The 56,836-nt window shown below is 64.3% G+C and carries 49 protein-coding genes and 1 pseudogene (2 of these 50 cut by a window edge); 28 read left to right on the top strand and 22 right to left on the bottom strand.

What is annotated here, in order from left to right; genetic code table 11:
- Positions 1-28 carry the 3' portion of a TOBE domain-containing protein gene (locus ACZ0BA_RS13590; RefSeq protein WP_463451793.1) on the top strand. Its footprint begins 776 nt before the window's first position, so 28 of the gene's 804 nt are visible here — the last part of the coding sequence; its start codon lies beyond the left edge, outside the window; the stop codon is at positions 26-28.
- Between the two features lie 131 nt (positions 29-159).
- Here the strand turns inward: ACZ0BA_RS13590 and ACZ0BA_RS13585 are convergent, their stop codons facing one another.
- Entirely contained in the window at positions 160-531 is a 372-nt protein-coding gene (locus ACZ0BA_RS13585; protein WP_463451792.1) for a KGG domain-containing protein, read from the bottom strand.
- A gap of 233 nt (positions 532-764) precedes the next feature.
- On the opposite strand from ACZ0BA_RS13585, the gene purU reads away from it, so the two are divergent.
- Both purU and ACZ0BA_RS13575 read left to right on the top strand, forming a co-directional pair.
- Entirely contained in the window at positions 765-1,643 is an 879-nt protein-coding gene (purU, locus tag ACZ0BA_RS13580) for a formyltetrahydrofolate deformylase (RefSeq protein ID WP_463451791.1), read from the top strand.
- A 15-nt stretch (positions 1,644-1,658) separates the two neighbouring features.
- On the top strand, positions 1,659-2,201 hold the full coding sequence (locus tag ACZ0BA_RS13575; protein ID WP_463451790.1) for a YaeQ family protein: 543 nt from the start codon (positions 1,659-1,661) through the stop codon (positions 2,199-2,201).
- A 15-nt stretch (positions 2,202-2,216) separates the two neighbouring features.
- Here the strand turns inward: ACZ0BA_RS13575 and ACZ0BA_RS13570 are convergent, their stop codons facing one another.
- Positions 2,217-3,524: a Xaa-Pro dipeptidase gene (locus ACZ0BA_RS13570; protein WP_463451789.1), complete on the bottom strand. Its 1,308-nt coding sequence runs from the start codon at positions 3,522-3,524 to the stop codon at positions 2,217-2,219.
- A gap of 96 nt (positions 3,525-3,620) precedes the next feature.
- Between ACZ0BA_RS13570 and ACZ0BA_RS13565 the strand changes: the two genes are divergently transcribed.
- Positions 3,621-4,619: an Rpn family recombination-promoting nuclease/putative transposase gene (locus tag ACZ0BA_RS13565; protein WP_463451788.1), complete on the top strand. Its 999-nt coding sequence runs from the start codon at positions 3,621-3,623 to the stop codon at positions 4,617-4,619.
- Between the two features lie 14 nt (positions 4,620-4,633).
- Here ACZ0BA_RS13565 and ACZ0BA_RS13560 read toward each other — a convergent pair whose 3' ends face one another.
- Positions 4,634-5,593: a head GIN domain-containing protein gene (locus ACZ0BA_RS13560; RefSeq protein ID WP_463451787.1), complete on the bottom strand. Its 960-nt coding sequence runs from the start codon at positions 5,591-5,593 to the stop codon at positions 4,634-4,636.
- Positions 5,594-5,648: 55 nt separating this feature from the next.
- On the opposite strand from ACZ0BA_RS13560, the gene ACZ0BA_RS13555 reads away from it, so the two are divergent.
- Together ACZ0BA_RS13555 and ACZ0BA_RS13550 are read left to right on the top strand one after the other, a co-directional pair.
- Complete coding sequence (locus ACZ0BA_RS13555; RefSeq protein ID WP_463451786.1) at positions 5,649-6,293, top strand: SAM-dependent methyltransferase; 645 nt, start codon at positions 5,649-5,651, stop codon at positions 6,291-6,293.
- A 28-nt stretch (positions 6,294-6,321) separates the two neighbouring features.
- Positions 6,322-7,443, top strand: a complete 1,122-nt coding sequence (locus ACZ0BA_RS13550) for a type IV pilus twitching motility protein PilT (RefSeq protein ID WP_463451785.1) — start codon at positions 6,322-6,324, stop codon at positions 7,441-7,443.
- Here the strand turns inward: ACZ0BA_RS13550 and ACZ0BA_RS13545 are convergent.
- Positions 7,440-8,732 carry a c-type cytochrome gene (locus ACZ0BA_RS13545; RefSeq protein ID WP_463454750.1) on the bottom strand — a complete coding sequence of 431 codons (1,293 nt, stop codon included), beginning with the start codon at positions 8,730-8,732 and terminating at the stop codon, positions 7,440-7,442. The genes ACZ0BA_RS13550 and ACZ0BA_RS13545 overlap by 4 nt on opposite strands.
- Positions 8,733-8,746: 14 nt before the next feature.
- Positions 8,747-9,490 (bottom strand): c-type cytochrome, encoded by a 744-nt coding sequence (locus ACZ0BA_RS13540; RefSeq protein WP_463451784.1) that lies wholly within the window; start codon positions 9,488-9,490, stop codon positions 8,747-8,749.
- Positions 9,491-9,743: 253 nt separating this feature from the next.
- On the opposite strand from ACZ0BA_RS13540, the gene ACZ0BA_RS13535 reads away from it, so the two are divergent.
- Positions 9,744-12,437 carry a hypothetical protein gene (locus tag ACZ0BA_RS13535; RefSeq protein WP_463451783.1) on the top strand — a complete coding sequence of 898 codons (2,694 nt, stop codon included), beginning with the start codon at positions 9,744-9,746 and terminating at the stop codon, positions 12,435-12,437.
- Positions 12,438-12,449: 12 nt separating this feature from the next.
- Complete coding sequence (locus tag ACZ0BA_RS13530; RefSeq protein ID WP_463451782.1) at positions 12,450-13,055, top strand: hypothetical protein; 606 nt, start codon at positions 12,450-12,452, stop codon at positions 13,053-13,055.
- On the opposite strand, the gene ACZ0BA_RS13525 is transcribed toward ACZ0BA_RS13530, so the two are convergent.
- From ACZ0BA_RS13525 to ACZ0BA_RS13515, 3 genes are read right to left on the bottom strand one after another with little or no spacing between them, the layout of a single operon-like run.
- A complete protein-coding gene (locus ACZ0BA_RS13525; protein ID WP_463451781.1) occupies positions 12,993-13,580 on the bottom strand; it encodes a hypothetical protein in 588 nt (195 codons plus the stop codon). The genes ACZ0BA_RS13530 and ACZ0BA_RS13525 overlap by 63 nt on opposite strands.
- A 35-nt stretch (positions 13,581-13,615) precedes the next feature.
- Positions 13,616-14,272, bottom strand: a complete 657-nt coding sequence (locus ACZ0BA_RS13520; protein WP_463451780.1) for a 3'-5' exonuclease — start codon at positions 14,270-14,272, stop codon at positions 13,616-13,618.
- A gap of 1 nt (position 14,273) precedes the next feature.
- The gene (locus tag ACZ0BA_RS13515) at positions 14,274-14,738 is read right to left on the bottom strand and encodes a ProQ/FINO family protein (protein ID WP_463451779.1); all 465 of its coding nucleotides are present in this window, start codon (positions 14,736-14,738) and stop codon (positions 14,274-14,276) included.
- Between the two features lie 474 nt (positions 14,739-15,212).
- Between ACZ0BA_RS13515 and rpoD the strand changes: the two genes are divergently transcribed.
- Positions 15,213-17,696: an RNA polymerase sigma factor RpoD gene (rpoD, locus tag ACZ0BA_RS13510; protein WP_463451778.1), complete on the top strand. Its 2,484-nt coding sequence runs from the start codon at positions 15,213-15,215 to the stop codon at positions 17,694-17,696.
- 116 nt (positions 17,697-17,812) lie between these two features.
- Here rpoD and ACZ0BA_RS13505 read toward each other — a convergent pair whose 3' ends face one another.
- On the bottom strand, positions 17,813-19,054 hold the full coding sequence (locus ACZ0BA_RS13505; protein ID WP_463451777.1) for an SGNH/GDSL hydrolase family protein: 1,242 nt from the start codon (positions 19,052-19,054) through the stop codon (positions 17,813-17,815).
- A gap of 120 nt (positions 19,055-19,174) precedes the next feature.
- Positions 19,175-19,588 carry a LysR substrate-binding domain-containing protein gene (locus ACZ0BA_RS13500; RefSeq protein WP_463451776.1) on the bottom strand — a complete coding sequence of 138 codons (414 nt, stop codon included), beginning with the start codon at positions 19,586-19,588 and terminating at the stop codon, positions 19,175-19,177.
- Here ACZ0BA_RS13500 and ACZ0BA_RS13495 point away from each other — a divergent pair.
- The gene (locus ACZ0BA_RS13495; RefSeq protein WP_463451775.1) at positions 19,587-20,039 is read left to right on the top strand and encodes a hypothetical protein; all 453 of its coding nucleotides are present in this window, start codon (positions 19,587-19,589) and stop codon (positions 20,037-20,039) included. The two genes, ACZ0BA_RS13500 and ACZ0BA_RS13495, sit on opposite strands and share 2 nt — an antisense overlap.
- Here ACZ0BA_RS13495 and ACZ0BA_RS13490 read toward each other — a convergent pair.
- The 4 genes and pseudogenes from ACZ0BA_RS13490 to ppc form a co-directional block, all read right to left on the bottom strand.
- Positions 19,965-20,156, bottom strand: a pseudogene (locus ACZ0BA_RS13490) (helix-turn-helix domain-containing protein); the annotation flags it as partial. The gene ACZ0BA_RS13495 and the pseudogene ACZ0BA_RS13490 sit on opposite strands and share 75 nt — an antisense overlap.
- Positions 20,157-20,323: 167 nt before the next feature.
- Positions 20,324-21,103, bottom strand: coding sequence for a 3-hydroxybutyrate dehydrogenase (locus ACZ0BA_RS13485; RefSeq protein ID WP_463451774.1), 780 nt, complete (start codon positions 21,101-21,103; stop codon positions 20,324-20,326).
- A 126-nt stretch (positions 21,104-21,229) separates the two neighbouring features.
- Positions 21,230-24,190 carry a sensor histidine kinase gene (locus ACZ0BA_RS13480; protein WP_463451773.1) on the bottom strand — a complete coding sequence of 987 codons (2,961 nt, stop codon included), beginning with the start codon at positions 24,188-24,190 and terminating at the stop codon, positions 21,230-21,232.
- A gap of 106 nt (positions 24,191-24,296) precedes the next feature.
- On the bottom strand, positions 24,297-27,179 hold the full coding sequence (gene ppc / locus ACZ0BA_RS13475) for a phosphoenolpyruvate carboxylase (protein ID WP_463451772.1): 2,883 nt from the start codon (positions 27,177-27,179) through the stop codon (positions 24,297-24,299).
- Between the two features lie 164 nt (positions 27,180-27,343).
- On the opposite strand from ppc, the gene hemC reads away from it, so the two are divergent.
- The 5 genes from hemC to ppa all read left to right on the top strand — a co-directional run bounded on the left by hemC (position 27,344) and on the right by ppa (position 32,268).
- Positions 27,344-28,360, top strand: coding sequence for a hydroxymethylbilane synthase (gene hemC / locus ACZ0BA_RS13470; protein ID WP_463454749.1), 1,017 nt, complete (start codon positions 27,344-27,346; stop codon positions 28,358-28,360).
- Between the two features lie 25 nt (positions 28,361-28,385).
- Positions 28,386-29,198 (top strand): uroporphyrinogen-III synthase, encoded by an 813-nt coding sequence (locus tag ACZ0BA_RS13465; protein WP_463451771.1) that lies wholly within the window; start codon positions 28,386-28,388, stop codon positions 29,196-29,198.
- Positions 29,195-30,352 (top strand): uroporphyrinogen-III C-methyltransferase, encoded by a 1,158-nt coding sequence (locus ACZ0BA_RS13460; RefSeq protein WP_463451770.1) that lies wholly within the window; start codon positions 29,195-29,197, stop codon positions 30,350-30,352. Before ACZ0BA_RS13465 ends, ACZ0BA_RS13460 begins: the two co-directional genes overlap by 4 nt.
- Positions 30,353-30,354: 2 nt before the next feature.
- Positions 30,355-31,551, top strand: a complete 1,197-nt coding sequence (locus tag ACZ0BA_RS13455; protein ID WP_463451769.1) for a heme biosynthesis HemY N-terminal domain-containing protein — start codon at positions 30,355-30,357, stop codon at positions 31,549-31,551.
- Positions 31,552-31,722: 171 nt separating this feature from the next.
- On the top strand, positions 31,723-32,268 hold the full coding sequence (gene ppa / locus ACZ0BA_RS13450) for an inorganic diphosphatase (protein ID WP_463451768.1): 546 nt from the start codon (positions 31,723-31,725) through the stop codon (positions 32,266-32,268).
- A gap of 129 nt (positions 32,269-32,397) precedes the next feature.
- Here ppa and ACZ0BA_RS13445 read toward each other — a convergent pair whose 3' ends face one another.
- Entirely contained in the window at positions 32,398-33,036 is a 639-nt protein-coding gene (locus ACZ0BA_RS13445) for a Crp/Fnr family transcriptional regulator (RefSeq protein WP_463451767.1), read from the bottom strand.
- A gap of 215 nt (positions 33,037-33,251) precedes the next feature.
- On the opposite strand from ACZ0BA_RS13445, the gene ACZ0BA_RS13440 reads away from it, so the two are divergent.
- Both ACZ0BA_RS13440 and ACZ0BA_RS13435 read left to right on the top strand, forming a co-directional pair.
- Complete coding sequence (locus ACZ0BA_RS13440; RefSeq protein WP_463451766.1) at positions 33,252-34,016, top strand: HdeD family acid-resistance protein; 765 nt, start codon at positions 33,252-33,254, stop codon at positions 34,014-34,016.
- Positions 34,017-34,099: 83 nt separating this feature from the next.
- Positions 34,100-34,585 carry a Dps family protein gene (locus tag ACZ0BA_RS13435; protein ID WP_463451765.1) on the top strand — a complete coding sequence of 162 codons (486 nt, stop codon included), beginning with the start codon at positions 34,100-34,102 and terminating at the stop codon, positions 34,583-34,585.
- A gap of 148 nt (positions 34,586-34,733) precedes the next feature.
- On the opposite strand, the gene ACZ0BA_RS13430 is transcribed toward ACZ0BA_RS13435, so the two are convergent.
- Positions 34,734-35,867 (bottom strand): GNAT family N-acetyltransferase, encoded by a 1,134-nt coding sequence (locus ACZ0BA_RS13430; RefSeq protein WP_463451764.1) that lies wholly within the window; start codon positions 35,865-35,867, stop codon positions 34,734-34,736.
- A gap of 123 nt (positions 35,868-35,990) precedes the next feature.
- On the opposite strand from ACZ0BA_RS13430, the gene ACZ0BA_RS13425 reads away from it, so the two are divergent.
- From ACZ0BA_RS13425 to ACZ0BA_RS13400, 6 genes are all read left to right on the top strand, one after another.
- On the top strand, positions 35,991-38,060 hold the full coding sequence (locus ACZ0BA_RS13425; protein WP_463451763.1) for an NAD(+) synthase: 2,070 nt from the start codon (positions 35,991-35,993) through the stop codon (positions 38,058-38,060).
- Positions 38,061-38,198: 138 nt separating this feature from the next.
- Positions 38,199-38,537 carry a P-II family nitrogen regulator gene (locus ACZ0BA_RS13420; RefSeq protein WP_008447011.1) on the top strand — a complete coding sequence of 113 codons (339 nt, stop codon included), beginning with the start codon at positions 38,199-38,201 and terminating at the stop codon, positions 38,535-38,537.
- Between the two features lie 190 nt (positions 38,538-38,727).
- Positions 38,728-40,140 (top strand): aryl-sulfate sulfotransferase, encoded by a 1,413-nt coding sequence (locus ACZ0BA_RS13415; RefSeq protein WP_463451762.1) that lies wholly within the window; start codon positions 38,728-38,730, stop codon positions 40,138-40,140.
- 121 nt (positions 40,141-40,261) lie between these two features.
- Positions 40,262-42,613, top strand: a complete 2,352-nt coding sequence (locus tag ACZ0BA_RS13410) for a TonB-dependent receptor (RefSeq protein WP_463451761.1) — start codon at positions 40,262-40,264, stop codon at positions 42,611-42,613.
- A gap of 12 nt (positions 42,614-42,625) precedes the next feature.
- Entirely contained in the window at positions 42,626-44,074 is a 1,449-nt protein-coding gene (locus ACZ0BA_RS13405) for a sulfatase family protein (RefSeq protein ID WP_463451760.1), read from the top strand.
- 325 nt (positions 44,075-44,399) lie between these two features.
- A complete protein-coding gene (locus tag ACZ0BA_RS13400; RefSeq protein ID WP_463451759.1) occupies positions 44,400-47,423 on the top strand; it encodes a TonB-dependent receptor in 3,024 nt (1,007 codons plus the stop codon).
- A 224-nt stretch (positions 47,424-47,647) separates the two neighbouring features.
- Here the strand turns inward: ACZ0BA_RS13400 and ACZ0BA_RS13395 are convergent, their stop codons facing one another.
- From ACZ0BA_RS13395 to trxB, 4 genes are all read right to left on the bottom strand, one after another.
- Positions 47,648-47,875 (bottom strand): ORF6N domain-containing protein, encoded by a 228-nt coding sequence (locus tag ACZ0BA_RS13395; protein WP_463451758.1) that lies wholly within the window; start codon positions 47,873-47,875, stop codon positions 47,648-47,650.
- Complete coding sequence (locus tag ACZ0BA_RS13390) at positions 47,842-48,471, bottom strand: trimeric intracellular cation channel family protein (RefSeq protein ID WP_463451757.1); 630 nt, start codon at positions 48,469-48,471, stop codon at positions 47,842-47,844. Before ACZ0BA_RS13390 ends, ACZ0BA_RS13395 begins: the two co-directional genes overlap by 34 nt.
- Before the next feature lie 138 nt (positions 48,472-48,609).
- Entirely contained in the window at positions 48,610-49,281 is a 672-nt protein-coding gene (locus ACZ0BA_RS13385) for a Smr/MutS family protein (RefSeq protein WP_463451756.1), read from the bottom strand.
- A 14-nt stretch (positions 49,282-49,295) separates the two neighbouring features.
- A complete protein-coding gene (trxB, locus tag ACZ0BA_RS13380) occupies positions 49,296-50,249 on the bottom strand; it encodes a thioredoxin-disulfide reductase (RefSeq protein ID WP_463451755.1) in 954 nt (317 codons plus the stop codon).
- Positions 50,250-50,481: 232 nt separating this feature from the next.
- Between trxB and ACZ0BA_RS13375 the strand changes: the two genes are divergently transcribed.
- The 4 genes from ACZ0BA_RS13375 to ACZ0BA_RS13360 all read left to right on the top strand — a co-directional run bounded on the left by ACZ0BA_RS13375 (position 50,482) and on the right by ACZ0BA_RS13360 (position 55,733).
- The gene (locus ACZ0BA_RS13375; RefSeq protein ID WP_463451754.1) at positions 50,482-52,863 is read left to right on the top strand and encodes a DNA translocase FtsK; all 2,382 of its coding nucleotides are present in this window, start codon (positions 50,482-50,484) and stop codon (positions 52,861-52,863) included.
- A gap of 18 nt (positions 52,864-52,881) precedes the next feature.
- Positions 52,882-53,514: an outer membrane lipoprotein chaperone LolA gene (gene lolA, locus ACZ0BA_RS13370; protein ID WP_463451753.1), complete on the top strand. Its 633-nt coding sequence runs from the start codon at positions 52,882-52,884 to the stop codon at positions 53,512-53,514.
- A 65-nt stretch (positions 53,515-53,579) separates the two neighbouring features.
- The gene (locus ACZ0BA_RS13365; RefSeq protein WP_463451752.1) at positions 53,580-54,884 is read left to right on the top strand and encodes a replication-associated recombination protein A; all 1,305 of its coding nucleotides are present in this window, start codon (positions 53,580-53,582) and stop codon (positions 54,882-54,884) included.
- A 9-nt stretch (positions 54,885-54,893) separates the two neighbouring features.
- Positions 54,894-55,733 (top strand): alpha/beta fold hydrolase, encoded by an 840-nt coding sequence (locus ACZ0BA_RS13360; RefSeq protein WP_463451751.1) that lies wholly within the window; start codon positions 54,894-54,896, stop codon positions 55,731-55,733.
- 17 nt (positions 55,734-55,750) lie between these two features.
- On the opposite strand, the gene ACZ0BA_RS13355 is transcribed toward ACZ0BA_RS13360, so the two are convergent.
- Both ACZ0BA_RS13355 and ACZ0BA_RS13350 read right to left on the bottom strand, forming a co-directional pair.
- On the bottom strand, positions 55,751-56,167 hold the full coding sequence (locus tag ACZ0BA_RS13355; RefSeq protein ID WP_463451750.1) for a hypothetical protein: 417 nt from the start codon (positions 56,165-56,167) through the stop codon (positions 55,751-55,753).
- 85 nt (positions 56,168-56,252) lie between these two features.
- Positions 56,253-56,576 (bottom strand): DUF2917 domain-containing protein, encoded by a 324-nt coding sequence (locus ACZ0BA_RS13350; RefSeq protein ID WP_463451749.1) that lies wholly within the window; start codon positions 56,574-56,576, stop codon positions 56,253-56,255.
- Positions 56,577-56,756: 180 nt separating this feature from the next.
- Here ACZ0BA_RS13350 and ACZ0BA_RS13345 point away from each other — a divergent pair, with 180 nt between their 5' ends.
- Positions 56,757-56,836, top strand: partial view of an aminotransferase-like domain-containing protein gene (locus ACZ0BA_RS13345; RefSeq protein ID WP_463451748.1) — the start only. It continues 1,366 nt past the right edge of the window; only the first 80 of its 1,446 coding nucleotides appear in the window; its start codon is at positions 56,757-56,759; the stop codon falls past the right edge of the window.

Below are 56,836 nucleotides of genomic sequence, written 5' to 3'. Positions count from 1 at the left end.
AAGCGTTATCATCGGCACGCCCGGGTGATATCGCGCGATCAAAAATCATCCCGTTGTCCGCGTAGTCTGCATCATGTACGGCGGATTAGCGTAGCGTAATCCGCCATGCTTGCGCCGTCGGCGGTTCGTAGGGCGGATGACGGCTTCGCCGGATCCGCCCTAGGAACCGCTCTTTCCTCCCTGGCGGCTGCCTGTCTTGGCCGATTGTTCCGAGCCGGTGCCGTGCGACGTCCCGGCCGCCGTATTTTTTTCAGCATTGGCGCGCGCGGCGGACTGGCGGCTTTCACCTCCTTTGCGCCCGATCTGCGCCATATGTTCGCGGTCACGGCTGACCGTCTCGCCGCCTTTTTGGCCGGCGCGGCGGGCTTCTTCCGAGTCGAATTCGTGTGCCGTGCCTTTTTGGTGGGCGGCCTGGCCGCCCTTGCTGGCGATGGCGCGCTGGGTGGCTTCATCCATCGCCGCGAAGCCGCGCTTGGCGGTGCCTTTCGGCTTCGGCTGGTCGTTTCCTGAGTTATTACTATTACTTGCCATAACTTCCTCCTGATATATGTAGGGGTCGATAAACAGCGACGCGTTTCGCTGCTCTGCATGGTTAGAGGTGCAAGCGTGATGGAAGTTCCACATGGGCCTAGCCGATATACCGAACCGGTCAATGGCGCATCTGGCTGGCGAACGATCGTTCTAGTTTTACCGGATGGCCCCAGCCGTGCGACAATATCGGCCTTGTTATTGTTCCGTTGATATCGAAATCTACTGTGATGGCCATGACTAAACCCGACAATCCCGAATACATCCTGAGTTTTTCCTGCCACGACCAGCGCGGCATCGTTCATCGCGTTTCGGGTTTTCTGGCCGATCACGGCTGCAACATCATCGATTCGGCGCAGTTCGGCGACAGCGAGTCGCGCCTGTTCTTCATGCGCGTGCACTTCGCGCTGGAAGACAGCGCCATCGGCGACGAGCTGCTACGCGCCGATTTCGGCCTGCTGGCGGCCGAGATGCAATTGACGTTCGACATGCGCGACGCCCACTACAAGCCGCGCGTGATGCTGATGGTGTCGAAGATCGGCCATTGTCTGAACGATTTGCTGTTCCGCTATAAGAGCGGTCTGCTGCCGGTGGAGATTCCGGCGATCGTGTCGAACCACATGGATTTCTACCAGTTGGCGGCGAGCTACAACATTCCGTTCCACCACCTGCCGCTGGCCACCGGCGCGCCGCAGGAGGCCAAACTGGCCCAGGAAGCCAAGGTCATCGAGCTGATGGACACCCACAAGATCGACCTGGTGGTGCTGGCGCGTTACATGCAGATCCTGTCGCCGGGCCTGTGCACGGCGTTGAAAGGGAAGGCGATCAACATCCACCATTCCTTCCTGCCAAGCTTCAAGGGCGCCAAGCCGTACGCGCAGGCGCACCACCGCGGCGTCAAGCTGATCGGCGCGACCGCGCACTTCGTCACCGGCGATCTGGACGAAGGTCCGATCATCGAGCAGGACGTCGAGCGGGTCGACCATTCGATGGATGCCGAGACCCTGTCGGCCATCGGCCGCGACGTCGAGTGCGTGGTGCTGGCGCGCGCGGTGAAGTGGTTTGTCGAGCACCGCATTTTGCAAAACGGCGACAAGACTGTCGTCTTTAAATAACCAAGAGATTTATCGATGGCCCTCAAAGCAACAATTTACAAAGCCGACCTGCAGATCGCGGACATGGACCGCAATTTCTACGAGACCCAGTCGCTGACCCTGGCGCGCCACCCGTCCGAGACCGACGAGCGCATGATGGTGCGGCTGCTGGCGTTCGCGATCCACGCCAACGAGGCGCTGACCTTCACCAAGGGCTTGTTCGACGTCGAAGAGCCGGACATCTGGCAGAAGGATTTGACCGGCGCGATCCAGCTGTGGATCGAGGTCGGCCAGCCGGACGAGAAGGTGATCCTGAAGGCCAGCGGGCGTTCGGAGCACGTCTACGTATACAGTTACGCGGCCACCAGCCATATCTGGTGGAAGTCGCTGGCCAACAAGGTCGAGCGCTGCAAGAACCTGACGGTGATCAACCTGAACGCCGACGCCACCGAGCAGCTGGCCCGCATGGCCCAGCGCTCGATGCAGTTGCAATGCACGATCCAGGACGGCCAGATCTGGCTGACCGACGGCACCACCACGGTGGAAGTCGGCCGCGAGACCTTCAAGGCCGAGCGCTAGGGTTTCACCGCGGGCTTACCGCACCACCGCGCCACCCTTCATCACCCACTGGACCCGCTCCAGCACCGTCACATCCTTGAGCGGTTCGCCGTCGACGGCAATCATGTCGGCGAACTTGCCCGCCTCAATCGTTCCGATCCGGTCGCTCCAGCCCAGCAACTCGCTGGCGTTGACGGTGGCCGTGCGGATCGCCTGCGCCGGCGTCATTCCCAGCTTGACCAGCACGGCGAACTCGCGCGCGTTCAAGCCGTGCGGATAGACGGCGGCGTCGGTGCCGAACGCCACCGGCACGCCGGCCTTGATCGCGCGGCCGATATTGATGCGCGCCTGCGGCAACACCACCTTGGCTTTTTCCAGCAGCGGCTTGGGCAGCTTGATGGCCTCGGCGTTTTCGATCAGCCAGTCGCCCAGGTAGAGCGTCGGCACCAGCCAGGTCTTGTGCTCCTTCATCAGTTTGATGCCTTCGTCGTCGATGTAGGAACCGTGCTCGATCGAATCGACGCCGGCCAGCACCGCCAGCCGGATGCCTTCGCCACCGTGCGCGTGGGCGGCCGCCTTGCGCCCCAGCCGGTGGGCGTCGCCGATGATGGCTTTTAATTCTTCCAGCGTGTACTGCGAGGTGCGCGGGTCGTCGCCGAACGACAACACGCCGCCGGTGGCGCAAATCTTGATGACGTCCGAGCCGTACTTGATGTTGCGGCGGGTGACCTTGAGCGCTTCTTCGACGCCGTCGGCCACGCCCAGGCCGGTGATCTGGTATTGCGGCGCGTGCAAGGTGTCGTCGCAGTGGCCGCCGGTGATGCCCATGGCCGGGCCGGAGGCGGCGATGCGCGGTCCCGGCACGTCGCCGTCGTTGATGGCGTCGCGCAGGCCGATGTCGGTGTAGCCGTCGGCGCCGACGTCGCGCACGGCGGTGAAGCCGGCGTTGAGCGTGAGGCGGGCGTTCTTGGCGCCGGTCAGGGTCGAGCGCGGGATCGATTTGGCGACGATCGCGTAGCCGGCGTCCTGCGGGTCGCCGGTCAGGTGGGTGTGGCTGTCGATCAGGCCGGGCAGCAGGGTTTTGTTGCCCAGGTCGATGACTTTGGCGCCGGGCGGGATCGCCAGCTTGCTGCCGGCAGCCGTGATGCGCTCGCCGCTGACGAGGACCACGGCGTCGTCGATCAAGGTGCCCTTGCGCACGTCGACCATGTGGGCGGCTTTGATGGCGGTGACGGTGGCCGGGGTGGCCGGGGAGTCGGCAGCTGCGGCCGCTGCGGCGGAACTCAATAGGATGGCGGGCAGCGACAACAGCGCGAGGCGGACGGATGAGGCGATGACGTTCAAGTATTTCTCCCTGTGGTTGCGGTTTTTTTGAGGAGCGACAAAGCGGGCTCGCCAGCAAGCGTACTCGTCAATGATGTCAAACGCTACACTTTGTCGATGAAAAGTCACAGCGATATGTTGTATAAGCAGTTATTCGGGCATCCCGAGGTGGTCCGGGATCTGCTGACGGGCTTTGTTTCGGCGGAATGGACTGCATCGCTGGATGTCGGCGCGTTCGAGCGTCTCAACGCCAGCTACGCCAGCGAAAACGGCAAGACCCGCCACGAGGATATTGTGTGGCGCGCGAAAATCGGTGGCGACTGGGTGTACGTCTATTTGTTGCTGGAGTTTCAGGCACGCTCCGATCCATGGATGGCGCTGCGCATGCAGGTGTATGTCGGGCTGTTGTGCCAGGATCTGGTGGCCCAGCATCGCCTGACCCGGTACGGAAAGCTGCCGCCCGTCTTGCCCGTCGTGCTGTATCACGGCCGCAAGCCGTGGCGCGCGAGTACCGATTTGACCAAGCTGATGCTGCCGCCGCCGGAGGGCTTGGAACGTTTCCAGCCTAGCCAGCATTACTTGCTGATCGATCAGCATCGGAACCTTGGCGGGGACGGCGGGTCTAACGTGCTGGCGATTCTGTTCCGGTTGATGCGTTCGCGCACCGATGCGCAGATGCGCGACGCGTTGAGCGTTTTCGCGCAAAGAATGAAATCGCCGGATATGTTGCGTGCCCGCGATAGTTTGATGCGTTGGGTGCGAGCCGTGTTGCAGGACGAATTTTGCGAGACCGACTTTAGTTTTGAGGAGGGCCCGATCATGTTGTTTGACCAACGATTCAAGAAGTACGAGGACCTGCTGGAATATGAAGCGATCGAACGTGGTCGTGCCAGGGGAAAAGAGGAAGGGCGGCAGGAGGGGCGGGAGGAAGGCCGGCAAGAAGGCGCGCGTCTTGCTTTGCAAGGCGTCGTGCAGAGCTTGGTTAGCGACAGTCAGGGGATGCTGTCCACTGACCTCGGCGAGAGAATCCTCGCTGCCGACGAGGATGAATTGAGGGACTGGATTAAATCGCTGGCCTCTGGCGCCAAGCCCCGGCAACTATTTACCGGGCCTTGACGCTGATGTCGCGCTTACTGCGGCGCCGCGCCCAGGCGCTTGATGGTGCCGGAGCCGCGAATGTTCTGGCTCACCTTCGGATCGCCGTAGTAACCGATGTCGCCCGAGCCGGCCACGCTCAGGTTCAGCGACTTGCTCGCCGACACCGTCGCCTCGCCGGAGCCGCCGATGCTCACCACGGCGTCGCGCGACGCCAGCTTTGCCGCCTGCACCTCGCCCGAGCCGCCGATCGAGATCTGCAGGCGCTCGACGGCGCCGCCAACCTTGAGGTCGCCGCTGCCGCCCAGCGACACGGCCAGCGACTCGGCGCGCAGATCGCCCACATTGAGCTCGCCGGAACCGCCGATGTCGAATTGCATGCGCTCGACGTGCAGCTTGTCCGCCGCGACCGTGCCGGAACCGGCCACCGATACCCGTTCCAGCGTTCGCGCCATGACCACGATCTTCATGTTGCGCGTTTCCAGCGACATGTTTTTCTTGGCCGGGCGTATCCGCAAGGTGCCGTTTTCAACCACCGTTTCGACCAGCGCCTGCAGGTTGTCGTCGGTTTCCACAATGACGCCTTCGGTATTGCCCTGGCGGATTTCGACATTGCCGCTGACGCTGGTGGCGAAGGCGGTGAAATGGCCGACTTCCCGGTTCTGCTTGACGATCTTGCCGTTGCCCTGGACGCGGTCGCCGCCGACCCAGCTCAAGGGGCCTGCCAGCACCAGGTTGGCCGGGGCGGCCACGGCCAGCATGCCGGCGGCGAGGATCAGTACGCGCAGTGTGCTGCGAACGTTGGTGGTGGTCATGGTGTTCTCCTGGTTGGTCATCTTGAGTTTGGATACTACGCAACTGTGGTCGCGGGCGACACCGGGCTGCGACAGAATGCACGCTGGGCGGGCTGGAATGCGTTCCGCCGGGAATGTGCGGGCGGCCGAAGGCGGTGGGCGGCGGCCGACGGCGGTCGGGGTGGCGGCATGAGGTATCATTCGGCCTATCCCGCAAAACCCTCGCATCACCATCGCGACACCTATCTGGAATCACATGCTTATCATCACCATCAAACAGGGCAAGGAAAAGAGCTTGCTGGCCGGCGACCCCTGGATCTACCCCACCGCGATCGACAAGGTCGACGGCAAGCCGCAGGAAAAAATGAAGCCGGGCTCGACCGCGATCGTGCAAAGCTCCGCGCGCCAGTTCATCGGCCGCGCCGCCTACAACTCCAAGTCGCAGATCCGCGCCCGCATGTGGAGCTACAAGGAGGACGAACCGGTCGACCACGCAATGATGAAGCGCCGCGTCAAGGCCGCCGTCGCCAAGCGCGCGGCCGCCATCCGCGCCGCCGGCCCCAACGCGCTGGTGCCGGTGATCCTGGGCGAGGAAGACGGCCTGTCCGGACTACTGGTGCACGGCTGGGGCGGCGTCAACGGTTATTTGATCTGTCAGTTCCAGTCCGGCGGCGTCGACGCCTGGAAGGTGCCGATCGTGCAGGCGCTGCTGGCCGAGACCGGCTGCCCCAATGTCTACGAGCGTTGTGACGACCTGATCCGCAAAGGCGAGGGCTTGCCGCTGTTCTCCGGCGCGCTGGCCGGCGAGGAGCCGCCCGAACACGTACTGGTGCTTGAAGGCAATCAGCGTTACAGTATGGACTTATGCACCGGCTTCAAATATCCGAAGCTGAAGAGCTAGTTCCTATGCCCCGGAGAGCACTGTACAGATGGAAAATTACCTGTCGTCGCAAATACGCACGCTGACCTATATCGAGAACGAAGACCACCCGGTCTTCGGCACCCTGGTCCAACAGATCCTGCACCTGCTCAATTCCAAGCTGATTTTCAGCGACATCCTGATCCATCAAAACAGTCCGCTGTTGCTGCGCCAGCCCAAGGGGCTGGTGGCGGTGACCGATTCGCCGATCACGCGGGAAGAACTGGAAGAGTTTTTCGAAGTGGTCGAGCCGAACTGGTCCGAACGCATCCAGGACCGCGCCTTTGACCGAGCGGTCGACCTGCACACGGCGCGCATCCGCGCCAACTGTTTCACCTTCCAGGGCAAGAAGCGGCTCGGCTGCGTGATCCGCCGTTTCCCGAAGGAGCCGATGCCGCTCGACCAGCTGGGCCTGCGCCAGCACGAGCAGAACTTCGCCAAGCTCACCAGCGGCCTGGTGTTGATCATCGGCGACACTTGCCAGGGCAAGTCGACCACTATCGCCTCGATGCTCGACGAGATCAACAAGCACCGCTCCGGCCACATCATCACGATCGAAGACCCGGTCGAAACCTTGATTCCGCAGCGCCAGTGCGTCATTACGCAGCGCGAAGTCGGGTTTGACGGCGACGTCGAGAGCTTCTATCTTGGCGCGCTGGACGCGCTGCGCGAACGCCCCGACGTCATCGTCATCGGCGAGATCCGCGACGCCCAGACGGCGCAGGAGGCGCTGGCGCTGGCCGAATCCGGCCCGCTGGTGCTGGCCTCGCTGCACGCGCGCTCGACCGAACTGGGCTTGCAGAAGATGGTGCGGCTGCTGGGTAACTCCGAGGCGCAGTCGCAGGCGCTGGCACACGCCTTGCGCGGCGTGCTGTGCCAGGCGTTGCTGCCGTCGGTGCAAGGGGAGCGCTACTATCTCGCCACCGAATGCCTGACGTCCAATCCGGAGGTGGTCGACATGATCGCCGGCGGGCAGTTGTCGGCGTTGCGCGGCTGGATGGCCGGCAAAACCACCGAGGGCTGCCACACGATGAACGCCTCGCTGCGCGTGCTGCTGGCCGAGGGCAAGATCGGCGTCGACGACGCCCGCAACGCCACCACCGACCGCATCGGCTTTGCCGAGCACCATTAATCCAGCGGGATCGCCCGGTAGCGGTTGACCTCGTTGCCGTCGACCGCCGGGGCGTTGTTGCCCCATGCGCTGCGCAGGTAGGAGACCACTTGCGCCACCTCGTTGTCGTTCAGCACATGGCCGAACGGCGGCATGCTGTACGGACGCGGATTGCCGGCCGTGCCGGGCGCGAAGCCGCCGTTGAGCACGATGCGGATCGGGTTGACCGCCTGATGCATCGTCAGCGCCCGGTTGCCCGCCAGCGGCGGATAGCCCGGCGGCTTGCCGGCGCCATCGGCGCCATGGCACTCGGCGCAGTGCTGTTCGTACAGCTTGGCGCCGGCCGTCAGGAAGGCGGTCTCTTGCGGCCCTTTGGCGCGTTCGAATTCCACTTTGACGCCTTGCGCCGGCAACGCCCGCAGATACACCGCCATCGCGTTGATGTCGCTGTCGCTCAAGTGCTGCAAACTTTCCCTGACCACCTCCGCCATCGGTCCGAACACGGTGGCGCGCGGCGACACGCCGGTCTTCAGCAACGCCGTGATGTGCTCCGGTTTCCAATCGCCCAGTCCCGCTTCGGCATCGGCGTTCAGCGACGGTGCGTACCAGCCCAGCACCGGTATCAGGCCGCCCGACAGGCTGTCGCCGCTCGATCCGCTCACCGCGCCCAGCGCGTTGCGCGGGCTGTGGCAGGCGCTGCAATGTCCCAGACCTTGCACCAGGTAGGCGCCCCGGTTCCAGTCGACCGATTGCCCGGTCTCGGGACGGAACACGGCCGGCTTGAAGTACAGCGCGCGCCACGCGGCCAGCATGAATTGCTGGTTGTACGGAAAGCGCAACTCATGCGGCCGGTTGGCCTGGCTGACGGCCGCCACCGACTGGAAGTAGGCGTACAGCGCATCCGAGTCGTCGCGCGTGATGCGGGTGTAATTGGTGTAAGGGAAGGCCGGATACAGCAGCCGGCCGTCCTTCGATTTGCCGTTGTGCAGCGCAAGCCAGAAGTCGTCTGCGCTCCAGCCGCCGATGCCGGTCGCCTTGTCCGACGTGATGTTGGGCGAGATGACGCTGCCGAACGGTGTCTTGAGGGCGCGGCCGCCGGCGTATTGCTGGCCGCCGCGCGTGGTATGGCAAGCCATGCAGTCGCCGGCCCTGGCCAGATAGGCGCCACGGGCGATTTTTTCCGTCGGCGCCAGGTTGGCGGTGACGCTCGGCGGCGGGCCGGTATCGTCATCGGTGCGCAACAGCAAGAAGAGCACGCCGGCCACCGCCAGCGCAAGCACACCCGCGAGCGCAACCAGCACCTTTTTCATTGTCGTCGGTGCGCTCATTTGGCGCCGCCCGGCACGCTGCCGCATGGCAGCGGCAACGGCATGGCCAGACTGGCGGCGGCGGCCGGTCGCGCGGTGGCGTCCGGCGGCTGTTTGCTGATCCAGGCGGAAACGGCGGCCACGTCGGCCTCGCTCAGTTTGCCGGCGATATCGGCCATGCAGTCCGGCGCGGCGGCGTGGCGCACCTGGTTCTTCCAGGCGCCGAACTGCGCGTTGATGTAGTCGCTGGGCAAGCCCAGCAATCCCGGTATGGCCGGTTCGACGCCATAAAGCGCGGCGCCGTGGCAGCTGACGCAGGCGGGAATTTTCCTGGCCGGATCGCCATGGCGCACCAGCGCTTCGCCGCGCGCCAGACTGGCGGCGCCGGCGTTGGCGCCGCTGCCGGCCTGGGCGGGCGGGTAGGGCGGATGCTGGGCCGCAAAATAGTCGGCGATCTCGCGCAGGTAGGCGTCGGGCAGATGGTCGACCATGTAGGTCATCATGGGATAAGTGCGGCGACCCTGGCGGAAATTGATCAGCTGGTTGTACAGGTAGCCGGCCGGCTTGCCGGCGATACGCGGGAAGAAGGCGTCGCTGCGCTCCTTGGCGCCATGGCAGGCGATGCAGGCGGCCACCCGCTGCTCCAGCGTATCGGGCGGCGCCGCGTGGGCCGCAACGCAGCTGGCGGTCAGCAGCAACGCGGCAAGGCGCCGGCCGATTTCATTTCCTGACCTGTCGTGTTGCGGTGCCGCTGGTCGCATGCCGTGGTCTCCAATTTAATTTGCGCAAGTTCTTTCGGACGATTCTACTTTGATATGGTGGCGCCGTGCCATGTGTCATCCGGCGGAACTGGCGAACCCGGCGTCGGTAGATTTTACAACGAGCCGGCGCGCGCACCCCGCAGCTCCGCCAAGCCCATGATTCGACAGCAAATGCAGGCTGTGGCATGAAACCTGCGACGGTGAGCGCGTGTCTGCCCCGTGCGGATTCCTGTTTCCTGAGAAAGGACATCGTATGCGCGCCGCTCTATCGCTGCTGCTGGCATCCGGTTTATTTGCTGTCAGCATTCCCGGCAACGCCTTCTGTCCCAAAAATGGCTTTGTCTGTTACATCACCTCCAAGTCGGCCGGTAGTTTGACCCACCAGGACATCACCCAGCGCGGAATCGAAGAACTCGACAAGCGCTATTTCGCCGTGCCCAAGCTGACCGCGTCGATGCAGAAAGCGCTCGATCAAATGATCGAAGCCAACGCCAAGGTCGACGAAGACCAGACCAGCTCGGCCAAACATTTCGACGGCGAGAACGCCGCCGGCGCGCAACTGCGGCTGGCGACACTCAAGCAAAACGTCGTCGACGCGCTGCGCAGCGATCCGATCAACGCCACCGGCGCGCGCGAGAACCTCGGCAGCGCCTTGCACACGATCCAGGACTTCTACTCGCACAGCAACTGGATCGAGCTGGGCAACGGCAGCGCCCATCCCGGCGTCGGCCACCCCGGCTCGCTGTCGTTCGCCGGACCGGCGACGTCGACCTGCTCCGGCTTTACCGATACCGGCATGAGTTGCGCCAACTCGTCCAATTTGATCGGCACCTTGCTCACCAGCGGTTATTACGGTGGCGAAGACCGCGTCAAACCCGGCGCCTTCAAATGCAGCCACGGCGGCCCGCTGGACAAGAGTTCGCCGTCCAGCGATCCGATCGGTTACTTCCGCGAAGGCATTAACAAAGATACGCTGTATTGCGACATTTCGCCGCACAGCACTTATCACAACACGGCCGCCGCCGCCGCCATCGCCGGCACCCAGCAGTTCATCGAGGACATCAAGGCCGAGATCACGCCGGCCCAGCTCAGGGCGCTGCTCGGCGCCGGGCCGACGTTGGCGTTTGCGATCGACACCACCGGCAGCATGGGCGGCATCATCGCCGACGTGCTGGCGTCCGCCACCAGCATCGTCGACGCGCGCGTCGGCACCGACGAGGAACCGTTGCAGTATGTGCTGGCGCCGTTCAACGATCCATTCACCGGTCCCACCAGCGCCACCAACGACGCGACCCTGTTCAAGTCGCTCATCGGCGGCTTGTTCGCCTCGGGCGGCGGCGACTGCCCCGAGATGGCGATGACCGGCATCTACAACGGTCTGTCGCTGGCCGATCCCGGCGGCGACCTGTTCATGTACACCGACGCCACCGCCAAGGACGCCGGGCTGGCGGGCGCCGTGATCAGCCTGGCCAAGAGCAAGGAAATCAAGATTTATCCGATGCTGTTCGGCAGTTGCTCACCGCTGACGCCGGGCTACCTGCAGGCGGCGACGGAAACCGGCGGCCAGGTCTTCTTCCTGTCGGGCAGCGAAGCGGGCACCGTCACCCAGTTGAGCGATCTGGTCGGCCGCAACAACGTGGTGCAGATACTATCGGCGGTCGATACCTACACCACCGCCAAAAGCTACACGGTGCCGGTCGACGGCAGCCTGACGCGCTTGACGGTGGCCGTCAGCGGCACGCTGGCCAACGTGCAACCGACGGTCACGTTGACGCGGCCCGATGGCGCCGTCATCACCAGCGCGACCGCCACCAAGTATCTGAGTTTGTCGAGCGGTGTCATCATCTCCATCGACAATCCGCCGCGCGGCGCATGGACCTTGTCGGTCGGCGGCTCGCCCGACCAGACCTACGTCAATGTCAACGGCATCGCCGATCTAGCGTTCAATTCGTTCAAGCTGGCCCGCTTCGGCGCAATGGCGCCGCACCAGGGCTTGCTGACGATCGATGGCGAGCCGGGCCCCGGCCAGGCGCTGTATGCGATCGCCGCGATGACCGGCATCGCCAGCGCGCCGCAGTTCCAGCTGCGCCGCAAGAACTTCGAGGCGATGTCGCCGCTCGCGCTGGAGCAGGACCAGACCGACAACGGTAAATTCTTCGGCGCGTTGACGGTGCCGAACCAGCCGTTCGTGGTCTACGCTTCCGGCACCGATCCGTCGGGCTTCCCGTACCAGCGCCTGGTGAGCGTGATGGTGACGCCGCAAACCGTGTCGGTCACGCCGCCGTCGCGCCAGGATCTGCGTCCCGGCGTCAGCACCGCGCTGGTGTACCAAGTCCGCAACGATGGCCCGGCCGACACCTTCACGATCAGCGCCACCGATGACCAGCGTTACATCACGTCGGTGTCGCCGGCCACGCTGTCGCTGGCCAACGGCGCCAGTGCCAATGTCACGGTGACGCTGACGCCGCCGGCGGGCGTGCGCATCGGCAGCTCGGACAGCCTGACCGTCACCGCCCAAAGCAACAGCGTCGCCACGCTCCACAACAGCGCCTCGATCACGGTGTTCGTCACCGGCGTCGCGCAGTTGCCGGGGCGGCCGGACTTCCTGGCCGAAATCGTCGGCCAGGAAACGGTGGCGCCCGGCGTCGTCGGGCTGGACGTGCGCTTTACCAATACCGGCGTCGGCACGGCGCGCGGCATGACCCTGGGCTCGGTAACGCCGCGCACGCTGGCCGGCACCGGGAACGTCACGCTGAACACGGCCCTGTCGCCGGCGCTGCCATTCGTGGTGCCGAATGTCGACGTCGGCAGTTTCTTCACTGTGCGGCTGACGTTCAACGTGCCATCGACCGTGAAGCGTTTCACCGTCAGCGAGGGCGGCAACGTCACCGATCTGGCCGGCGTGCTGCACGGCTACTCGCAAGCGCAATCCGTGATTCCGAAATAAGGAGCGACCGTCATGAATATCCGATCTGTGCGGGCCGCATTGGCCTTCTGTTTGAGCTTGTCCTTGACCGTGTTCGCGCCCTTGGGGGCGCAGGCGCTGCCGTTCACCTTCACCTTCACGGCATCGCCGGCCAGCGGGGTGGTGGCCGGGCTGCCCGGGCAAACCGTCGGTTGGGGCTACGAGTTGGTCAACACCGACACCAGCAACTGGTTCGTGCCGACCCAGCTGAACGCGTCGTCGTTCAGCATCGGCTCGCCGGACGCCAGCTACTTCGATTTCCCCATCCTGGCGCCGGGCGCCGAGGTCGATGCGCTGTTCGACGAGCTGATGCACACCGGCCTGTATGGCGTGCAGTTGTTCTCGTTCGCGCTGCCGGGGCAAAGCGACAGTGGTTACTTCACGCTTTCGGGCGAGTGGTGGAGCGGCGATCCGCTGGCAGGTGGCGCCTTCCTGCAAACGGCCGACGCGCTGCAAGTGCCGCTGACGCTGCAAGTCGGCGGCGCCGTCGCGGTGCCGCTGCCGGGTACGCTGTCGTTGCTGGCGCCGGGTCTGCTGTTACTGTTCGCGGGCCAGCGCCGCCGCCAGAAAGCGTCGCAGATCGGCCTCGGTCGACGCTGACGGCGTGGTGGGCTGCAGCTGCATGTAGCGACCGGGGCCGGTGCGGCCCAGCAGTTCAAAACGCTTGCCGGCGTAGTTGGTCGGTCGCACCTGCAACGCCGTCAGCCGCGCGCCGGCGCCGTCCGCCGCGATATGGATGATGAACTGGCAGCTGTATTGACGCCCTTCGGCATTCCAGTAGTAGTCGATGTCGGGGGCGATCAGCACGTCGTGCTGGCGTTGCGATGCGGGCAGGGCGAGCCAGGCTGCGAGCGCCGGCGCCGGCGCCGGCGGCGCGGCGGCGAGATCGGCGTCCGGCGGGAACAATGGGGCGCCGAAGGGCAGGGCGATACGGTAGCGCCGATGCTCCTCGCGCTGCGGCGCGATTCCCTGCACCGCGCGCAGGATGGCTTGCTGTGCCTGTGGCGGCGTCAACGGTACGGTGAGCGGCGCCGGCGTCACGCCGAGGGCGGCGGGAGACATAAACAGCACGCCGCAACAGGCCGCGCCCAGGCGCCGTATCCAGTTTGCGTGCCGTATCGTCATCAAGGTCCCCCGTGGAGATACTTTAACGCGTGGCCTCAGTCTTTGGGCGGGCGCGGCAACTTGACCGGCCGCAACGGCGGCAGCTTGCCGCCGTTGGCGATCCAGTGACGGTACACGCGCAGCGCCACCTGGGCGTCGTCGGCGGCGTACAGGATCTGCTTGTCGTTCAGGCGCGGCAGCGCCCAGTTGGTCGTGGAAATCTTCTTGGATTTTTGCAGCTTCTGGCCGAAGAACTTGGCCACCGCCGTCTTGGCGCCGAGGTCGTTGCGCTGGCCGGGCGTGCGCAGCGCAACCGACAGGTCGACCACGCCGGCGGCGCGGATCGCCAGCTTGGCGTGCAAGCGTTTGACGTCGTCGGACAGGCCGAAGCCGATCTTCAGCGGCGCCGGCTGTTCAAGGATGGCTTGCAGCAGTTCGAGCGTGTGCGCCGGCGTGCTGCTGCCGATCTGGAACAGATAAGCCTTGTCGTCGGTGGAGAATTGGATCAGGTGGGGACCGGTCGACGTCTCGCCTTTGACGAATGTCGGCTTGGACTCGGTGTCGAAGCCGACGGCGTCGGCCGCCAGCAGGGCGGCGCGCGCGGCAAGCGCATGTTCCGGCGTGGTCACCAGCTGCACATCGGTGATCCGCAAGCCGACGTAGGGCGGAAGCTCGGCCTCCGGCGTCGGTCGCGCGGTATGCGACTCGGCCAACTTAACCCTTACGCGAGAATTTCGCGGTCAGCTGGTTCAGCTTGTCGGCGCGCACGCGGGCCGCTTCTTCGGCTGCCGCCGCATCGCGCTCGGCCTTCTTGCGTTCGGCTTCTTTCTTGAAGCGTTCCTGCAAGACCTGGGTAGCGTGGGCGCGGTGGGTGTCGGTGACTTCGGCGCCGGGCGTGCCGTCGAGGTCGTGGCGCACCTTGGCTTTTTCCATCACTTTCAGGTAGCGCAGCGAACCGGTGTGGATGCCGAGCGCCGAGCGCATCGTCTTGCGGTCGAGCTCGGGCATGATCGCCAGGATCTGCTTGTCGATACCGATCGACAGCGGCAGAAAATCGCGGAACGCCGGGAATTGGGTTTGCAGCTGTTTCAACAGGGTGCGCGGGGTCGGGGCCGCAGTGGCCGGAGCGGATGCGGCTGGCTCGGTCGCCAAAGGCTGAGGGGTAAGGCTAGTGTTCATCGACTTCGTAGGTTAAGCAAGAGGCGCCAGCATATCATGCGTCCCCCCGGATTGCTGTGTGTTTTAGTCTACCGTGCCGGTTTGCTCACACTCCGGCCAACGGGAGATGGACGACAGGTGCGGCGCGCCGCTAAAACGTGTATAATGCTTGACGCACCAATTGCAGGGCGGTGTGTTTCAGTTTGGTACAGGATGCGATCGGTCTGGACACGGGCGTGTGCCCTTGTTATATGGTTTTAGGATGTCGGATATGTGATTTATTCATTATCCTGATGTCTCGCTATACGGCATACTTTGCCCTCTCCTCATTCTTCACTGAAAAGAGAAACAAGCCCGTCGTTGGAAACGGGCTTTTTTTATTCCGCAGATAATCGTCAGCAAAATTACAACATTTCCATCCATGCGCACTGGTAACGGTCGGCGCGGGCTATGGTATTTTGTATTTTCTGGCGAATACGCATTGAGAGACTTTTAATGACAAAAACGCCGAAAACTTTAACGTTGTCCGTCAAGGCCGCCCGCACCAGCTCCGCTCCGCTGGTCGTGCCAAAGACGACTCTATCCTATGTCATCGATAATGCGCAAGAGGCAGCGAGCAAAGTAACGGTAGTCAAGAAGAAAACGCGCCTGAGCGCCGCAGCCGAAGCAGCCCAGGCCGAAGCGCAGGTCGCTGTCGAGTCGCCGGTCAAGACCGTCAAGGTGGCGCGCAAGGGCGCGCTCGCCGGCGCCGTCGCGGCCGACGAGCCGGTCGCCGACACGGTCGTGGTCAAGACCGCGCCGAAATCGAAACTGGTCAAGGCCGTCAAGGTCGAGCCGGCGCCGGTGACCATCGTCACCGCCGGTCCTGCCGTCAGCCAGGTCACCGACGCCGCCACCCTGGCGTCGATCGACACCTCCGGCTATCTGCTGCCGAGCGTCAAGGTGCCTGGCCGCCGTGGCCGCAAGCCATCCGAATTTACGCCTGAGAACGACGAAGTGGCGGCGTTGAACGCCGTCGAGCGCGCCGAACTGAAGGCGGTGTCGAAGGCGCGCGAGCGCAAAGCCAAGGGCGGCGCCGCCGACATGCTGGGCATGGACCCGAAAAGCTCGGCCGAGGACCTGGAGCGCCGCCGCAACCAGATCAAGAACCTGATCAACATGGGCAAGGAGCGCGGCTTCCTGACCTACGCCGAGATCAACGACCAGTTGCCGGAAAACATCGTCGATCCGGAAGCGATCGAAGGCATCATCGCGACCTTCAACGACATGGGCATCGCCATCTACGAGCGCGCCCCGGACGCCGAATCGTTGCTGCTGACCGACAGCGTGGCCACCGTCACCTCCGACGACGAAGTGGAAGCGGCCGCCGCGACCGCGCTGTCGACGGTCGACTCCGACTTCGGCCGCACCACCGACCCGGTCCGCATGTATATGCGTGAGATGGGCGCCGTGGCGCTGCTGACGCGCGAAGGCGAGATCGAGATCGCCAAGCGCATCGAAGGCGGTTTGAAGGACATGATCCAGGCCATCTCGGCCTGCCCGACCACGATCGCCGAGATCGTCGCGCTGGCCCGCAAGATCGAAGCGGACGAGCTGAAAGTAGACGAAGTGGTGGACGGCTTTGTCGACCTGAACGAAGCGAACAACGCACCGGCCGTGGCCGCCGCGCCTGCCGCGCCGTCGGAAGATGACGACGAAGAGGAAGAAGAAGTCGAGGAAGAGGACGGCGACGCCAATGGTGGCGCGGCCGGCTTCTCGACCGAGCAACTGGCGCAGCTGAAAAAAGCCGCGCTGGAAAAGTTCGACGTCATCTCGACCCAGTACGACAAGATGCGCAAGGCCGCCGGCGGCTATGGTTCCAAGGCATATGTCGCCGCGCAGGAAGCCATCTCGGCCGAACTGCTGGGCATCCGCTTCACCGCCAAGGTCGTCGAGAAGCTGTGCGACACGCTGCGCGGCCAGATGGAAGAAGTGCGCCACATCGAGCGCGCCGTGCTGGAACTGTGCGTGAACAAATGCGGCATGCCGCGCGCCCACTTCATCAAGGTGTTCCCGGGTAACGAAACGGACCTGGACTGGGTCGACGGCGAAGTCGATTCGGCTTATCCGTACAGCGCCATCCTGGGCCGTAACGTGCCGGCCGTCAAAGAACTGCAAAAGAAAATGATCGACCTGCAAGCCCGCGTGGCGCTGCCGCTGGCCGACCTGCGCAAGATCAACAAGCAGATGGCCGCCGGTGAAAAACGCGCGCGCCAGGCCAAGCGTGAAATGACGGTCGCCAACTTGCGTCTGGTGATTTCGATCGCCAAGAAGTATATCAACCGCGGTTTGCAATTCCTCGATCTGATCCAGGAAGGCAATATCGGTCTGTTGAAGGCCGTCGACAAGTTCGAATACCGTCGCGGCTACAAGTTCTCGACGTACGCGACCTGGTGGATTCGCCAGGCCATCACCCGTTCGATCGCCGACATGGCCCGCACCATCCGCGTGCCGGTGCACATGATCGAAACGATCAACAAGATGAACCGTATCTCGCGTCAGATCATGCAGGAAACCGGCAGCGAGCCGGACCTGGCGACGTTGGCCGTCAAGATGGAAATGCCGGAAAACAAAGTGCGCGAAATCATGAAGATCGCCAAAGAGCCGATCTCGATGGAAACGCCGATGGGCGAGGACGGCGATTCGCAGCTGGGCGACTTCATCGAGGACAACACCACGTTGGCCCCGCTGGATGCCGCGCTGCACGCGTCGATGCGCAACGTCATCAAGGAAGTGCTGGACTCGCTGACCCCGCGCGAAGCGAAAGTGCTGCGCATGCGTTACGGCGTGGAAATGTCGAACGACCACACGCTGGAAGAAGTGGGCAAGCAGTTCGACGTGACGCGCGAGCGTATCCGCCAGATCGAGGCGAAGGCCATGAGCAAGCTGCGCCAGCCGTCGCGTTCGGACAAGCTGAAGACGTTCCTGACGCAGAACTAAGGTTCAAACCACATCACGCTAGCAAACAGAAGGGAGGCCATGTGCCTCCCTTTTTTTTCGCGCAGCCAATGCCTGCGTTTCGACGGCGCATGGATTGGCGGATTACGGCGTTCCGCCTAATCCGTCCTGCGTGTGTCCGCAGAATTTAATGTGCTCGCGGCCGCTTCAGCCATCGCCCGATATCCGCGATCGTTCGGGTGCAAATGGTCGCCGCTGTCGAAGGCCGCCAACAACTTCGACGGCTGCTCCGGGTCGCGCAGCATCTTGTCGAAATCGACCACCGCGTCGAACTCGCCGGAGCCGCGTATCCACGTATTGACCTCCTGCCGCTTTGCCTCCGCCGCCTCGGAATGCACGAACGGCTTGCCGACGCCGCCATACGGCAGCAACGTCCCGCCGCAGATTTTCACGCCTTGCGCGTGCGCCCGCCGTATCAACGTCTGCATGCCCTCGATAATCTGCCGCGCCGACACCTGCTCGGCGGGCGACGCCAGCATATCGCCCGCGCTGATGTCGTTGATTCCTTCGTGCAGCACGATCCAGCGCACGCCGGGCTTGTCCAGCGCATCGCGCTGAAACCGCGCCAGCGCGCTCGGCCCGACGAACGGTTTGCTTGGCCCATTCAGCAGCCGGTTGCCGGCGATGCCCGCGTTGACGACGGCCATGGACGACTTCGTCAATCGCTCGGCAAGCAGGTCCGGCCAGCGCGCGTTGGCGTCCTCCTTCGACCCGATGCCGTCGGCGATCGAGTCGCCCACCACCACGATGGCCTGCGCATTCCCGTCGGCGGCCACTTGCACATCGGTGAGGAAATAGCGGCTGTCGTCGGTTTCGGTCCCGGAGAAGCTGATCGCGGCGGTCGCATCGGCGCCGCGTTCGATGTACGCGGTCTGCATGCCGGCGCCGTGGAGGGTGGCGGCGCCCGCGCCGTCGGGCAGGTACAAGCTGACCGCCAGTTCGCGCAGCGGCGCCACCTGCATGTCGAGCGCGTCGCTCAGGACGCTGTCGCCGGCGGCGATGGTGACCGCCGGGCGGCCGTTGAACGTCAGCGCGCGATCGCTGCCCGGTTCGATGGCCGAACCGGCGGTACGCAACGCCACATGCACGGGGCCGATGCCGACGGCGCCGGCACCGTGCAGATTGGACAGGCGCACGCGTACGCTGCCGCCGCCGACGCTGGTGCGCACGATCTGGCGGATGGTCTGGGCTGGCAGCGCGGGGCCCGCGCTGTCGGGCGCGGCTGTCCAGGTCGTGATCCAGTTGGTGGTCGCCGCCGAGCTGGCCGGGGCACAGCTCCCGGCCAGGGTGAGCGCCAGCGCGAGCAGTGCGGCGGTGAAGCGTGGACAGGCAAGTTTCATCGAACGGTTCCGTGACTGTTGAAAATGCAATCTCTGCAGTCTACGGAACGGATGCTATTCGATCAACGCCTGGGGCCGCATAGTGGGTATGCGCGCGCGGCATGGCGTCCGCCGCGCCGCTCAATCGGCGTTGAAACGGGTCACGCCGTGGTCGAACCGGTGCAGCACGTCGAACACCTGGTGCCGGAACCATTGATGCGCCGGGTCCTGGTGATTGCGCGCATGCCAAAGCAGCCAGTAGCGGTAGACCGGCGCATCGAACGGCAGCGGCTGCCAAATGATGGGCGCCTGCGCCGCCAGTTTGATGGCGATGTGTTCGGGGATGGTCAGCAGCAGGTCGTTGTCGCCGACGATGCGCAGGGCCGACGAGAAGAACGGCACGGTCAGCCGCACGTCGCGGCGCAGGCCTTGCCGGGCCAGCGCCTGGTCGACGAAGCCGTCCTTGTCGCTGCCACCGGTGATGCGGGCGTGCGGCCAGCGCGCGTAATCGGCCAGGGTCAGCGATTGCAGCGCCAGCGGGTGCGTGGCACGCATGGCGCACACCGGCCTGTCCTCGCCCATCGCGCGGCCGTGCAGGTTGTCCGGCACCATGTCGGCGATGGTCGCTCACCAGATCGACGGCTTCGTCGCTGAGCAGGCGATAGTAGCCAGCCTCCCACAAATGGAAGGCCACGCCGGCGCGCGGCGCGCTCGCGGCGACGGCCTCCACCAGTGGCGGCAGCATGTGGTCGGCCAGATAGTCGGAGCCGGCGATCGAGAACGTGCGCGCGCACGTGGCCGCGTCGAATGTGGGGCCGTCCATCAGCGATTCGAGGGTGAGCAGGGTGGCCTTGAGCGGTCCGCGCAGGGCTTGCGCGCGCTGAGTCAGCAAAAAGCGCTGTCCCTCCCTGATCAGCAGCGGATCGTCGAACTGGCTGCGCAGCTGCGCCAATTGGCGGCTGAGCGCCGACTGCGTCAGCCCCAGCATGGATGCGGCCAGGGTTAGGTTGCGGGTCTCCAGCAGCGCGTCGAGCGAGCGCAGCAGATTTAAGTTCGCTATTTTTTCCAAGTGCTCAGGCGTTTGAATGACGATGGCCGATTCTAACAGGCGGGGGAGGGCCATCATTTCTACAAGAGTTGCGCCGCAGATCTGATCCTAGGGCTGCTACGCGAGGACGATTTTCGTAGGGCGGTTAGGCGGAACGCCGTAATCCGCCACGAGCCGCCGACAGAACTTGGCAAACGGTCCAGCTCGTGTCCGAATGACAGACTTGACCCCGGGGTTACCGTTTATTGCATGAACCAGCCGTGGCTGACGACCAGCGATTGGCCCGTGAGCGCGTTCGACGGGAAGCTGGCGAACAGTAGCGCGACTTCGGCGACGTCTTCCACCGTGGTGAACTTGCCGTCGACGGTGTCGGCCAGCATGACTTTTTTGATGACGTCGTCCTCGGAGATGCCCAGGGTCTTGGCTTGCTCGGGGATCTGCTTGTCCACCAGCGGCGTGCGCACGAAGCCGGGGCAGATGACGTTGGCGCGTACGCCGTGCTCGGCGCCTTCCTTCGAGACCGCCTTGGCCAGCCCGATCAGCCCGTGCTTGGCCGTGACGTAGGCCGACTTGAGCTTGGACGCTTCCTTCGAGTGCACCGAACCCATATAGATGACGCTGCCGCTGCCGGCCTTGTACATGTGCGGCAGGCAGGCCTTGGTGGTGAGGAAGGCGCCGTCGAGGTGGATCGACAGCAGCTTTTTCCATTCCTCGTACGGGAAGTCCTCGACCGGGTGGATGATCTGGATGCCGGCGTTGCTCACCAGCACGTCGATCTGGCCCCAGGCGGCAATCACCTCGGCGATGCCGGCGTTGACCTGCGCTTCGTCCGTGACGTTCATGGCGACCGCCATCGCTTGCTTGCCGGCGGCCTTGAGCTCGTCGGCGGTGGCCTGCGCCGCTTCGAGGTTGAGGTCGGCGATGACGACCTTGCCGCCCTCGCGCGCATAGATCAGGGCGATTTCCTTGCCGATGCCACTGGCGGCGCCGGTGAGGACGCAGACTTTGTCTTGCAGTTTCATGTGCGGACTCCTTGGGTTGGATGTTGGGACATTACACGCCATGCGCTGGGGCATGTCGATACTCTAACGTACAGTGCACGACCTGCCTGAAGGGAAGGTTAAGGCACGAAAAATGTTGAGCCAACGTTACCTTGCCAACGTGAGCCGCACCACCGCGCCGCCGTCGCTGCCGTTTGTGACCTCCAGCGCCGTGCCGATGCCCGCCGCGCGTTCGCGCATGCCGACCAGGCCGTAGTGGCCGCGCCGCTGGCCCGCGCTGAGGATGTCGGCCGGAATGCCCTTGCCGTCGTCGCGCACCTGCAAGGTCAGCCCTTCGGCGCCGAACGCCAGTTCCGTGACGATCTCGCTGGCGCCGGCGTGGTGGAAGGCGTTGCCGATCGCTTCGCGGCCGATGGCGAACAGCTCGTCCCGCAGCGCCGGCTCCAGCTCATAAGGCGCGCCGCGCACCGCCAGCCGGTAGCGCGCCGGCAGCGCCTCGGCCAGGCCGTCGCCGAACGCTGCCAGCGCCTCGGCCAGGGTTTGGTCGGCGCCCGACGCCGAGCGCAGGCCCATCACCTCGTCGCGGCCCTCGATCAGCGCCCGCTCGATGTAGCCGATGCCGCGCTCCATCGCCGCGCGCGCCGGCAGCGCGGGCGGTATCTGCTGCATCGCCGCCTGCATCATCAGGATCGTGCCTTGCGCCTGTTGCAGGAAGGTGTCGTGCAGCGCGCGGGCGATGCGTTCGCGCTCGCTCAGGCGCTCCAGATGGCGCGCTTCGATCAGCCTGGCCACCTGCGCCAGTCGCCAGCGCCATGCCAGCGCCACCAGCAAGATCAACAGCGCGCCGCACAGCAGCTTGAACCAGACGCTTTGCACGAACGTCGACGGCAGCTCGATATCGAGCGCGGCGCCGGTGGTGTTCCACACGCCGTCGCGGTTGGCGGCGATCACCTGGAAACGGTAGGCGCCCGGCTGCAGGTTGGTGTAGAACGCTTCGCGCCGGCCTTCGGCGTTTTGCCAGTCGCGGTCGACACCGTCGAGCCGGAAGCGGAAGGCGCCGCGTTCCGGCACCGATAAACCGAGCGCGGTGAAGCCGATGTGCAGGTTGTTGGCGCCCTGCGGCAGCCGCAGCGGGCGGTCGGCGGCGTAGCGCTTGCCGCCGCTGGAGACCGAGACGATTTCGACCGGCGGCGGCAGCGCGTCGCGGCGGATGGCGCCGGGCGTGATCAGCATCGCGCCGCTCGTGGTCGACAGCCACAGCTTGCCGTCGCTGGCCTGCACCATCGACGGGAACGGGCCGCTCGGCTGGACGGTGCCGGTCAGGCCCTCTTCGCTGCCCAACAGTTCGTACGTCACGCGGGCGCCGTCGCGCACGAACGCCTTGAGCTGGTCTGCGGCAATGCGGAAGGCGCCGTCGTTGCCGTGCAGCCATAGCTCGCCGCCGTCGGTGACGACCATGCCGCTGATGCCGCGCAATTCGTGGCCGTCGGCCGTCAACAGCGGCACGAAGCGCTGGCCGTCGTAGCGCGCCACGCCCGATTCGCCGGCCACCCATAAATTGCCGTCATGCTCGACGAGGCACAGCACGTTGCCGATGCGCAGGCCGTGCCCGCCGCCCATCAACGCCACCTTGCCGCCGTCGACCATGGCGATCTGGTTACCCTGGTAGCCGACCCATAGCCGGTCGCGGCTGTCCGATAGCAGCGACATCACCCGCAGCTTCGGCAGCGCCGGGTACGGATGCTCCCACCGGCCGTCGCGGTGGCGGAACAGGTCGTAATTCAGGTAGCTGGCCCACCAGGCGCCGTCGCGGCTTTGCGCCAGCGCGTAGATGGTGGAACTGTCGCGCAGCGGCGCCGGCGGTGACGGGATCAGCTTGCCGGCCTGCCAGATGCCCTGGTAGCTGCCGAGGGCGCGGCCGCCGTTGCCGGTGCCGGCCGCCGAACTCCAGAAGCCGCTGTCGAGGGTGGCGTGCCGCCGTCCTTCGGCGTCCATCAGCCAGGCGCTGTTGGCGGCGTTGCTGAGCCAGACCTTGCCGCCGGCGTCGGCCGCCAGCCCCGGCGTGACAATCGCCTGGTCGCTGGGCAGCGGCACGGCGCGGTGGCGGCGGAAGCGGTCGAGGCCGGTCGCGGTGCCGAACCAGATATTGCCGTCGCGGTCTTCGAAAAAGGTCTGCGGACTCAGGCCGCTCAAGCCCTGGTCGCGCGTGAGGCGCTGGCGCGGATCGGGAAACACGTCCGGCAGCACGCGCTCGACATGGGTATCGCTTGCCAGCCACATCGTGCCGGCGCGGTCGAACCACATGCCGCTGCCCGGCAGGTCGGGCTTGGGCGCCCTGGCGCCGGCCGTTGGCGGCGTTTGCGACAAACGGTAATTGGCGTCGACGCCATTCGATATCCACACGGTGCCGTCCGGCCCGGCCGCCAGCGACGCCAGTTCCATGTTGCCGGGACTGGCGATGCGGTAGCGCGCGTCGCCGGCGCGGCGGTAGTAGACGGCGCTGGAGCTCGAGACCCATTGCGTGCCGGCGCGGTCGAACAGCACCTGCCAGACCGCTTGCGACGGATTGAAGCCGGTCTCGGGGCCGACCCGCACCCAGCGGTCGCGCGCGCGGTCGAGCCAGGCCAGGCCGCGCGCGGTGGTGGCCCACAGCACGCCGTCGGGCCCGCTGGTGAAGCTGTGGGCGGCGCCCGGCGGAAAGCCGTTGTCGGCGCCGTAGTGCGTGACCTTGCCACCCTTGAACACGCTGGCGCCGCCGAAGCGGTAGCCGACCCACAGCCCGCCGTCGGGCGCGGTGTGCAGCGGCAGCACGATGGTCGACAGCAGCGGCTGGCCGCCGACCTGGTCGCGGCGCTCGAAATTGACGCCGTCGAAGCGGTATAAACCGGTGGGCGTGGACAGCCACAGCCAGCCGTCCGGTGTTTGCGTGATGGCCTGGATTTGCGCCGGCGCACCGTCGGCGGCGCTCCAGGCGCGGTGCGCGTACTCGCCCAGCAGGCGAGCGTGCTGGGCCGCCCGCACCGATGGACAGAGGGCGATCAGCGCGCACAGTATCCCCACCATCAGCAAGCGCGCGCGCAGGGATGTCCAACATGTAACAAGGTTCATGACAGGAGCATAACGGATTTCACCTGAGAATTTCAAATCGGAATGAACAGGCCAAAAAAACGCCCCGGGGATGAGTCGGGGCGCTTTCAGCCGGGAGCGACCGCGCTTAGCCGGTGTTGCGCAAGCCGGCCGCGACGCCGTTGATCGACAGGTGGATGCCGCGGTGGACCCGCTCGTCGGTGGCCTTGGCCGGATCGACCGTCAGCGCGCGGTGGCGCTTGATCAGCTCGACCTGCAAGTGGTTCAACGGATCGAGGTAGGCGATGCGGTTCTGGATCGAGCGCGCCAGCAGCGGATTGCTGGTCAACCGCTCCGACGCGCCGGTGATGTCTTGCAGGATGGTCAAGGTGGTGGCGTGCTCCTCGGTGATGCGCTTGAAGATGCGCTCGCGCAGTTCCTTGTCCTGCACCAGCTCGGCGTAACGCGAGGCGATCGCCAGGTCGGTCTTGGCCAGCACCATGTCCATGTTCGACAGCAAGGTGGCAAAGAACGGCCACGCCTGCGCCATGTTGCGCAGCTGCGCCAGCCGCGCCGGCTTGTCGCCGTCGGCGATCCAGGCGCCGATGGCGCTGCCGAAGCCGTACCAGCCCGGCAGCAGCAGGCGGCACTGGCCCCACGAGAAGCCCCATGGGATCGCCCGCAAGTCCTCGATGCGCTTGGTCGACTTGCGCGAGGCCGGACGCGAACCGAGGTTCAGTTCGGCGATCTCGGCGATCGGCGTGGCGCTGAAGAAGTAGTCGGTGAAGCCCGGGGTTTCATAGACCAGGTTGCGGTAGGCCTTGTAGGCGCGGTCGGAAATCTCCGCCATGATCGCCTCGAACTGGCTCAACTGCTCCAGGTGCGCGCTGTCCTCCGACTGCGGCATCAGGCTCGCTTCCAGGGTCGCGGCGACCAGCAGCTCGAGGTTGCGGCGGCCGATGTCCTTGTTGGAGAACTTCGAGGCGATGATCTCGCCCTGTTCGGTCAGGCGGATCTGGCCGTTGACGGTGCCGTGCGGCTGGGCCAGGATGGCCTCGTAGCTCGGACCGCCGCCACGGCCGACCGTGCCGCCGCGGCCGTGGAACAGGCGCAGCTTGACGCCGGCTTTTTCAAACACCGTCACCAGGTGGGTCTCGGCCTTGTACAGTTCCCAGGTCGAGGTCAGGAAACCGCCGTCCTTGTTGGAGTCCGAATAACCCAGCATCACTTCCTGGATCTGGCCTTGCTTGGCGATCAGGCCCTTGACCAGCGGCAGCGCCATCACCGCTTCCATGATGCCGGCGGCGCGTTGCAGGTCGGGGATGGTTTCGAACAGCGGGATGACCATCAGGTCCAGTTCGGCTTCGGTGCGGTCCGCGCCTTCGCCGGCGGCGATGCGCAGCAGGCCCATTTCCTTTTGCAGCAACATCACTTCCAGCAGGTCGGACACGGTCTCGGTGTGCGAGATGATGTAGTTGCGGATCGCGCGGGCGCCGTAGCGGTCGCGGATCTGGCGCGCCGCGCGCAGCACGCCCAGCTCGGAATCGGTCTCGTCGGAGTAGTCGATGTACGGCGAGTACAGCAGGCGCGGTTGCGACAGCTCGCTCAGCAGCAGCGCCACCTTGGCGTCCTCGTCGAGCGCGGCGTAGGCCGGCTCGCCGCCGGCCTTGGCGAACAGCTCGGCCAGCACGCGCTCGTGGATGTCCGACGACTGGCGCATGTCCAGCGACGCCAGGTGGAAGCCGAAGATGTCGGCCGCCCGTTTCAGGGTCGACAGGCGCGGGCGGATCAGCACTTCGCCGTGGTTGGCGGTGAGCGACTCGACCAGGGTTTGCAGGTCGGCCGAGAATTCGGCGGCGCTGCCGTACGGCTCGGCGTGGCCGACTTCCTTGCGCAGGATGTTGGTCGCGCCCAGCGCGCGCGCGGTGCTGGCGAGGCGCGCGTAGATGCCGATCAGCGCGCGGCGGTACGGCTCGTCTGCGCGGTGGTCGGAGGTATCGGGCGAGTGGTCGGCCAGCGCTTGCAGGGCAGGGGTGCAGCCAACCATCAGGGTCGAGACCGACAGCTCGGCGCCGAGCGTGTGCGCCTCTTCCAGATAGAAGTCGAGGATGGTGGTGGCCTGGCGCACCAGCGCGTGCTGCATGGTGCCACCGTTGACATTCGGATTGCCGTCGCGGTCGCCGCCGATCCAGCTGCCCATTTGCACGTACGGAGCCTTGATCGGTTTGGTGACCGGTTCCTGGTCGTCGGCCGGCGCGCTGCCGTAGTGGTGCGCGATGTCGCTCTCGATGTCATCGTACAACCCCGGCAGTTCGCGCAGGAAGGTGGTGCGGTAGTACGACAACGCGTTTTCGATCTCGTCGGCCACGGTCAGCTTGGTGTAGCGCAGCATGCGGGTCTGCCACAAGGTGGCGATGCGCGCGCGCAGCAGGTGCATATTGGCGGCTTTTTCCTTCGGCGTCAGCGGCAGGTCGCGCTCGGCCAGCAGGCGGGCGATGTCGTGCTCGGCGTCGAGGATGGATTTGCGCTGCACTTCGGTCGGGTGGGCCGTCAGCACCGGCGCGATCAGGGCCTGGTCGAAGAACTCGCCGACGGTCTGCTCGCTGACGCCGGCTTCCTTTAGCTTGCACAGCGCGAAATTGATGCTGCCTTTCTGGGCGTTCGAGCCGGCCAGCAGGTGGGCGCGGCGGCGGCGGATGTGGTGCTGGTCCTCGGCGATGTTGGCCAGGTGCGAGAAGTACGAGAATGCCCGTACCACCGAGATGGTCTGTTCGCGCGTGAGGATCTTGAGCATGCCGTCCAGTTCCTTGGCGGCGCCGGCGTCGGCCTCGCGGCGGAAGCGCACGGCCGTTTGACGGATGGTTTCGACCACGGCGAACACTTCCTCGCCTTCCTGGTCGCGCAGCACGTCGCCGAGCAGGCGGCCGAGCAGGCGGATATCTTCCTTAAGGGGCGCGTCCTTGTCTACTTCGGTGGCCGCGCCTGGTTGTTCAGCGATGTTGTCGTCGATTGCACTAGATTGTTTTGCCATGTGGATAAGCCGCAAAGATGTGAAATGTCGGTGCAAAGGCTGGTGGCCCGGTTCTGCAAGAAGGTGAGCATGATAAAATTTGTGATCTTAAACATGCGCGATTTACTGGCCTGCGCCGGTGAGCGTCAGCTACAGCGAAAGAACTGGTTTTGAAAACATCCGAAGTGGTCCAAACTCCCCCGTCCAGATTGGTGATCGCATCGCGGGAGAGCCGCCTGGCCATGTGGCAGGCGGAGCATGTCCGTGAACGCTTGACATTATTATATCCGCAGTGCGATGTCAAAATTGTCGGAATGACGACAAAAGGCGATCAAATTCTGGATCGCACCTTGTCCAAGGTCGGCGGCAAGGGCTTGTTTGTCAAGGAACTGGAAGTGGCGATGGCCGAGGGCCGTGCCGATCTGGCGGTCCATTCGCTCAAGGACGTGCCGATGGAGCTGCCCGACGGCTTCGTGCTGGCCGCCGTGATGCAGCGCGAAGACCCGCGCGACGCCTTCGTCTCCAACGACTATGCCACGCTGGCCGACCTGCCGCCGGGCGCCATCGTCGGCACCAGCAGCCTGCGCCGCCAGGCGCTGATCGCGGCGCGCTATCCGCATCTGGTCATCAAGCCGCTGCGCGGCAACCTCGATACGCGCCTGGCCAAGCTCGATCGCGGCGACTACAGCGCCATCATTTTGGCAGCCGCCGGCCTCAAGCGCCTGGGCCTGCATCAGCGCATCCGCGCCGTGCTGGCGCCGGAAGACAGCCTGCCGGCCGCAGGGCAGGGCGCGATGGCGATCGAGATCGCCGAACGGGACGACGGGCTGGATCTGAAAGCCTTGCTGGCGCCGCTCAACGACCTCGCCACCGAGCAGGCCGTCAGCGCCGAGCGCAAGGTTTCGCGGGTGTTCGGCGGCAGCTGCCAGATTCCGCTGGCCGCCTACGCCACCGTCGCCGACGGCCAGATGCATCTGCGCGCCATGGTGGGCACGCCGGACGGCAGCCGCGTGGCCAGCGCCGAGGTGCGCGGCCCCGCCGCCGATCCCGAGGCGCTGGGCCTGCAAGTGGCCGAACTGCTGCGCGCGCAGGACGCGGCCGGCATCCTGGCCGCCTGCCTGAGCGACGCCGCCCAGGCCGAGGAAGAGGCGCGCTCGCGCGAGCTGAACGCCGACGGCTCGACCGGCGCCCAGCCGGTCTGAGCGGCGGCCACCGGATGATCTGCGCATGACCACCGGGACTACCGGCGCCGTCATCATCACCCGTCCCCTGGCGCAAGCGCGTCCACTGGCGGCGCGCGTGGCCGCGCTGGGCCGCGAGGTCGAGTTGCTACCGTTGCTGGAGATCGCGCCGCTATCGGATCAATCGGCGTTGCGGGCGGTGCTGGGGCGGCTGTGCGCGCCGGAACCCGCCTACGCGATGGTGGCGTTCGTGTCGCCCAACGCCATCGACGCCGCGTTCGCCCATATTCCACACTGGCCAGCCGGCGTGACGGCCGCCGTGGTGGGCGAGGGCAGCCGGCTGGCGCTTGCCGCGCACGGCGTCACGCCGGACAAATACACCATCGTCAGCCCGGCCGACAACGGCCACAGCGATTCCGAACACTTGTTGCAGACGCTGGACCTGGCCGCGCTCAAGGGCCGGCCGGTGCTGATCGTGCGCGGCGAGAGCGGACGCGAGCTGATGGCCGACGGCCTGCGCGCGGCCGGCGCGCAAGTGGAGGTGGTGGCGGCCTACCGCCGTTCCGTGCCGAAATTGTCGCCGGCGCTGGAAACCACGTTGCGGCGGTTGCTGACGCAACCAAACGACTGGATCATCACCAGTTCCGAGGCGCTGCGCGGCCTGTGCGACCTCCTCGCCGAGCTCGATGCGAAAAGTCCGGGCGGCACGCCTTCATGTGTTGTGTCGATGCAACAACAGCATTTGATCGTGCCGCACGCCCGAATTGCCGAAACTGCAAGCAATTTGGGCTTTTCCCGTCTGACGCTCACCGGATCAGGCGACGAACGCCTGCTGGCCGCGTTACAATCACGCCTATGAACGATTTGCCTACTTTACCCGACCCTGTCGCCTCGACCGCATCCGCCGCCGAGTCCCCGTCCGCGCCGCCCAAGTCGCGGCCCGAGCCCCGGCTGCTCGATACGCTGCAGCAGCCGCGCATCCTGCTGGGCGGGGTGGTGGTGCTGGCCGTGTTGCTGGCCGCCCAGACCTGGTCGACCCATAACAAGATGGGCAAGCTGCGTCAGGAAATGGCGCTGCGCCTGCAAAAGGGCGACTCCGTCAATGCCGAAACCGGCACCCTGGCGCGCGCCGTGCAGGAAAGCAGCCGCGAGTTGCAGATCAAGGTCGGCCTGCTGGAGAGCAAGCAGTTGGAGGCGCAGAGCCAGCAACTGGCGCTCGAGCAGCTGTACCAGGACTTGTCGAAGAACCGCGACGAGTGGGCGCTGACCGAGATCGAACAGGTGCTGTCGACCGCCAGCCAGCAGTTGCAACTGGCCGGCAACGTGCCTGGCGCGCTGATCGCGCTGCAAAACGCCGACCGCAGCCTGTCGCGCTCGGACAAGCCGCAATTCATCACGATCCGCCGCGCCATCGCCAAGGACACCGAAAAGCTCAAGGCCTTGCCAAGCGTCGACTCGGTCGGCGTCGCGCTGCGCCTGGACAACGTCATCGCGCAGATCGACCATCTGCCGATGCTGTCGGACGAGACGCCGACCTTGCCGGCGCCGCCGGAGAAGAAGGTCAAAGTCAAGCCGGTGCTGGACAAGAACGGCAAGCCGGTGCCTGCGACCGTGCCGAGCGAGCCCAATCCATGGCTGCTGGCGCTGCAAAATACCTGGACCGGCTGGAGCACCGAAATGTGGACCGACGTGCGCCAGCTGATCCGCGTGCGCAGCGTCGAAACGCCGGACGCGCTGATGCTGTCGCCGACGCAGGCCTATTTCCTGCGCGAGAACCTCAAACTGCGGCTGCTGAACGCCCGCATGGCGCTGCTGTCGCGCAATGAGACCGCGTTCCGCGCCGACCTGATCGCCGCCCAGGAAGCGCTGGTCAAGTACTTCGACACCCGCGCCAAAAACACCCAGACGGTGCAGTCGCTGCTGCGCCAGGTGCAGACCAGCAATCTGGCGATCGAGATGCCGACGCTGTCGGACAGCCTGAACGCCGTGCGTAACTACAAAGCGAAGCAATAGCCATGCGATTATTCCTCTGGTTGGTCGCATTGATGGCCGCGGCCATCGGCATCGCCGTGACGGCGCGTTTCAATCCTGGCAACGTGGTGCTGTTCTACCCGCCGCACCGGATCGACATGTCGCTCAACTTCTTCTGCGTGCTGGCGGCGGCGCTGTTCGTGTTCCTGTACGCGGTCATCCGCGCGTTGCGCGCCACGCTCAAGATGCCGGCCAAGGTGGCGGCGTACCGCCAGCAAAAGCGCGAGCGCGATGGCAATAAAGGACTGCGCGAAGCGCTCAAAGCCTTGTTCGAAGGCCGCTTCGGCCATGCCGAAAAAGCCGCCGTGCGCGCCTCGGAACTGCCGGAGAACGCCGGCGTGGCCGCGCTGATCGGCGCCCGAGCCGCGCACCGCATGCGCCAGGGCGCCCGCCGCGACCAGTGGCTGGCCAGGCTGAACGACGACACCGCCATGAAAACCGCGCGCCTGATGACGATGACCGAATTGCTGGTCGACGACCATCAGCCGGAAGCCGCGCTCGACGCCGTGCGCGAGCTCAACGCCAGCGGCACGCGCCACATCCACGCGCTGCAATGGTCGCTGAAGGCCCAGCAGCAGGCCAAGAACTGGCCGGAAGTGCTGCGTCTGGTGCGGTCGCTCGACAAGCACCGCGCGCTGCATCCGGCGCTGTCGGCGCGGCTGCGCGAGTTGGCCTATGCCGATTTGCTGTCGGACCACACCAACGACGCCGAGTCGCTGCAGCGGGTCTGGGCTACCGTGCCCAACAGCGACCGCGTCAAGCCGTATGTCGCCTGCCTGGCGGCCACCGCCTTCAACGCGCGCGGCCTGCATGACGAGGCGCGCCGGGTGGCCGAGGAATCGCTGGCCGCCGACTGGGACGAGCGCGTGATACGCGCCTACCGCGAGGCGGCGGCGCCGGCCGGTTCGGCGGCGTTGCTGGCACAGATCGAAGCGTGCGAAAAATGGCTGCAGACGCGGCCGACCGACGCCGAACTGGCACTCACGCTAGGCTCCTTGTGCCTGAAACAGAAACTGTGGGGCAAGGCGCAGCGCTATCTGGAGCAGGCCCTGTCGGACGCGTCCGATCCGCGCATGGTGCGCGAATCGCACCTGAAGCTGGCGCAGATGCACGAGGCGTTGCAGCAGCCGGAAGAGGCGGCCAACCATTACCGCCAATGCGCTCTAGCCACCATTCTATAAAAACAGGGTCAGTTCCGACATTCGGACACGAGCTGATCCGCCAAGCCCCTGTTGACCCCGCCACCAACGTCCTAAAAAATTGCCGCACGGTAGTGCTGCAACGCACAAGCGTGTTGGACTTCGTTATAATTACGCAGTTAAACATTTGTCAGCACAACAACGAGGAACCCCATGAGCTTGAATAAAGTGCCTTCCGGCCGCGATTTGCCAAACGACTTCAACGTGATCATCGAAATCCCGATGAACGCCGATCCGATCAAGTATGAAGTCGACAAGGATTCCGGCGCGATCTTCGTCGATCGCTTCATGGGCACCGCGATGCACTACCCATGCAACTACGGCTACGTGCCGAACACCCTGTCCGACGACGGCGACCCGGTCGACGTGCTGGTGATCACCCCGTTCCCGCTGATTCCGGGCGTGGTGGTGCGCTGCCGTCCAATCGGCGTGCTGAAAATGACCGACGAATCCGGTGAAGACGCAAAAGTGCTGGCCGTGCCGGTCGACAAAGTGCTGTCGATCTACAGCCACTGGCAGAAGCCGGAAGACCTGAACGAACTGCGCCTGCGCCAGATCCAGCACTTCTTCGAGCATTACAAAGATCTGGAAAAAGGCAAATGGGTCAAGATCGACGGTTGGTACGGTCCGGAAGAAGCCAAGCAGGAAATCCTGAACGGCGTCGCTTCGTACAACAAGGAATCGGCCCCGAAAGCCTGATGCAGCGCCGGCCTGAGGATTGGCCGGCGGCAAAAAGCCCCATGTGGCGTCGCGGAGACTTCGGTCCTGGCGGCGCACATGGGGCTTTTTTTATTGGGCCGGGCCGGTGTGGACCGGTGCCTTGACTAATTACTCGCGGGCGGCGCCCTCGGCGGCTTCCGCCTCGCGCCGCAGGCGCGACATGTACTGCGGCGTGATGCCCAGATAAGAAGCGATCGCGCGTTGAGAAATACGCGCCTCCAGGCCCGGATATTCCTCGCGGAAGGCCGCCAGCCGCTCCTGCGCCGACGTCTCGCCGCTGCTGTAGGCGCGCTGCGCCAGGCTCTGTAATCCGTGCATGGCCGCTTGCAGGTGGTAGTGCTGCAACACCTCGTGCTGCGCACGCAGCGCGCACGACTGCGCCCAGTCCAGCGTGAAACCGTGGACGGTCGTCTCGGCCACCAGGAACTGTACGGCCGGTTGTCCGGCCTCGCCGGCGATCAGGTCGGTCAGCGACGTGGCGGACTCGCCCTCGCGGAAAAACCGCAACGTCATCTCGACACCGTCACGGTTGAAGAATCCGCTGCGCGCGACGCCGCTGGCGAGCCAGTGCACTTGCGTGGCAGACACGCCGGCCTGTTGCAGGAACTCGCCTTTGCGCACGTGAAACGGGTGGGCGATGGTCGCCAGCAGATTGGTCACGTTGGTGTAGGACTCGTCACTGACATTGATGCGCTTCATCGTGGCGGACTTGAAGCGGTTCCGTTGTTTTATAAAATCTGCATTCATGCTGTGTGTGCCACATTCCTCATAAAACCATACAACGGGGCATAGAGTATAGGCTCGATTGAAAATGCTGTGAAGCAAACTGGTTTCATCTCGCGGGACTAAATTGTATCAACCAGATTTTAACCTGCTAATGAAATGTCGGTATCTCGCGGAACCGTTTGCGTGTGCACCAATCTGACTCATTACGGGCTGTTTTTTTTGCTATCGGAGGAGTCATGGTCGCTAAACCGATGTTGTCGCACTCGTGGTGGATGTTGGCTGTGCGCGGCGTGCTGGCGCTGTTGTTCGGCGTGCTGGCGTTGCGCATGCCCGGTCCTACCGTGTTGAGTTTGGTACTGTTGTTTGCCGCCTACGCGCTGCTGGCCGGCATCGTCTATCTGGTGGGCGCCGCGCGCAACCGGCGCCACGCCAGCGGATCGCATGCGGCGGATTGGTGGTTGCTGCTGATGCTCGGTGTGGTCAGTGTGGCCGCCGCGGTGCTGGCGGTGATGCAGCCCGGTGTCGCCGCGCTGATGCTGGTGTCGATCGTCGGCATCTACGCGCTGATCACCGGCGTCCTGGACAGCGCGCTCGCGGTGCGCTTGCGTGGCCACGCTCGGCCCGGCGTCTGGCTGCTGCTGGCCAGCGGCATCGCCTCGATCGTCTTTGGCACCATCCTGATCGTCCTGCCCAGCGTCGGCGCGCTGGCGCTGGTGTGGCTGATGGGCGCCTACGCCGTGGTCGCCGGCATCCTGTATATGGTGCTGGCGTTCCGCAGCTACGAAAAGACGCCGAAGTTGGCGTCGGCCGGCGAGCCGGAGGCCGTCCAGCCCAACAGGGCCATGCAGGACGAGGGCGCGCCGGCAACCGAAGGCGCCTGGGCCGCGCGGGCCGCGCCGGTGCCGCAGCCGGCGACGATCAGGGCCGGCGCGGTCAGAAAAGCGGCCGCCAACGATCGCCGCGTCGGCGAGCGGCGCATGACGCCGGCGGGTCAACACTGAACCGGTTTGCCGAACGGTACGGTCCCACGCCAAGGTCTGTATACGATTACAATAAAGGTCCAAGCTAACAGAAGGAGTTACACATGGACGCAAAAGCCTCCAAGATCGATATCGGCCTCTCCGACGAAAGTCGCGCGAACATTGCCGCCGGCCTGTCAGGCCTGCTGGCGGACAGCTACACGCTGTACCTGATGACCCACAACTTCCATTGGAACGTCAAAGGCCCGATGTTCAACAGCCTGCATCAGATGTTCATGACGCAGTACACCGAGCAGTGGACCGCGCTGGACCTGATCGCCGAACGTATCCGCGCGCTGGGCTATCCGGCGCCGGGCACGTACACCGAGTTCGTGAAGCTGGCGACCATCAAGGAAGTCGACGGCGTGCCGAAGGCAATGGAAATGGTGCAGCACCTGGTCACGGCGCAGGAAGCGACCGCCCGCACCGCGCGCAAACTGTTGCCGCTGGTGGAGGACGCCGATGATCAGCCGACCGCCGACCTGCTGGCGCAGCGCCTGGACACGCACGAAAAAACCGCGTGGATGCTGCGTAGTTTGCTGGAAGAGTAAAGCGGCAGTTACGGTAAGCCACGCGTGGCGCCTGTTCCTCGTAGGGCGGATCAGCGCAGCGTAATCCGCCAATGCGTGCGTCTCGACGGGGCGTCGCGTGGCGGATTACGGCGTTCCGCCCAATCCGCCCTCCGGGGCTCTCCGAAACTCATGCGCCGGCGGGCTTGAACGGCACGTGCTCGCCTAGCTCGTCAATATAGTTGTTCATGGCCGCCGTTTCCTGCGCCAGGAAATCGGCGATCGCATCGGCAAAGCGCTCATCGGCGATCCAGTGTGCCGACCACGTCGGCGTCGGCACCAGGCCGCGCGACATTTTATGCTCGCCCTGCGCGCCGCCCTCGAAGCGCGCGATGCCGTGCTTGATGCAATATTCAATCGATTGCACGTAACACGTTTCGAAATGCAGGCCGGAGACGAATTCCTGCGTCCCCCAATAGCGGCCGTACATGATATTGCCGCCCACCAAATTCAACGCCACCGCCACCGGCTGCCCGCCACGCTTGGCCAGCACGATCATCAGGCTCTCGGGCACCTCGTCCAACAAGCGTTCGAAGAACTTCAACGTCAGGTAAGGCTTGGAAAAGTGCGCGTGGTAGGTCGACACATAGCAGCTGTAGAAAAACCGCAGCACGTCCGGCGTGATGTCGCGGCCGGCCAGATGCTCGAAGCTGATGCCGGCGTCATGCACGCGGCGCCGGTCCTGGCGGATCTTCTTGCGCTTTTCCATCTTGAAGCTGGCCAGGAAGGCGTCGAAGTCGGCATAGCCCGGATTTTCCCAATGGAACTGCACGCCCTCGCGCAGCATGAACCCGGCGGCCTCCAGCGCCTGCCGGTCTTGCTCGTCGGGGAACAGGATGTGCAGCGACGACGTTTCCAACTGCCTTGCCACCTGCAGCGCGGCGCGCGCCAGCAGCTGTCGATCTTCCGGCGTCCGCGCCAGCAGCCGGCTGCCCGTCACTGGCGTGAACGGCACGGCCGACAGCAGCTTCGGGTAGTAGGGAATGCCGTTGCGGTGGAAGGCGTCGGCCCAGGCGTGATCGAACACGTACTCGCCACGGCTGTGATCCTTCAGGTACAGCGGCATGGCCGCCGCCAGCGCACCGTCGCGGTGCATCACCAGATAGCGCGGCGTCCAGCCGGTGTGGGCCGAGGCGCAGCGGGTCTCGTGCAGCGCGTGCAGGAAGGCGTAGGCCAGGGTCGGATTGTCGCCGGCGAGGATTTGCCACTGCGCCGGGTCGACGCTTTCCAACGAGTCGATGATCGAAAACTCTGCTTCTGACACGCTACACTCCAGCTTTGACGGTGGCGCCAGTCTAGCCTATCTGGCGTCGGTCCGTTGCCGGCGGCGCGTCCATGGCCGTGCGATAATTGTCTTTTGTTTGGTTGCGCACGCGAAAGACTTTACATGAGCTCGAATTTCCTGAATTTGTACACGCATGATTTCGCCCGGGTCGCCATTGCCGCGCCGGTGTGCCGGATCGCCGATCCCGCCTACAACGCCGAGCAGACCATCGCGCTCGCTGCGGAGGCGGCGGCGCAGGGAGCGGCGCTGGTGGCGTTTCCCGAATTGGGCCTGTCGGCCTACACCTGCGACGACCTGTTCCATCAGCGCGCCTTGCTCGATGGTTGCCTCGACGCGCTCGACACCATCGTGGCCGCGTCGGCGCAATGGAAGATCGCGCTGGTGGTCGGCGCGCCGCTGCGGGTCGAGCACCAGTTGTACAACTGCGCGGTGGTCATCGCCAACGGCCAGATCCAGGGCGTGGTGCCCAAGAGCTATCTGCCCAACTACGGCGAGTTCTACGAGTCGCGCCAGTTCAGCAGCGCCGATTACGCCACCGCCACCGAGATCGATCTGCTGGGCGAGCGCGTGCAATTCGGCTCGGGCCTGCTGTTCGAAGTGGCCGACATGCCGCTGTTCAAATTCCACGTCGAGATCTGCGAGGATCTGTGGGTACCGGTGGCGCCGTCGTCGTTCGCGGCCCTGGCCGGCGCCACGGTGCTGGTCAACCTGTCGGCCTCGAACGCGCTGGTCGGCAAGGCCAATTACCGCAACCTGCTGGTCGGCCAGCAATCTGCGCGCTGCATCGCCGCCTACCTGTACACCTCGGCCGGCGGCGGCGAGTCGAGCACCGACATGGCGTGGGACGGGCAGGGCGTGATCTACGAGAACGGCGAATTGCTGGCCGAGCCGAAGCGCTTCATCGACGAGTCGACCCTGACCTTTGCCGACATCGACCTCGAGCGCCTGTCGCGCGAGCGCATGCGCATGAACACGTTCGCGCAATCGGTGCAGCGCCACGCCGCCGAGGTCAACAAATTCCGCACCGTGTTCTTCGAACTGGAAATAGGGCGCGAGCAACCGCTGGCGCTCAAGCGCTGCATTGAGCGCTTCCCGTACGTACCGTCCGATGCCCGCCGCCGCGACGAACGCTGCAACGAGGTCTACAACATCCAGGTGCAGGCGCTGGCGCAGCGCCTGACGTCGAGCGGCATCAAGAAGGTCGTCATTGGTGTCTCCGGCGGGCTCGACTCAACGCACGCGCTGCTGGTGTGCGCGCGCGTGATGGACAAGCTCAAGCTGCCGCGCACCAACATTCTGGCGTACACGATGCCCGGCTTCGCCACCAGCGAGCGCACGTTGACGCAGGCGCACGCGCTGATGAAACTGGTCGGCTGTTCGGCGCAGGAAATCGACATCCGGCCGAGCTGCATCCAGATGCTCAAGGACCTGAACCACCCGTATTCGGAAGGGCAGGCGCAGTACGACATCACGTTCGAGAACGTGCAGGCCGGCGAGCGCACCAATCACCTGTTCCGCCTGGCGAACCACCACAATGCGATCGTCGTCGGCACCGGCGACCTGAGCGAGCTGGCGCTGGGCTGGTGCACCTACGGCGTAGGCGACCACATGTCGCACTACAACGTCAACGCCAGCGTGCCGAAGACCTTGATCTCGCACCTGGTGCGCTGGGTGGCCGAATCCGGCGTCATCGGCCGCAACGATGCGCAGGTGCTGCTCGACATCCTCGGCACCGAAATCAGTCCCGAGCTGGTGCCGGGCACCGCCGAGGGCCAGCCGGAGCAGCGCACCGAAAGCACCATCGGCCCGTACGAGCTGCAGGATTTCAATCTGTACTACGTGCTGCGCTTCGGCTTCCGGCCGTCGAAGGTGGCGTTCCTGTCGCTCACCGCATGGAAGGACCGCGAGCAGGGACGCTGGCCGGATGGCGACCACGTCACGCGCAACCAGTACGATCTGGCCGCCATCAAACAAAACTTGGGCATCTTCCTCGACCGCTTCTTCCGCACCAGCCAGTTCAAGCGTAGTTGCGTGCCGAACGCGCCCAAGGTCGGCAGCGGCGGATCGCTGTCGCCGAGGGGCGATTGGCGCGCGCCAAGCGACGCGCAAAGCGTGGTGTGGATGGAGGAATTACGCTCCATTCCGGTGCAAAACCAGGTAAAAAGCGGATAAAAATCATCAAAACTGCGGGTTTTGGGCCGGTTTTTCAGTCGGGAGTGGACAGTAGCAAGTTGTCGATTACAATATACTCAATCGCTTGCGGATCGCCGGCTACAGATGTTGAATTTAGATTGCCCATAAGGAGAAGTCATGAAACAGATTACCGCTGTGATTAAGCCGTTCAAACTGGACGAGGTGCGTGAAGCACTGGCTGAAGTCAATGTCACTGGCCTGACGGTCACCGAAGTCAAAGGTTTTGGCCGCCAGAAGGGCCATACCGAACTGTATCGCGGCGCGGAATACGTCGTCGACTTCCTGCCGAAGGTTAAAGTGGAAGTGGTTGTCGATGACGGCGTGGCCGAGCAAGTGGTCGACGCCATTATCAAGGCCGCGCGCACCGGCAAGATCGGCGACGGCAAGATCTTCGTGCAGAACGTCGAGCAGGTCATCCGCATCCGTACCGGCGAGACCGGCGCCGACGCCGTGTAAGCTTCTCCACGCAATACATTCCAATGCCGGCCTCGCCGGCATTTTTTTTGCCTTCAGGGCGCATAACCAAGGTATGCCATTGCCGTTGGGCCTGACGCATTTTGCGTATATCGTTGCTTGGTTATATTAGTTCGGGTTTTCTAGGTGGATTAGTAATATAGCCGCACTGTCCACTACGAGATGCCGCGCCATGATCAAGACCGTTCCCGTTGCCTTCGCGCTGTCGCTGTTTGCCGTGCTCGCCGATGCGGGCGCTTCGCCCAGCGTTTATCCAACCGGCGTGACGCGTTACGACACCAGCATCGCGTACAACAGCTACGTGATCTTCAGCGGCCAGGACAAGAAAACCCATTTGATCGATATGAACGGCAACGAGGTCCACAGCTGGGACGCCGAGGGCTTTCCGCCGGTGCTGCTGGATCCGGCGCTGACAGGCGGCAAACGCGGCCACGTGCTGGTGCAGCTGGCCAGCACCGCCGGCACCTCCAACGAGGGCAACGGCCTGCGCAACCAGACGATCGGCGAACTGGACTGGAACAGCAACGTCGTCTGGCAATGGGGCGCGGCGGGCGATGCGCAGTCGATGTACGGTCAGGTCGATGTCAAGGCGTCCGCGCAGGTGCCCGGCGGCAGCGCCAAGCAGCACCACGACTGGCGGCGCCTGACCAACGGCCATACACTGGTGTTGGCCAACCTGGTCCATCCGGTCGCCGGCTTTGCCGCGCCGCAGGTGCTCGACGATGTGATTTACGAGGTCGACGCCAGCGGCGACATCGTGTGGAAGTGGATCGCGTCCGAGCATCTGGGCGAATTCGGCTTCTCGCCCGATGCGCTCAAGCTGGTCAAGGCCGGCCAGTCGCCGCGCGGCGCAGGGGCGCCTTTCGACTACCTGCATATCAATAACATGTCGGTGCTGGGGCCGAACCGCTGGTTCGACGCCGGCGACCAGCGCTTCCATCCCGATAATATCCTGATCGATTCGCGCGAGGCCAATTTCATCGTCATCATCGACAAGCGCAGTGGCAAAGTGGTGTGGTCGCTGGGTCCGGATTATCCGGCCCAGGCGCGCGGCCCGCGCGTACTGCCGCGCGCCGTGGACCAGATCGTCGGCCCCCACGACGCCCACCTGATCGAGCCGGGCCTGCCTGGCGCCGGCAATCTGCTGGTGTTCGACAACCAGGGCGAGGCCGGCTACCCGCGCGTCGGCGTCGGCGTGCAGCCGCGCTCGCGGGTGCTGGAAATCGATCCGGTATCGAAGCGCATCGTCTGGGAATACACCGGCGCCGATTCCAATGGACCGGACTGGAGTTTCTACAGCTCGTTCATCAGCAGCGCGCGCCGCCTGCCCAACGGTAATACGCTGATCGATGAGGGCATGAACGGCCGCATCTTCCAGATCACGAACAAGGGCGATATCGCCTGGGAATACGTCAGCCCGTATTTCGCGCCGACGCCGGTTGCCGGCGCGGGCAGGCCGGTGCTGAGTAATTGGTTGTACCGCGCCCAACCGGTGCCGTACAACTGGGTGCCGGAAGGCACTCCGCGCTCCGAAAAAGCGGTCACGCCGCCGGAGCCAGGCAAGTTCCGCGTGGTCACGAACTAGACGCGGACACGCCACGGCCCGGCCACCAGCGCCCGCGCCACTCCACATACCTATAACAGACGCGCCGGCGCCAATGTCGGCGCGGCGGGCCGCCGCGTCCGCTTTAACAATGGAAAACGCTATGCAACAGAAAAAACTCGCCGCCGCCATCGCCGCGGCTTATGGACTGGTCTTTGCCCACGCCGCACCCGCCCAAGCCCAAGCCCAAGCCGCCGCGGTGGCGGCAGTGGCCGAGGTGTCCGCAGCGACGGACCCGGCCGAGGCGGCTGCGGCCGACGCCGCCGTAGTGGATGCGTCCCAGGAAGTGGTGGCCCGCGTCACCGTCTCCACGCGCCGCCGCAATGAAACCTCGCAAAGCGTGCCGACCACGATGAGCGTGCTGGACGCGAACAGCCTGGAGAGCAACCGCGTCTACCGCGTGCAGGATTTGCAGCAGCTGCTGCCCAGCACCACCGTCAACTACGTCCACGCCCGCCAGATGAGCTTTGCGGTGCGCGGCCTCGGCAACAATCCGGCCAGCGACGGCCTCGAAGGCAGCGTCGGCGTTTATCTCGACAACGTCTACCTGGCCCGGCCGGGCATGGCCGCCTTCGATACGCTCGACATCCAGCAGCTCGAACTGCTGCGTGGTCCGCAAGGCACCTTGTTCGGCAAGAACACCACCGCCGGCGTGCTCAATATCACCAGCAAGCAGCCGACCTTCCGTTCCGAAAACAGCGCCCAGCTGTCGATCGGGGAGCAGGGCTATGCGCAGGGCAAGGCCGTGATCTCGGGCGCGTTCTCCGACACGGCCGCCGGCCGCATCTCGCTGTACAAAACCCACGAGGACGGCTACATCACCAACATCCACAACGGCGACAAGGTGCAGGGTGGCGACCGCCAGGGCGTGCGCGCGCAGTTGCTGCTCGAACCGAACAACCAGCTCAGCGCGCGCCTGATCGCCGACTATAACGTCGAGGATTCCAACAACGGCACGCTGATTTTCTACAGCGCCGGTCCCAGCGGCCGCTTTTTGACGCAGGCGGCCGCCGTCGGCGGGCATCCGGTCACCGATCCCACGCTGCGCCAGGTCAACCTGGACGCCGGCTCGCACGTGGACGTGCACCAGGGCGGCGTCTCGGGCGAGGTCAACTGGAAGCTCGACAGCGACTACAAGTTCACCTCGATCAGCGCCTACCGCTTCTGGGACTTCACGCCGCGCAACGACGACGGCCTCGACGTGCCGGTGGTGCTCAACGTCGGCGCCTCCACCCGCCACCGCCAGTTCACGCAGGAGTTCCGGCTGGCGACGCCGCTGGGCCGCGAGGTCGAATCGGTGCTCGGCGCTTATTACTACTACCAGAATTTGGACAACACCAGTTTCACCATCAACGGTCCGCTGGCCGACCGCTTCAACGCCACGCCGGCCGGCGCCTGGAGCAACGTCACCAGCTACGGCCAAGGCCGTTTGCGGGTCAACAGCTACGCCTTGTTCGGCCAGTCGATCTGGCACATCGACCCCAAGTGGGACCTGACCGCCGGCCTGCGCGCCACCTACGAGGACAAGCTGGCGCGCGTCACGCGCGATGTGCCGATCGGCGCGCCCGTCACCGGCGCGGCGCTGGCGTCGCGCAACGCCCGCTACGGCGCCTTCAACTCCGGCGACGTCCGCCTGAACAACCTGAGCCCGTCCGCGCTGCTGACGCTGGCGTACAAGCTCGATACCGACGTGCTGGCGTTCGGCAGCGTGTCGCACGGCGAAAAGTCCGGCGGCATCAACCTGTCGGTGCCGGGCGCGGCCGGCGTATCCTCGCTCAAGGTCGACAACGAAAAGGCCAACAATCTGGAACTGGGCATCAAGAGCAATCTGCTCGGACGGCGCGCGCAGGTCAACGCCAGCCTGTTCTGGAACGAGGTGCACGGCTATCAGAACAACGCCTACGACCCGGTCAGCGCCACGTCCTACCTGACCAACGCCGGCGACGTGCGCAGCCGTGGCCTGGAACTGGACACCAGCCTGGTCGTCATGCGCGGTTTCACCGTGGGCGCCAACGGCTCGTTCAACGACGTCAAGTACACCGAGTACAAGAACGCCCCATGCCCGGCCGAGCGCCTCGGCCCTTCGTGCGACCTGTCGGGACGGGCGGCGCTGGTCAACGCGCCGCGCTGGATCGGCAACCTCAGCGCCCAATACGCGCACGCGCTGGCCGCCAACATCGAAGCCTATGGCAACGTCAACTACGCCTATCGCGGCGCCACCTACGGCACCCTGGACGCGTCCGAGTATTCGCGCATTCCGGCCTACAGCCTGACCAACTTGTCGGCAGGGATTAAACTGAAGAACGGCGCGACCCGCTGGGACATCTCCGTGTGGGCCAAAAACGTCTTCGACAAGCAGTACTACACCAGCATGTGGAACACCAGCCCCAACGCCTACAACACCGTGATCGGCACGCCGCGCCAGATCGGCCTGACCGCCCGCGCGGACTTTTAATGGAGACCAGCAATGACCGATAAAATCGATACCACCAAGCAGGCCGACACGGTTCGCCGCCGCATCCTCAAAACCCTGCCGGCGCTGGCGCTGGCCGGCTATGTGCCGGGCGCGCTGGCGGCGGGCAAGCAGCAGCCCAACATCCTGTTCATCCTGGCAGACGACCTCGGCCACGCCGACCTGGGCGTCTACGGCCAGACCGACATCAAGACGCCGCAACTGGACCGCCTGGCCGCGCAGGGCTTGCGCTTCACGCAGGCCTACGCCAACTCGGCGGTGTGCTCGGCCACCCGGTTCGCATTGATCACCGGCCGCTACCAGTACCGTCTGCGCGGCGGCCTGGAGGAACCGATCGCAGGCGCCTCCGACACGCTCGGCTTGCCGCGCACGCATCCCACCTTGCCGTCGCTGCTGCGCAAAAACGGCTACGCCACCGCGTTGATCGGCAAGTGGCATCTCGGCTCGTTGCCGAACTTCGGTCCGATCAAAAGCGGCTACGACAGCTTCTTCGGCAATTACGGCGGCGCCATCGATTACTTCACGCACAAGCCCGGCGTCGGTCCCAACGTGAAGGAGGATTTGTACGAGGACGAGGTGCCGGTGCACCAGATCGGCTACTACACCGACTTGCTTGGCGCGCGCGCGGTCGACTTCGTCAACAGGCAAAAGGAGGGCAAGCCGTTCCTGCTGTCGCTGCACTACACGGCGCCGCACTGGCCGTGGGAAGGTCCCGGCGACGAGGCGATCTCGCGCGACATCGACAACATCTTCCACTACGACGGCGGCGACCTGGCGACCTACGGCCGCATGGTCGAATCGCTGGACGCGTCGATCGGCCGCGTGCTCAAGGCGCTCGAGGACAAGGGGCTGGCCGAGAACACCATCGTCATCTTCACCAGCGACAACGGCGGCGAACGGTTCTCCAAGACCTGGCCGCTGTCCGGGCAGAAAACCGAGCTGCTCGAGGGCGGCATCCGCGTGCCGGCCATCGTGCGCTGGCCCGGCAAGATCGCGGCCGGGCAGGTAACCGACCAGGTCGCCGTGAGCATGGACTGGCTGCCGACCCTGCTGGCCGCCGCCGGCGGCGCGCCCGATCCGGCCTACCCGACGGATGGACAGAACCTGCTGCCGACCTTGCTGGGCCAGGCCAAGCCGCGCGAACGCACGGTGCTGTGGCGCTACAAGGCCAACGCCCAGCGCGCGATACGGTCGGGCGACTGGAAGTATCTGAAAATCGGTGGCAACGAATTCTTGTTCGATGTCGTCAAGGATCAGCGCGAGCGCGCCAACCTGGCCCGGCGCCACCCGGAGGTGTTCGCCAGGCTGAAGACGCAATGGGAGCAATGGGACAAGGAGATGCTGCCGATCACCACCGATGTGCGGACCCATGGGGTCACCGGCAAGGTGCAGGCGGACCGCTACGGCGTGCCCGACAACGCACCGGCGCCGGTGCGCGATTAGCGCGGCAGGGCGGGTTTTGTTCCATGCAACGGGAGTGGCGATTTTGCCACACCCGTGTTTTTGCCCGTTGCTTGTGTAAGGTATTGTTTCTAAAGGAGATCCGCACCAAAATTTGTTCAGTCCTGAAAGGAAACAGGGTGCGTTTGTTTAGTGTTGCCTCATTAAACAGTCAGACAATTCGTCGAGGGGTTTGTCCTAGCCAAAATCAATGTTAGCGTATATCAATCCGGTGTTAGTTTTAACATTTTAAGCGGCGCCGGGTTATCTACTACAAAAAACATTAGCGGGAGACACCTTGGAGAATTACAAAAAAACGGCGATAGCTATGGCTATCGCGCAAATCGCATTACTTTCCACCAACGCGGCGCAAGCGCAAACCACCCCCACCAAGGAAGAAGCACCGGCCAGCGCGGTCGTGGTGGTGAGCGGACAGCGCGCCGCGCTGCAATCGGCGCAAAAGCTCAAGCAGGAGGCCGACGAAGTCGTCGACTCGATCGTCGCCGAAGACATCGGCAAGCTGCCGGACCGTTCGGTCACGGAGGTGCTGCAGCGTATCGCCGGCGTGACCATCGACCGCAACATGGCGGGCGACCCTAACCGTCAATCGGTCGAGGGCTCCGGCGTGTCCGTGCGCGGCCTGACCTACGTGCGGTCCGAAATCAACGGCCGCGACGCGTTTTCCGCCGGTGGCGGCCGCTCGCTCGGTTTCTCCGACGTGTCGCCTGAGCTGATGGCCGGCGTCGATGTCTACAAGAATCCGTCCGCCGAGCAGGTCGAAGGCGCCATTGCCGGCCTGGTCAATCTGCGCACCGCCATGCCGTTCGACTACAAGGGCTTCAAAGGCACGGCGGGCTTCTCGGAATCCTATTCCACGCTGCGCGAGGGCAAACCTTCGCCGACCAGCACCATCTTGCTGTCGAACCGCTGGACCACGCCGTTCGGCGAAGTCGGCGCCCTGGTCAATTTCGCCAAGGCCAAGAGCCCGAGCCGCTCCGACGGCGTCGGCGTCGATCCGTACTTCCCGCACGTGAACTCCACCGATCCGGCCCTGTACGACCGCTCCAAGACCCAATGGATACCGATGGGCGTGGGCTATCGCTCGCAGGACTTCGACCGCACCCGTCGCGGCGACTACGCGGCGCTGCAGTGGAAGCCGAACAAAGACCTGACGGCCGGACTGACCTACTTCAAGACCCACTACAAGGAAGACCTCGACGAACACGTCGTGGCCTCGTCCGAGGACAAGTGGTACCAGCAGGTTGCCAGCAGCAACTCGGTGTTCGACAAAAACGGCGCCTTCCAGAGCGGCACCATCTCGAACCCGACCTATGGCGGCTCGCCGTTCAACAGTTCGCAGCGTATCAACACGCGTGAATCGGCCACCCGCGACCTGGCGCTGAACGTCCAATGGCGCATCACGCCCGACCTGACCTGGACCAACGACTTCCAGCATGTGCGTTCGACCACCGAAGGCTTCGACGCCGACGTCTCGACCGGCTTCATCCTGCCGAGCCAGACCATGGACATGACCGGCAAGGTGCCGCAGATCGGCCTGGGTTCGGCGGCCTACATGGCCGACCCGAAAAACTACTACTGGGCCTACACCCAGGAAGCGCTGGACCGCGCCGAGGCCACGCAGAAAGCATGGAAATCGGACGTCAAGTTCGCGTTCGACGATCCGGTGCTGCGCGACATCCGCTTTGGCGTGCGCATGGCCAACCGCGAAGGCGAGAACCACAGGGCGCAGAAGTTCTACAACTGGTCGGCGATCACCTTCCCGTGGATGGAAGGCTGGCAGATCAACGGCGTCGCCCGCCTGAGCGATCCGCGCTTTGCCGGCGGCTCGTCGCTGCAGACGATGGACAACTTCTTCGGCGGCAAATACAACATCCCGCCGATGCTGTTCGCCGACGAAGCGACGGTGCGCGGCTTCCCCGAGCAATGGAGCAAGATCCACTCGTACCACGACGTGCTGTGCGCCGAAAAAGGCTCGACCTGCGATCCGTGGAAGGCCGCCAGCTACAACGATCCGGCCGCCAACAACACGCAGACCGAGAAGACGCGCGCCGCCTACACGCAGTTGCGCTTCGGCTGGGATAACCTCAAGTACCCGATCGACGGCAATGTCGGCATCCGCTACGTAAAAACGACCGGCGCCGGCAGCGGTTTCGTCTCGTTCACGCGGCCGTCGCTGCCGACCGGCGCCGCCGGCGTCGTGCCGACCGGCCAGGGCAACCTGATCGACATCGCATCGTTCGCGCAGCAGCAGTCGGTCAACAACTCGTACGACAACTGGCTGCCTAGCTTGAACCTGCGCATGAAGGCCTCCGACCAGCTGCAGTTCCGCTTTGCGGTGGCCAAGTCGCTGTCGCGTCCGGACTTTAATCAGCTCCAGGTGCAGACCACGCTCAACGCCCAGCACAGCCAGACGGTCACCCGCGACGCGGCGGGCAACACTGTCGCCGTGAACTTCGACGGCACCAGCCTGAGCGGCACCAGCGACGGCAATCCGCTGCTCAAGCCGACCACGTCGACCAACGTCGACCTGACCGCCGAGTGGTACTTCGCCAAGGCCGGTTCGCTGACGTTCTCGGCGTTCAACAAGGACCTCAAGGACATCATCACCACCAAGAACTACAGCTACAACGCGGTTGACGTGAACGGCACGCCGCGCACGTTTGTGGTCACCGGTCCGGTCAATGGCGCCAACGGCTTTGCCCGCGGTTTCGAACTGGCCCACCAGCAGTACTACGACTTCGTGCCGGACTGGCTGCGCGGCCTCGGCAGCCAAGCAAGCTGGACCTATGTGTCGAGCGAGCGCAAGCTGAAGGACCCTGTGTTTAACGCATGGTGCTCGGGCAACGACGCGTCGACCAACTTTAACCTGTTCATCAACGGCTGCGACACCGATGGCCGCGCGTTCGGCAAGACGCCGTTGCAGGGCCTGTCGCGCCACACCATCAACCTGGCGCTGATGTACGAAGCGCACGGCTTGTCGATGCGCGTGGCTTACAACTGGCGCTCGCGTTACCTGCTGGGCGTGACCCAGTGGGGCAGCCGCGGCAACAACGGTCTGAACACGAATCCGGCCGCGCCTGCGGACAAGTACCTGATTCCGACGACCGTCAACGACCAGGCCTTCGGTCTGCCGTTGTACCAGGCCGCCTACGGCCAGGTGGATGCGTCGATCTTCTACGACTTCACGGACAAGTTCCGCGTCGGCATCCTCGGGACCAACCTGGGGAACTCGTACACGCGTCAGATCATGGAGCAGCACGCGGGCGAATTCACCCGTCAGGTGTTCATGAGCGGTCCGCGCTACACGGTGCAGGCAACCTACGCGTTCTGATCGAGTCGTATCCTCGATCCGCCGGCGGGGACGCTCTCCACGCCGGCGATCTTTCTCCCGCCCGGGCTTGCCCCGCGCGGGAGTTTTTTATGACGGCGCCGGAATCATGTCGACCGCGTCCCACGCATAGCCCGGGCTCAGCCAGCCGGGGACGCGCCGGCACGCGGACTTCCATAGTCATTTCTTGCGATGCAAGGTCAACGGTGCTTGGGCAACAATGACGATTAAATCACGCAGTTGAGCGATGGCGTTTCCACGAATGCGCGCATGATCTCGATGTTGACAGCGATGGCCTGCGCGCTGCCTACTACGGAAGAGAGCATTGCCACGCCTTGCTCGGTGAACGCATATGGCGCATAGCGGCGGCCGCCACGTCCGGCCCGCCGGGCAGTTCGGCGAAGATCAAAATTAGTGCTAATCAGTGACGTCCGATACGCAGATCGAACTTCCACGTCACCAGCCGCAAGGTGGTGATGAAGGTGGCGCTGGTCCACAGCGCGTAGTCGTCGCTAACATGCATGTATTGCAGGCCGATATACATCCAGCAGCCGAAGAAGGCGCAGATGGCGTAGGGTTTGCCGTCGCGGAAGACCATCGGCACTTCGTTGCAGACGATGTCGCGCAGCACGCCGCCGAAGATGCCGGTGATTACGCCCATCATCGAGGCGATGAACAGCGGCATGCCGGCCGCCTGCGCCTGCGACACACCGGCCACGGCAAACAAGCCCAGGCCGATGGCGTCGGCGATGACGATCAGCCGTTCGGAGAGGATCTGGCGCAGCGTGCGCATCAGCGGCACCGCGATCAGCGCCAGCACGAAGATGAGGATTGCGTATTCCTGGTGCATGACCCAGAACAGCGGTCGGCGGTCGAGCAGGATGTCGCGCAAGGTGCCGCCGCCGAACGCGGTGATGAAGGCCACCGTGAAGACGCCGACCAGGTCCATCCGCTTGCGGCGCGCTTCGACAAAGCCGGAGAAGGCGCCAACCAGGATCGCCACGATTTCGATGATGATGATCAGGGAATCGTGGACGGGGACGGGCTTCATGTAGGCAAGCGGACAAGTTGGGAATGCCCGTAGGTTAACATGCCGCAACAGTTTGGTGTGAGTGATCGTGGAGGAGTCGCCGGCGACGCATGCATGGCGGACTACGCTGCGTTAATCCGCCCCACGTGGCTCCCCGGTTTAGAGGCGTTCCGGCCGCAACGCGGCGCGCAACAACACGATGAGCGCGCCTTCGCCGCCTTCGGACGGACGCGCCTGACAGAAGGCGACCACTTCTTCCTTCTGCACCAGCCAGCTGTGCACCATCGACTTGAGCACCGGCTCCTGGCTTTTCGACCCGAAGCCGCGTCCGTGGATCACGCATACGCAGCGATGGTTGCGCATCGCCGACTTGCGCAGGAAATCGCCGATGGCGTCGCGCGCGGCGTCTCGCCGCAGGCCGTGCAAATCCAGCTCGTCCTGCACCGGCCAGTGGCCCTTGCGCATCTTTTTAACGATGTCCGGGCCAACGCCCGGCGCCGCGTAATTGAGCGCCGGGTCTTCTTCCAGGTAATGATCGACCTCAAACAGGTCCGACAGCGATTCGCGCAGCACGGCCGCGTCGTCCTCCGCCTGCGTCAGCTTGCGGGCCGGCGCGGCGGCCGGGCCGGCCGACTTCGGCAGCGACGGCACGTAACGGTCCGACACCGGCATGCGCTTGACGCCGCCGACGCTGGATTGGAAGATATTCGCTTCCACCGCCTGCGTTTTTTCCCGTTTGACGCGTTCGGCCTCGGCCGCCGCGCGCGCGTCCGCCTGTTCCTTGAGCTGCTTAGCCAGGGATTTCAGGTCGGCGAAGTCTTTCAGGCCCACGGTCGTTCTCCCGATTACTCCTGCGCTTCCAGATACCGCTGCGCGTCCAGGGCCGCCATGCAACCGGTGCCGGCGCTGGTGATCGCCTGACGGTAGATGTGGTCCTGCACGTCGCCGGCGGCAAACACGCCCGGGGCGCTGGTGGCGGTGAACATGCCCTCGAGCCCGGCCTTGGTCTTGATGTAGCCGTTGTGCATGTCGAGCTGGCCTTCGAAGATGCCGGTGTTCGGCTTGTGGCCGATCGCCACGAACAGGCCGTGCACGGTGATGTCGGTGACGGCGCCGGTGTCGGTCGACTGGATCTTCAGGCCGGTGACGCCGCTGTCGTTGCCGACCACTTCCTGCAGCGTGTGGTTGTACTTGATCTCGATCTTGCCTTCGGCGACCTTGGCGTTCAGGCGGTCGATCAGGATCGGCTCGGCGCGGAACTTGTTGCGGCGATGGATCAAGGTGACCTTGGTGGCGATGTTCGACAGGTACAGCGCTTCCTCGACGGCGGTGTTGCCGCCGCCGATGACGGCCACTTCCTGGCCGCGATAGAAGAAACCGTCGCAGGTGGCGCAGGCCGACACGCCTTTACCCATGAAAGCCTGTTCCGATGGCAGACCCAGGTATTGGGCCGAGGCGCCGGTGGCGATGATCAGCGTGTCGCAGGTGTATTCGTTGCTGTCGCCCTTGAGGCGGATCGGACGCGCGGCCAGTTCCACGGTGTGGATGTGGTCGAACACGATCTCGGTATTGAACTTTTCAGCGTGTTGCAGCAGGCGCTGCATCAGGTCCGGGCCTTGCACGCCCATCGGGTCGCCTGGCCAGTTTTCCACGTCCGTGGTGGTCATCAGCTGGCCGCCTTGCTCCATGCCGGTGACCAGCATCGGATTCAGGTTGGCGCGGGCGGCGTAGACGGCGGCACTGTAGCCTGCGGGGCCGGAGCCAAGGATCAGTACACGGGCGTGTTTAGGAGTGGTCATGGAGGGCTTCTTAATATGTTGGATTAATCCGAATTTGGGGGCGTTTAGAGTGGAGGCAAGGGCAGCTGCGGACAGGTATCCCATCAGCAGCCATTGCATTCACGCAGGCAATACAAGATTATAGTGCAAGCAGGCGAAGAGCATGAATCGTCGGGCCGGTTGATGCTGCTTTGCCGTAAAATACCGTATATGAATATTTACCCCTCGCTAACGTTGCAACACCTTAATACCTATGAGCAGTAAAAAAGTTCAGGAGCGAGCGCCAAAAGCTGGAACTTCCTCCTCGCCGGGCTATACCCGCACCCCGACCATGCGCCAACCGCTGCCGAACCGGCTGGTACGGCTGCTGTCGGAGGCGCGCTGGCTCGCGCTGGCGGTACTGGGCCTGTATTTCGTTTTGATATTGGCCAGTTACAACAAAATGGACCCGGGTTGGTCGCATGAGACCCTGGTGCCGAAAGTGACCAACCTGGGCGGCCGCGCCGGCGCCTGGCTGTCCGACCTGTTGCTGTATATCTTCGGTATTTCCGCCTGGTGGTGGGCGTTCTGCCTGTTGCGCCTGGTCTGGAACGGTTATCGGCAGTTGACCCAGAAATACGTGATGTCCAAGGAAGCCGACCCCGAGCACGCGCAGGAGGGCTTGATACGCGGTATCGGCTTCGTGCTGCTGTTTGCCGGCAGCGTCGGGCTTGAATATCTGCGCATGTACTCGCTGCACGCGGAATTGCCGCGCGCGCCGGGCGGTGTCATGGGCGAGCTGATCGGTCATTCGGCCCACGTGGCGTTCGGTTTCACCGGCGCGACCTTGCTGTTGCTGCTGCTGTTCGGCCTGGGCTTCAGCCTGTTCTTCCATGTGTCGTGGCTGGCCGTCGCCGAGCGCATCGGTTACACCATCGAGACCGGCATCGACTGGTTCATCCAGCGCTACCAGTACCGCGAAGACCGCCGCCAGGGCGAAGTGGCCGCCGTCAAGCGCGAGGAAGTGGTCGTCATCGAGCGCGCCAAACACGTCGAAAAGCATGTGGTGTCGGCGCCGGTCAAGATCGAGCCGCAGGTGGTCGCGGTGGTCAAGTCCGAGCGGGTGGAGAAGGAACGCCAGGCCGTGCTGTTCCAGGACCTGAGCGGCGACAGCCAGCTGCCGGCCCTGTCGCTGCTGGACGAGGCCGCCGAGGTGCAGGAAACCGTACCGGTCGAAACGCTGGAATTCACCAGCCGCCTGATCGAGAAAAAGCTGTCGGACTTTGGCGTCGAAGCCAAGGTCGTGGCGGCGTATCCGGGCCCGGTGGTCACGCGTTACGAGATCGAACCGGCCACCGGCGTCAAGGGCAGCCAGATCGTCGGCCTGGCGCGCGACCTGGCGCGTTCGCTGTCGCTGACGTCGATCCGCGTGGTCGAAACCATCCCCGGCAAGAATTACATGGCGCTGGAGCTGCCGAACGCCAAGCGCCAGATTGTGCGCCTGTCCGAGATCGTCGGCTCCAAGGTCTACAACGACAATCCTTCGCCGCTGACCGTGGCGCTGGGCAAGGACATCGCCGGCAAGGCCGTGGTGGCCGATTTGGCGAAAATGCCGCACTTGCTGGTGGCCGGTACCACCGGTTCCGGTAAGTCGGTGGGTATCAACGCCACCATCCTGTCGTTGCTGTACAAGTCCGATCCGGCCGACGTGCGCATGATCCTGATCGATCCGAAAATGCTGGAGATGTCGGTGTACGAAGGCATTCCGCATCTGCTGGCGCCGGTCGTGACCGACATGCGCCAGGCCGGCCACGCGCTCAACTGGGCGGTCAACGAGATGGAACGCCGCTACAAGCTGATGTCCAAGCTGGGCGTGCGTAACCTGGCCGGCTACAACGCCAAGATCGCCGAGGCCAAAAAGCGCGAAGAGCATATCCCCAATCCGTTCAGCCTGACGCCGGATTCGCCGGAGCCGCTGGAGAAACTGCCGACCATCGTCATCATCATCGACGAGCTGGCCGACCTGATGATGGTCGTCGGCAAAAAGGTCGAGGAATTGATCGCCCGTATCGCGCAGAAAGCCCGTGCGGCAGGTCTGCACTTGATTCTGGCGACGCAGCGTCCATCTGTGGATGTGATTACCGGCCTGATCAAGGCCAACATTCCGACCCGGATCGCGTTCCAGGTATCGTCGAAGATCGACTCGCGCACCATTCTCGACCAGATGGGCGCCGAGGCGCTGCTGGGGATGGGCGACATGCTGTACATGCCGCCGGGCACCGGCCTGCCGGTACGCGTCCACGGCGCGTTTGTGTCGGATGACGAGGTGCACCGCGTGGTCAAACACCTCAAGACCACCGGCGAGCCGAATTATATCGACGGCATACTGGAAGGCGGCACCCTGGAAGGCGAGGGCGGCGCCGACGGCGCGGCGGCAGGCGAGGGCGGCGGCGAAGCCGATCCGATGTACGACCAGGCGGTGCAGGTGGTGCTGAAAAACCGCCGCGCGTCGATTTCGCTGGTGCAGCGCCATTTGCGCATCGGCTATAACCGCGCGGCACGTTTGCTGGAACAGATGGAAAATAGCGGCGTCGTGTCGTCGATGCAATCGAACGGCAACCGGGAAATCCTGGTGCCCGCCGCCAGTGCTGAATAACCAAGGAATAGATACCGTATGAAGTATGTGAAAAACGTAGCGATGTTGGCCGCCGGCCTGCTGCTGGCGGGCGCTGCCGGCGCCACGGCGCTGGACCAGTTCAAGAGCTTTGTCGCCTCGACCAAGGCGGCCAAGGGCGAGTTCACCCAGCGCCAGATCAAGAACACCAGCGGCGAAACGGCCAAGCCGACGCCACCGTCGAGCGGTACTTTCCTGTTTGCCCGTCCGGGCAAGTTCATCTGGACGTATGTGAAGCCTTACGACCAGGTGCTGCAGGCCGACGGCGAAAAGCTCTACATCTTCGACAAGGACCTGAACCAGGTCACGGTCAAGCAACTGGGCAATGCGCTGGGCTCGTCGCCGGCCGCGATCCTGTTCGGTAGCAACGATCTGGAAAAGAACTTCACGTTGTCGGAAGCCGGCACCAAGGACGGCATGGAGTGGCTCAAGGCCGTGCCGAAAGCCAGGGACACCAGCTTCGAGCAAATCAGCATCGGCCTGCGCGACGGCTTGCCGCAAGCGATGGAGCTGAAGGATTCGTTCGGCCAGACGTCGTTGCTGACGTTCAGCAAATTCGAGAAAAATCCCGCGCTGACTGCGACGAGTTTTAAATTCGTCATGCCGAAGGGCGCGGACGTGTTCAATAATTAAAGCTTCACGCATCCAGCGACAACGCCGCAGCCGTGACGCTGCGGCGTTTTCCATTCCGAGAGACTATGGCTGACCTATTTGCAACAGAACCGCGCCAGCCGCTCGCCGAAGCACTGCGCCCCAAGACGCTCGATGATGTCATCGGCCAGCACCACCTGCTGGGGCCGGGCAAGCCGCTGCGCCTGGCGTTCGAGTCGGGCCAGCCGCATTCGATGATTTTGTGGGGCCCGCCGGGTGTCGGCAAGACCACCTTGGCGCGGCTGACCGCCAACGCCTTCGAGTGCGAGTTCATCGCCTTGTCGGCCGTATTCTCGGGCGTGAAGGACATCCGCGCCGCGATGGAGCAGGCGCAGCAGAATCTGACGATGGGCAAGCATACGATCCTGTTCGTCGACGAGATCCACCGTTTCAACAAGTCGCAGCAGGACGCGCTGTTGCCGTATGCCGAGTCGGGCTTGGTGACGTTGATCGGCGCGACGACCGAAAACCCGTCGTTCGAGGTCAACTCTGCGCTGCTGTCGCGGGCCCAGGTGTACGTGCTGCAATCGTTCAACGAGGACGAGCTGAAGCAACTGGTGGCCAAGGCGCGCGCCAAGGTGCTGGCGCATCTGGAGTTCGACGACGCCGCCGTCGACACCTTGATCGGCTATGCCGACGGCGACGGCCGCCGCCTGCTCAATCTGCTGGAGCAAACCAGCACGGCCGCCAACGCCGCCAAGACCAACAAGGTCACCAGCGAATTCATCCAGAATGCGCTGACCCTGAACGCGCGCCGGTTCGACAAGGGCGGCGACAACTTCTACGACCAGATCTCGGCGCTGCACAAGTCGGTGCGCGGCTCCAATCCGGACGCCGCGCTGTACTGGCTATGCCGCATGCTCGACGGCGGCGCCGACGCCAAATACCTGTCGCGCCGCATCGTGCGCATGGCGTGGGAGGATATCGGACTGGCCGATCCGCGCGCCATGCAGCTGGCCAACGACGCCGCCGCCACGTTTGAACGCCTCGGCTCGCCGGAGGGCGAACTGGCGCTGGGGCAGGCGGTGATTTACCTGGCCATCGCCGCCAAGAGCAACGCCGGCTACAACGCCTTCAACCAGGCCATGGCGTTCGTGAAGAAGGATAAGTCGCGCGAAGTGCCGGTTCATCTGCGCAACGCGCCGACCAAGCTGATGAAGGAACTGGGCTACGGCCATGAGTACCGCTACGCGCACGACGAGCCGCATGCCTACGCGGCCGGCGAAACCTACTTCCCGGACGATATGCGCGAGCCGGGCTGGTACCAGCCGGTGCCGCGCGGAATGGAAAGCAAGATCGCCGACAAGATGGCCTTCCTGCGCAAGCTCGATGAAGATGCCGGTAAAAGTTAAAGGAACAGTATGCAGCAAACGATCGTGGTCGACGACATCGACGTGTATATCGAAGGCGGGGTGGAGGGTTCCGAGACGATCGTCATGATCCACGGCTGGCCGGACACGCACCGGCTGTGGGATGCCCAGGTCGAGGAACTCAAAAGCCGCTACCGCTGCGTGCGCTTCACCTTGCCCGGCTTCGACATCGGCAAGCCGCGCCGCTCGTACTCGCTCGACGCGACGATGCGCATCCTGTTGCACATTGTCGCCGCCGTCAACCAGAAGCAGAAGGTGGTTCTGATGTTGCACGACTGGGGTTGCGTATTCGGCTATGAGTTTTATATGCGTAACAAGGGATTGGTGTCGGCGATTGTCGGCGTCGATATCGGCGACGCCAATTCCGAGGCCACGGACCGTTCGCGCTCGTTCGGTCAGAAGATGATGGTCAGCGGCTATCAGAACATCCTGTCGCTGGCGTGGGCCATCGGCGGGCCGATCGGCAATATGATCACGCGCGGCATGGTCAACGCGATGAAAGTGCCGGCGCCGAAACAGTACATCAGCTCGGCGATGAATTTCCCGTATTACATCTTGACGGCGGGAGCGGCCGGATCGTACCGGTCGCTGGTGCCGTTCTTCCCGAAGGTGCCGATGCTGTTCATCTACGGCACGCGCAAGCCGTTCATGTTCCACTCGACGCAATGGCGCGACAAGCTGGCGGCCAGGGAGGGATGCAGGGTGGTGGCGATGAGCACGGATCACTGGCCGATGGTGCGCGACCCGCAGCGCTTCAACGAGGTGGTGCTGGAATGGCTGGAAAAGCCGGCCGCAAAAGAAGAAGCCGCCGGCGAAGACGCGGCGGCTTAGCTTCATGCGATCAAATATTAACGCAGCTTGATCGGCTTGTAGTACGGTGCGAACGGTGGCGCAGGCAGCTGCGCGCCGGCGTACGCGTCGCGGAAGCACGCTGCTTTGCGATTCTCGACGTCGGTGGTGCTCTTCGTTACTTTGCCGGACGCATCCAGGGTCAGCACGATCACAACGGGATACTTGGACAAGTCATGGCAATTGCCTTTCTCGTCCAGCTTTTTCGCGTTGTTGAAGTTCAGCGACACCTCTTCGTACTTGGTCGCCTTATCGTTCGGGAATTGCTTGTTGAACTTGTCCATTTCGGCGGCAAAGTTCGGGTTGGCCGGTGGTGGCGCTTCGTCGGCTGGCGGACCGCCACCCAGCGTCGAGCAACCTGCGGCCAAAACCATCAATGCGCTCATCGCGCCCATCTTCAGATATTGATTTTTCAAATTATTCTCCTCGGGGCTGTTTGTTGACGCATTGTACATATTATCGAGGAGTGCACGTCGCACGATTAGTTGCGTAGGTGAAATCCTACAGATGCAGACTGGAAAGGACTGTGGCAACTTTGCGCTGAAACCCCCGCCAGCCCAGTGGCGCAGCTGTTTCCACCGGCAGCCGCACGCGTACCACGCCCGCGCCAGCCGCCTCGATCAGCATCAAGCCGTCGTTCGGCACTTCGAACGACATTCCCCGGCGCAGCATGAAATCGGTGTGCTCGCCATAGGCGGTGAGCCAGGCCGTGCCGTCCAGGCATTCGATGCGCTGGCCGGCCCCATTGGCGATGCGCAGCGGGTGGTCCTGGGTCAATCGGTATTCGGCCAGGCCTCGTTCTACGGTGACCAGTTGCGGTTTCATGCTGCCTCCTGCGTGCGGTGATTGGATATGCAACCAGAATACGCACCGGCGGCCGACCATAACAGATGCAGCGAATTGAAATTGTTACCGTCACAGAGCGGATTTCGCTACACTGTTATGGTCAAAATGATTGCTCGCTGTACCTGTCGGCCGAGGGTGGGGCTGGGCCACAATATCGAAATGCACATCAATTTGTACGAGCAGCTTGCCAACGAACTGGGCGGATTGATCGCCAGCCGCGTCTTCGCGCCCGGCGACCG

It is taken from the genome of Duganella sp. AC917, assembly GCF_979258245.1.
This window is presented reverse-complemented; position numbering and strand designations above follow the sequence as displayed.

Excerpts from the sequence above, each read along its gene's own strand:
- ACZ0BA_RS13495 (WP_463451775.1), top strand. The coding sequence starts at position 19,587 with ATGGCGCACACCGGCCTGTCCTCGCCCATCGCGCGGCCGTGCAGGTTG.
- ACZ0BA_RS13350 (WP_463451749.1), bottom strand. The coding sequence starts at position 56,576 with ATGAAACCGCAACTGGTCACCGTAGAACGAGGCCTGGCCGAATACCGA.
- ppc (WP_463451772.1), bottom strand. The coding sequence starts at position 27,179 with ATGGCAAAACAATCTAGTGCAATCGACGACAACATCGCTGAACAACCA.
- ACZ0BA_RS13555 (WP_463451786.1), top strand. The coding sequence starts at position 5,649 with ATGCTTATCATCACCATCAAACAGGGCAAGGAAAAGAGCTTGCTGGCC.
- ACZ0BA_RS13480 (WP_463451773.1), bottom strand. The coding sequence starts at position 24,190 with ATGAACCTTGTTACATGTTGGACATCCCTGCGCGCGCGCTTGCTGATG.
- ACZ0BA_RS13585 (WP_463451792.1), bottom strand. The coding sequence starts at position 531 with ATGGCAAGTAATAGTAATAACTCAGGAAACGACCAGCCGAAGCCGAAA.
- ACZ0BA_RS13445 (WP_463451767.1), bottom strand. The coding sequence starts at position 33,036 with ATGAATGCAGATTTTATAAAACAACGGAACCGCTTCAAGTCCGCCACG.
- rpoD (WP_463451778.1), top strand. The coding sequence starts at position 15,213 with ATGACAAAAACGCCGAAAACTTTAACGTTGTCCGTCAAGGCCGCCCGC.
- ACZ0BA_RS13435 (WP_463451765.1), top strand. The coding sequence starts at position 34,100 with ATGGACGCAAAAGCCTCCAAGATCGATATCGGCCTCTCCGACGAAAGT.
- ppa (WP_463451768.1), top strand. The coding sequence starts at position 31,723 with ATGAGCTTGAATAAAGTGCCTTCCGGCCGCGATTTGCCAAACGACTTC.
- ACZ0BA_RS13415 (WP_463451762.1), top strand. The coding sequence starts at position 38,728 with ATGATCAAGACCGTTCCCGTTGCCTTCGCGCTGTCGCTGTTTGCCGTG.
- ACZ0BA_RS13530 (WP_463451782.1), top strand. The coding sequence starts at position 12,450 with ATGAATATCCGATCTGTGCGGGCCGCATTGGCCTTCTGTTTGAGCTTG.
- ACZ0BA_RS13440 (WP_463451766.1), top strand. The coding sequence starts at position 33,252 with ATGGTCGCTAAACCGATGTTGTCGCACTCGTGGTGGATGTTGGCTGTG.
- ACZ0BA_RS13515 (WP_463451779.1), bottom strand. The coding sequence starts at position 14,738 with ATGAACACTAGCCTTACCCCTCAGCCTTTGGCGACCGAGCCAGCCGCA.
- ACZ0BA_RS13375 (WP_463451754.1), top strand. The coding sequence starts at position 50,482 with ATGAGCAGTAAAAAAGTTCAGGAGCGAGCGCCAAAAGCTGGAACTTCC.
- ACZ0BA_RS13360 (WP_463451751.1), top strand. The coding sequence starts at position 54,894 with ATGCAGCAAACGATCGTGGTCGACGACATCGACGTGTATATCGAAGGC.
- ACZ0BA_RS13465 (WP_463451771.1), top strand. The coding sequence starts at position 28,386 with ATGACCACCGGGACTACCGGCGCCGTCATCATCACCCGTCCCCTGGCG.
- ACZ0BA_RS13505 (WP_463451777.1), bottom strand. The coding sequence starts at position 19,054 with ATGAAACTTGCCTGTCCACGCTTCACCGCCGCACTGCTCGCGCTGGCG.
- ACZ0BA_RS13560 (WP_463451787.1), bottom strand. The coding sequence starts at position 5,593 with ATGATACCTCATGCCGCCACCCCGACCGCCGTCGGCCGCCGCCCACCG.
- trxB (WP_463451755.1), bottom strand. The coding sequence starts at position 50,249 with ATGACCACTCCTAAACACGCCCGTGTACTGATCCTTGGCTCCGGCCCC.
- ACZ0BA_RS13575 (WP_463451790.1), top strand. The coding sequence starts at position 1,659 with ATGGCCCTCAAAGCAACAATTTACAAAGCCGACCTGCAGATCGCGGAC.
- ACZ0BA_RS13500 (WP_463451776.1), bottom strand. The coding sequence starts at position 19,588 with ATGCGTGCCACGCACCCGCTGGCGCTGCAATCGCTGACCCTGGCCGAT.
- ACZ0BA_RS13420 (WP_008447011.1), top strand. The coding sequence starts at position 38,199 with ATGAAACAGATTACCGCTGTGATTAAGCCGTTCAAACTGGACGAGGTG.
- ACZ0BA_RS13485 (WP_463451774.1), bottom strand. The coding sequence starts at position 21,103 with ATGAAACTGCAAGACAAAGTCTGCGTCCTCACCGGCGCCGCCAGTGGC.
- ACZ0BA_RS13410 (WP_463451761.1), top strand. The coding sequence starts at position 40,262 with ATGCAACAGAAAAAACTCGCCGCCGCCATCGCCGCGGCTTATGGACTG.
- lolA (WP_463451753.1), top strand. The coding sequence starts at position 52,882 with ATGAAGTATGTGAAAAACGTAGCGATGTTGGCCGCCGGCCTGCTGCTG.
- ACZ0BA_RS13550 (WP_463451785.1), top strand. The coding sequence starts at position 6,322 with ATGGAAAATTACCTGTCGTCGCAAATACGCACGCTGACCTATATCGAG.
- ACZ0BA_RS13460 (WP_463451770.1), top strand. The coding sequence starts at position 29,195 with ATGAACGATTTGCCTACTTTACCCGACCCTGTCGCCTCGACCGCATCC.
- ACZ0BA_RS13400 (WP_463451759.1), top strand. The coding sequence starts at position 44,400 with ATGGCTATCGCGCAAATCGCATTACTTTCCACCAACGCGGCGCAAGCG.
- ACZ0BA_RS13365 (WP_463451752.1), top strand. The coding sequence starts at position 53,580 with ATGGCTGACCTATTTGCAACAGAACCGCGCCAGCCGCTCGCCGAAGCA.
- ACZ0BA_RS13425 (WP_463451763.1), top strand. The coding sequence starts at position 35,991 with ATGAGCTCGAATTTCCTGAATTTGTACACGCATGATTTCGCCCGGGTC.
- ACZ0BA_RS13540 (WP_463451784.1), bottom strand. The coding sequence starts at position 9,490 with ATGCGACCAGCGGCACCGCAACACGACAGGTCAGGAAATGAAATCGGC.
- ACZ0BA_RS13565 (WP_463451788.1), top strand. The coding sequence starts at position 3,621 with ATGAAAAGTCACAGCGATATGTTGTATAAGCAGTTATTCGGGCATCCC.
- ACZ0BA_RS13405 (WP_463451760.1), top strand. The coding sequence starts at position 42,626 with ATGACCGATAAAATCGATACCACCAAGCAGGCCGACACGGTTCGCCGC.
- ACZ0BA_RS13545 (WP_463454750.1), bottom strand. The coding sequence starts at position 8,732 with ATGAAAAAGGTGCTGGTTGCGCTCGCGGGTGTGCTTGCGCTGGCGGTG.
- ACZ0BA_RS13525 (WP_463451781.1), bottom strand. The coding sequence starts at position 13,580 with ATGACGATACGGCACGCAAACTGGATACGGCGCCTGGGCGCGGCCTGT.
- ACZ0BA_RS13535 (WP_463451783.1), top strand. The coding sequence starts at position 9,744 with ATGCGCGCCGCTCTATCGCTGCTGCTGGCATCCGGTTTATTTGCTGTC.
- ACZ0BA_RS13455 (WP_463451769.1), top strand. The coding sequence starts at position 30,355 with ATGCGATTATTCCTCTGGTTGGTCGCATTGATGGCCGCGGCCATCGGC.
- purU (WP_463451791.1), top strand. The coding sequence starts at position 765 with ATGACTAAACCCGACAATCCCGAATACATCCTGAGTTTTTCCTGCCAC.
- ACZ0BA_RS13390 (WP_463451757.1), bottom strand. The coding sequence starts at position 48,471 with ATGAAGCCCGTCCCCGTCCACGATTCCCTGATCATCATCATCGAAATC.